Annotated in this window: 51 protein-coding genes, 1 tRNA gene and 3 pseudogenes (1 of these 55 cut by a window edge); 33 read left to right on the top strand and 22 right to left on the bottom strand. The window is 73.6% G+C overall.

What is annotated here, in order from left to right; translation table 11 throughout:
* Both ABZ457_RS00275 and ABZ457_RS00270 read left to right on the top strand, forming a co-directional pair.
* A protein-coding gene (locus ABZ457_RS00275) for a hemolysin family protein (protein WP_359152193.1) crosses the window boundary here: on the top strand, window positions 1–1,198 show its 3' portion. 131 nt of this gene lie to the left of the window's left edge; the window shows 1,198 of its 1,329 coding nt (coding positions 132–1,329); its start codon lies beyond the left edge, outside the window; its stop codon occupies window positions 1,196–1,198.
* The gene (locus ABZ457_RS00270) at window positions 1,195–2,217 is read left to right on the top strand and encodes a hemolysin family protein (RefSeq protein WP_359152191.1); all 1,023 of its coding nucleotides are present in this window, start codon (window positions 1,195–1,197) and stop codon (window positions 2,215–2,217) included. The genes ABZ457_RS00275 and ABZ457_RS00270 overlap by 4 nt, the downstream gene beginning before the upstream one ends.
* A gap of 112 nt (window positions 2,218–2,329) precedes the next feature.
* On the opposite strand, the gene ABZ457_RS00265 is transcribed toward ABZ457_RS00270, so the two are convergent.
* The 6 genes from ABZ457_RS00265 to ABZ457_RS00240 all read right to left on the bottom strand — a co-directional run bounded on the left by ABZ457_RS00265 (window position 2,330) and on the right by ABZ457_RS00240 (window position 9,527).
* Window positions 2,330–2,947, bottom strand: a complete 618-nt coding sequence (locus tag ABZ457_RS00265; RefSeq protein WP_359152189.1) for a hypothetical protein — start codon at window positions 2,945–2,947, stop codon at window positions 2,330–2,332.
* A 34-nt stretch (window positions 2,948–2,981) separates the two neighbouring features.
* Window positions 2,982–4,541: a TIR domain-containing protein gene (locus ABZ457_RS00260; protein WP_359152668.1), complete on the bottom strand. Its 1,560-nt coding sequence runs from the start codon at window positions 4,539–4,541 to the stop codon at window positions 2,982–2,984.
* Window positions 4,542–4,727: 186 nt separating this feature from the next.
* On the bottom strand, window positions 4,728–5,555 hold the full coding sequence (locus ABZ457_RS00255) for a hypothetical protein (protein WP_359152187.1): 828 nt from the start codon (window positions 5,553–5,555) through the stop codon (window positions 4,728–4,730).
* Between the two features lie 160 nt (window positions 5,556–5,715).
* A complete protein-coding gene (locus ABZ457_RS00250) occupies window positions 5,716–6,984 on the bottom strand; it encodes a GNAT family N-acetyltransferase (RefSeq protein ID WP_359152185.1) in 1,269 nt (422 codons plus the stop codon).
* A 110-nt stretch (window positions 6,985–7,094) separates the two neighbouring features.
* Entirely contained in the window at window positions 7,095–7,748 is a 654-nt protein-coding gene (locus ABZ457_RS00245; RefSeq protein ID WP_359152182.1) for a fasciclin domain-containing protein, read from the bottom strand.
* A 306-nt stretch (window positions 7,749–8,054) separates the two neighbouring features.
* Window positions 8,055–9,527, bottom strand: coding sequence for a short-chain fatty acyl-CoA regulator family protein (locus ABZ457_RS00240; RefSeq protein WP_359152180.1), 1,473 nt, complete (start codon window positions 9,525–9,527; stop codon window positions 8,055–8,057).
* Between the two features lie 299 nt (window positions 9,528–9,826).
* Between ABZ457_RS00240 and ABZ457_RS00235 the strand changes: the two genes are divergently transcribed.
* The 3 genes from ABZ457_RS00235 to ABZ457_RS00225 all read left to right on the top strand — a co-directional run bounded on the left by ABZ457_RS00235 (window position 9,827) and on the right by ABZ457_RS00225 (window position 13,696).
* Window positions 9,827–11,548 (top strand): MmgE/PrpD family protein, encoded by a 1,722-nt coding sequence (locus ABZ457_RS00235; RefSeq protein WP_359152178.1) that lies wholly within the window; start codon window positions 9,827–9,829, stop codon window positions 11,546–11,548.
* Window positions 11,549–11,550: 2 nt separating this feature from the next.
* Window positions 11,551–12,456 carry a methylisocitrate lyase gene (gene prpB / locus ABZ457_RS00230; protein ID WP_359152666.1) on the top strand — a complete coding sequence of 302 codons (906 nt, stop codon included), beginning with the start codon at window positions 11,551–11,553 and terminating at the stop codon, window positions 12,454–12,456.
* Window positions 12,457–12,556: 100 nt separating this feature from the next.
* A complete protein-coding gene (locus tag ABZ457_RS00225) occupies window positions 12,557–13,696 on the top strand; it encodes a bifunctional 2-methylcitrate synthase/citrate synthase (protein WP_359152176.1) in 1,140 nt (379 codons plus the stop codon).
* A gap of 37 nt (window positions 13,697–13,733) precedes the next feature.
* Here the strand turns inward: ABZ457_RS00225 and ABZ457_RS00220 are convergent, their stop codons facing one another.
* Window positions 13,734–13,943: a hypothetical protein gene (locus ABZ457_RS00220; RefSeq protein ID WP_018845970.1), complete on the bottom strand. Its 210-nt coding sequence runs from the start codon at window positions 13,941–13,943 to the stop codon at window positions 13,734–13,736.
* A gap of 330 nt (window positions 13,944–14,273) precedes the next feature.
* Between ABZ457_RS00220 and ABZ457_RS00215 the strand changes: the two genes are divergently transcribed.
* From ABZ457_RS00215 to ABZ457_RS00205, 3 genes are read left to right on the top strand one after another with little or no spacing between them, the layout of a single operon-like run.
* Complete coding sequence (locus ABZ457_RS00215) at window positions 14,274–14,912, top strand: ATP-binding cassette domain-containing protein (RefSeq protein ID WP_359152173.1); 639 nt, start codon at window positions 14,274–14,276, stop codon at window positions 14,910–14,912.
* Window positions 14,909–15,781 carry a metal ABC transporter permease gene (locus ABZ457_RS00210; protein ID WP_359152170.1) on the top strand — a complete coding sequence of 291 codons (873 nt, stop codon included), beginning with the start codon at window positions 14,909–14,911 and terminating at the stop codon, window positions 15,779–15,781. Before ABZ457_RS00215 ends, ABZ457_RS00210 begins: the two co-directional genes overlap by 4 nt.
* The gene (locus ABZ457_RS00205; RefSeq protein WP_359152168.1) at window positions 15,730–16,545 is read left to right on the top strand and encodes a zinc ABC transporter substrate-binding protein; all 816 of its coding nucleotides are present in this window, start codon (window positions 15,730–15,732) and stop codon (window positions 16,543–16,545) included. Before ABZ457_RS00210 ends, ABZ457_RS00205 begins: the two co-directional genes overlap by 52 nt.
* A gap of 90 nt (window positions 16,546–16,635) precedes the next feature.
* Here ABZ457_RS00205 and ABZ457_RS00200 read toward each other — a convergent pair whose 3' ends face one another.
* Window positions 16,636–18,447, bottom strand: a complete 1,812-nt coding sequence (locus ABZ457_RS00200) for a fatty acid--CoA ligase family protein (protein WP_359152166.1) — start codon at window positions 18,445–18,447, stop codon at window positions 16,636–16,638.
* Window positions 18,444–20,474 carry a CoA transferase gene (locus ABZ457_RS00195; protein WP_359152164.1) on the bottom strand — a complete coding sequence of 677 codons (2,031 nt, stop codon included), beginning with the start codon at window positions 20,472–20,474 and terminating at the stop codon, window positions 18,444–18,446. The genes ABZ457_RS00200 and ABZ457_RS00195 overlap by 4 nt, the downstream gene beginning before the upstream one ends.
* Window positions 20,475–20,640: 166 nt before the next feature.
* Between ABZ457_RS00195 and ABZ457_RS00190 the strand changes: the two genes are divergently transcribed.
* Complete coding sequence (locus ABZ457_RS00190; protein ID WP_359152162.1) at window positions 20,641–21,966, top strand: acyl-CoA dehydrogenase family protein; 1,326 nt, start codon at window positions 20,641–20,643, stop codon at window positions 21,964–21,966.
* An 837-nt stretch (window positions 21,967–22,803) separates the two neighbouring features.
* Here the strand turns inward: ABZ457_RS00190 and ABZ457_RS00185 are convergent.
* Both ABZ457_RS00185 and ABZ457_RS00180 read right to left on the bottom strand, forming a co-directional pair.
* The gene (locus ABZ457_RS00185) at window positions 22,804–24,144 is read right to left on the bottom strand and encodes a sugar ABC transporter permease (RefSeq protein WP_359152160.1); all 1,341 of its coding nucleotides are present in this window, start codon (window positions 24,142–24,144) and stop codon (window positions 22,804–22,806) included.
* Window positions 24,141–25,301 (bottom strand): MFS transporter, encoded by a 1,161-nt coding sequence (locus tag ABZ457_RS00180; protein ID WP_359152158.1) that lies wholly within the window; start codon window positions 25,299–25,301, stop codon window positions 24,141–24,143. The genes ABZ457_RS00185 and ABZ457_RS00180 overlap by 4 nt, the downstream gene beginning before the upstream one ends.
* Between ABZ457_RS00180 and ABZ457_RS00175 the strand changes: the two genes are divergently transcribed.
* The 3 genes from ABZ457_RS00175 (at window position 25,300) to ABZ457_RS00165 (ending at window position 27,338) form a co-directional block, all read left to right on the top strand.
* Entirely contained in the window at window positions 25,300–25,512 is a 213-nt protein-coding gene (locus ABZ457_RS00175) for a hypothetical protein (RefSeq protein WP_359152156.1), read from the top strand. The two genes, ABZ457_RS00180 and ABZ457_RS00175, sit on opposite strands and share 2 nt — an antisense overlap.
* A gap of 208 nt (window positions 25,513–25,720) precedes the next feature.
* Window positions 25,721–26,497 carry a hypothetical protein gene (locus ABZ457_RS00170; RefSeq protein WP_359152154.1) on the top strand — a complete coding sequence of 259 codons (777 nt, stop codon included), beginning with the start codon at window positions 25,721–25,723 and terminating at the stop codon, window positions 26,495–26,497.
* A 115-nt stretch (window positions 26,498–26,612) separates the two neighbouring features.
* Entirely contained in the window at window positions 26,613–27,338 is a 726-nt protein-coding gene (locus ABZ457_RS00165; RefSeq protein ID WP_359152152.1) for a sigma-70 family RNA polymerase sigma factor, read from the top strand.
* Window positions 27,339–27,419: 81 nt separating this feature from the next.
* Here the strand turns inward: ABZ457_RS00165 and ABZ457_RS00160 are convergent, their stop codons facing one another.
* The 5 genes and pseudogenes from ABZ457_RS00160 to ABZ457_RS00140 all read right to left on the bottom strand — a co-directional run.
* Window positions 27,420–29,762 (bottom strand): protein kinase, encoded by a 2,343-nt coding sequence (locus tag ABZ457_RS00160; protein WP_359152150.1) that lies wholly within the window; start codon window positions 29,760–29,762, stop codon window positions 27,420–27,422.
* Between the two features lie 201 nt (window positions 29,763–29,963).
* A complete protein-coding gene (locus ABZ457_RS00155; RefSeq protein ID WP_359152148.1) occupies window positions 29,964–32,579 on the bottom strand; it encodes a protein kinase in 2,616 nt (871 codons plus the stop codon).
* A 221-nt stretch (window positions 32,580–32,800) separates the two neighbouring features.
* Window positions 32,801–33,217: pseudogene (locus ABZ457_RS00150) on the bottom strand (cupin domain-containing protein); the annotation flags it as partial.
* 130 nt (window positions 33,218–33,347) lie between these two features.
* Window positions 33,348–33,521: a hypothetical protein gene (locus ABZ457_RS00145; protein ID WP_359152146.1), complete on the bottom strand. Its 174-nt coding sequence runs from the start codon at window positions 33,519–33,521 to the stop codon at window positions 33,348–33,350.
* A gap of 32 nt (window positions 33,522–33,553) precedes the next feature.
* Window positions 33,554–33,613 (bottom strand): annotated as a pseudogene (locus tag ABZ457_RS00140) (hypothetical protein); the annotation flags it as partial.
* A 373-nt stretch (window positions 33,614–33,986) separates the two neighbouring features.
* On the opposite strand from ABZ457_RS00140, the pseudogene ABZ457_RS00135 reads away from it, so the two are divergent.
* Window positions 33,987–34,293, top strand: a pseudogene (locus ABZ457_RS00135) (RNase A-like domain-containing protein).
* A 395-nt stretch (window positions 34,294–34,688) separates the two neighbouring features.
* Here the strand turns inward: ABZ457_RS00135 and ABZ457_RS00130 are convergent.
* Both ABZ457_RS00130 and ABZ457_RS00125 read right to left on the bottom strand, forming a co-directional pair.
* Complete coding sequence (locus tag ABZ457_RS00130; RefSeq protein WP_359152144.1) at window positions 34,689–35,048, bottom strand: DUF4145 domain-containing protein; 360 nt, start codon at window positions 35,046–35,048, stop codon at window positions 34,689–34,691.
* 661 nt (window positions 35,049–35,709) lie between these two features.
* Window positions 35,710–36,177, bottom strand: coding sequence for an NUDIX domain-containing protein (locus tag ABZ457_RS00125; RefSeq protein WP_359152142.1), 468 nt, complete (start codon window positions 36,175–36,177; stop codon window positions 35,710–35,712).
* Window positions 36,178–36,195: 18 nt separating this feature from the next.
* Between ABZ457_RS00125 and ABZ457_RS00120 the strand changes: the two genes are divergently transcribed.
* From ABZ457_RS00120 to ABZ457_RS00065, 12 genes are all read left to right on the top strand, one after another.
* A complete protein-coding gene (locus ABZ457_RS00120; protein WP_359152140.1) occupies window positions 36,196–36,975 on the top strand; it encodes a GntR family transcriptional regulator in 780 nt (259 codons plus the stop codon).
* A 138-nt stretch (window positions 36,976–37,113) separates the two neighbouring features.
* Complete coding sequence (locus ABZ457_RS00115; RefSeq protein ID WP_359152138.1) at window positions 37,114–37,470, top strand: hypothetical protein; 357 nt, start codon at window positions 37,114–37,116, stop codon at window positions 37,468–37,470.
* A gap of 2 nt (window positions 37,471–37,472) precedes the next feature.
* Window positions 37,473–38,831: an FtsK/SpoIIIE domain-containing protein gene (locus ABZ457_RS00110; protein ID WP_359152136.1), complete on the top strand. Its 1,359-nt coding sequence runs from the start codon at window positions 37,473–37,475 to the stop codon at window positions 38,829–38,831.
* A gap of 88 nt (window positions 38,832–38,919) precedes the next feature.
* On the top strand, window positions 38,920–39,585 hold the full coding sequence (locus ABZ457_RS00105) for a DUF2637 domain-containing protein (protein WP_359152134.1): 666 nt from the start codon (window positions 38,920–38,922) through the stop codon (window positions 39,583–39,585).
* Between the two features lie 18 nt (window positions 39,586–39,603).
* Window positions 39,604–39,798 carry a mobile element transfer protein gene (locus tag ABZ457_RS00100; RefSeq protein WP_359152132.1) on the top strand — a complete coding sequence of 65 codons (195 nt, stop codon included), beginning with the start codon at window positions 39,604–39,606 and terminating at the stop codon, window positions 39,796–39,798.
* Window positions 39,799–39,814: 16 nt separating this feature from the next.
* Complete coding sequence (locus ABZ457_RS00095; RefSeq protein ID WP_017947661.1) at window positions 39,815–39,973, top strand: hypothetical protein; 159 nt, start codon at window positions 39,815–39,817, stop codon at window positions 39,971–39,973.
* 25 nt (window positions 39,974–39,998) lie between these two features.
* Complete coding sequence (locus ABZ457_RS00090) at window positions 39,999–40,316, top strand: SpdD-like protein (RefSeq protein ID WP_359152129.1); 318 nt, start codon at window positions 39,999–40,001, stop codon at window positions 40,314–40,316.
* 91 nt (window positions 40,317–40,407) lie between these two features.
* Window positions 40,408–40,596, top strand: a complete 189-nt coding sequence (locus tag ABZ457_RS00085) for a hypothetical protein (protein ID WP_359152127.1) — start codon at window positions 40,408–40,410, stop codon at window positions 40,594–40,596.
* Window positions 40,593–40,820: a hypothetical protein gene (locus ABZ457_RS00080; protein ID WP_359152125.1), complete on the top strand. Its 228-nt coding sequence runs from the start codon at window positions 40,593–40,595 to the stop codon at window positions 40,818–40,820. The genes ABZ457_RS00085 and ABZ457_RS00080 overlap by 4 nt, the downstream gene beginning before the upstream one ends.
* Entirely contained in the window at window positions 40,817–42,187 is a 1,371-nt protein-coding gene (repSA, locus tag ABZ457_RS00075; protein WP_359152123.1) for a replication initiator protein RepSA, read from the top strand. Before ABZ457_RS00080 ends, repSA begins: the two co-directional genes overlap by 4 nt.
* The gene (locus ABZ457_RS00070; protein WP_359152121.1) at window positions 42,184–42,396 is read left to right on the top strand and encodes a helix-turn-helix domain-containing protein; all 213 of its coding nucleotides are present in this window, start codon (window positions 42,184–42,186) and stop codon (window positions 42,394–42,396) included. Before repSA ends, ABZ457_RS00070 begins: the two co-directional genes overlap by 4 nt.
* Window positions 42,396–43,568 (top strand): site-specific integrase, encoded by a 1,173-nt coding sequence (locus tag ABZ457_RS00065; protein WP_359152119.1) that lies wholly within the window; start codon window positions 42,396–42,398, stop codon window positions 43,566–43,568. The genes ABZ457_RS00070 and ABZ457_RS00065 overlap by 1 nt, the downstream gene beginning before the upstream one ends.
* Before the next feature lie 51 nt (window positions 43,569–43,619).
* Here ABZ457_RS00065 and ABZ457_RS00060 read toward each other — a convergent pair.
* Window positions 43,620–43,693, bottom strand: a tRNA-Gly gene (locus tag ABZ457_RS00060).
* A 250-nt stretch (window positions 43,694–43,943) separates the two neighbouring features.
* On the opposite strand from ABZ457_RS00060, the gene ABZ457_RS00055 reads away from it, so the two are divergent.
* The 4 genes from ABZ457_RS00055 (at window position 43,944) to ABZ457_RS00040 (ending at window position 46,835) form a co-directional block, all read left to right on the top strand.
* Window positions 43,944–44,132: a hypothetical protein gene (locus tag ABZ457_RS00055; RefSeq protein WP_018845944.1), complete on the top strand. Its 189-nt coding sequence runs from the start codon at window positions 43,944–43,946 to the stop codon at window positions 44,130–44,132.
* 74 nt (window positions 44,133–44,206) lie between these two features.
* On the top strand, window positions 44,207–44,782 hold the full coding sequence (gene dcd, locus ABZ457_RS00050; protein ID WP_359152117.1) for a dCTP deaminase: 576 nt from the start codon (window positions 44,207–44,209) through the stop codon (window positions 44,780–44,782).
* A gap of 10 nt (window positions 44,783–44,792) precedes the next feature.
* Entirely contained in the window at window positions 44,793–45,290 is a 498-nt protein-coding gene (locus ABZ457_RS00045; RefSeq protein ID WP_018845942.1) for a phosphoribosyltransferase, read from the top strand.
* Window positions 45,291–45,395: 105 nt separating this feature from the next.
* Complete coding sequence (locus ABZ457_RS00040; RefSeq protein ID WP_359152664.1) at window positions 45,396–46,835, top strand: VWA domain-containing protein; 1,440 nt, start codon at window positions 45,396–45,398, stop codon at window positions 46,833–46,835.
* A 131-nt stretch (window positions 46,836–46,966) separates the two neighbouring features.
* On the opposite strand, the gene ABZ457_RS00035 is transcribed toward ABZ457_RS00040, so the two are convergent.
* The 3 genes from ABZ457_RS00035 to ABZ457_RS00025 form a co-directional block, all read right to left on the bottom strand.
* Window positions 46,967–47,923, bottom strand: coding sequence for a Yip1 family protein (locus ABZ457_RS00035; protein WP_359152114.1), 957 nt, complete (start codon window positions 47,921–47,923; stop codon window positions 46,967–46,969).
* 260 nt (window positions 47,924–48,183) lie between these two features.
* A complete protein-coding gene (locus tag ABZ457_RS00030) occupies window positions 48,184–50,478 on the bottom strand; it encodes a (Fe-S)-binding protein (RefSeq protein ID WP_359152112.1) in 2,295 nt (764 codons plus the stop codon).
* A gap of 126 nt (window positions 50,479–50,604) precedes the next feature.
* Window positions 50,605–51,150 carry a sugar transferase gene (locus ABZ457_RS00025; protein WP_359152110.1) on the bottom strand — a complete coding sequence of 182 codons (546 nt, stop codon included), beginning with the start codon at window positions 51,148–51,150 and terminating at the stop codon, window positions 50,605–50,607.
* 226 nt (window positions 51,151–51,376) lie between these two features.
* On the opposite strand from ABZ457_RS00025, the gene dnaK reads away from it, so the two are divergent.
* The 4 genes from dnaK to ABZ457_RS00005 are packed head-to-tail and all read left to right on the top strand — an operon-like array spanning window position 51,377 to window position 55,564.
* On the top strand, window positions 51,377–53,248 hold the full coding sequence (dnaK, locus tag ABZ457_RS00020; RefSeq protein WP_359152108.1) for a molecular chaperone DnaK: 1,872 nt from the start codon (window positions 51,377–51,379) through the stop codon (window positions 53,246–53,248).
* Window positions 53,245–53,898 carry a nucleotide exchange factor GrpE gene (gene grpE, locus ABZ457_RS00015; RefSeq protein ID WP_359152106.1) on the top strand — a complete coding sequence of 218 codons (654 nt, stop codon included), beginning with the start codon at window positions 53,245–53,247 and terminating at the stop codon, window positions 53,896–53,898. Before dnaK ends, grpE begins: the two co-directional genes overlap by 4 nt.
* Before the next feature lie 30 nt (window positions 53,899–53,928).
* Entirely contained in the window at window positions 53,929–55,113 is a 1,185-nt protein-coding gene (gene dnaJ, locus ABZ457_RS00010; RefSeq protein WP_359152104.1) for a molecular chaperone DnaJ, read from the top strand.
* Between the two features lies 1 nt (window position 55,114).
* Window positions 55,115–55,564, top strand: a complete 450-nt coding sequence (locus ABZ457_RS00005) for a helix-turn-helix domain-containing protein (protein WP_018845934.1) — start codon at window positions 55,115–55,117, stop codon at window positions 55,562–55,564.
* Window positions 55,565–55,654: the final 90 nt, after the last annotated feature.

Raw genomic sequence — 55,654 nt, 5'->3', positions numbered from 1 at the left:
GCGGGCCGCCCGCGCACTCAAGGTGCTGGAGCGCCTGTCGTTCATGCTCTCCGGCGCCCAGCTGGGCATCACCGTCACCGGACTGGTGGTCGGCTTCCTCGCCGAGCCGTCCGTCTCCGCGCTGCTGCGGCCCGTGCTGGAGGGCATCGGCCTGCCCGGGGGAGCCGTCTCCGCGGTCTCCGTCGTGCTCGCCTTCGTCCTCGCCACCGTCATCCAGATGGTGCTCGGCGAACTGGCGCCCAAGAACCTCGCCCTCGCCGTGCCCGAGCGGCTGGCCAAGAGCCTGGCCGCGTCCACCCTCGTCTACCTCAAGGTCGTCGGGCCGGTGGTGCACGTCTTCGACGGGGCGGCCAACCGGCTGCTGCGCAGGGTCGGCATCGAGCCCGTGGAGGAACTGCACCACGGCGCCACCCTGGAGGAGCTCAGCCATCTGATCGGCGAGTCCCGTGAGCAGGGCCACCTCCCGCCCGACACCGCCGAACTCCTCGACCACGCGGTGGAGTTCTCCGAGCGCACCCTCGGCGAGGTGATGGTCCCCCGGGCCGACGCCGTCTTCGTCCACCGGGACGCGACGGCCGCCGCCGCGGTCGACCTGATCGCCCGGCACGGCCACTCCACCTACCCGGTCTTCGGCGACCACCCCGACGACGTCGCCGGTGTGGTCGGGGTCCGCGACCTCATGCGGCTGCCCGCCGACCGGCTGGACCACGTCACCGCGGGCGGCGCCGCCCGCCGCCCCCTGCTGCTGCCCGAGACCCTGCCGCTGCCGGACGCCGTGGCGCAGATGCGCGAGCGGGACGACGAGTTCGCCGTCGTCCTCGACGAGCACGGCGGGGTCGCGGGCATCGTCACCTACGAGGACATCGCGGAGGAACTCGTCGGGGACATCGCCGACGAGAGCGACACCGTCGTCGAACTGGCCGTCCCGGACGGGGACGGCTGGCTGGTCGACGCCGGCCGCCGGCTCGACGAGGTCGGCGCCGCCACGGGGATCGAACTGCCCGAGGAGGAGGACTACGACACCGTGGCCGGCCTGGTCATCGACCGGCTCGGCCGCTTCCCGGCCATCGGCGACCGGCTCACCGTGGACGGTGTCGACATCCAAGTCCTCACCCTGGACCGCCATGTTCCCGAGCGGGTGCGCATCGAGCGCACCGCGCCCGTACCGCACGCCGGCGCCGAGGAGGCGCAGTCATGAGTTTCCCGGCAGCCCTCTTCGTCACCGTCCTGCTGCTGATCGGCAGCGGGTTCTTCGTCGCGGCCGAGTTCGCCCTGGTCGCCGCCAAGCGCCACCGCATGGAGAAGGCCGCGGCCGACGGGCAGCGCGGCGCCAAGGCGGCGCTCGCCGGTATGCGCGAGCTGTCCCTGATGCTGGCGGGCGCCCAACTCGGCATCACCGTCTGCACCCTGGGCCTCGGCTCGATCTCCAAGCCGGCCATCTCCCACGAGATCGACCCGCTGCTGGAGAAGCTCGGCCTGCCGAGCGGGCTGAGCTACGGCATCGCCTTCGCCTTCGCCATGGTGGTCGTCGTCTTCCTGCACATGGTCGTCGGCGAGATGGCGCCCAAGTCCTGGGCCATCGCCCACCCCGAGCGCTCGGCGATGCTGCTGACCCCGGCGTTCCGGGCCGTGGTGCGGGTGGTGCGGCCGCTGATCACCCTGCTCAACAAGGTGAGCAACGCGCTGGTGCGGCTCTGCCGGGTCCAGCCCCGGGACGAGCTGACCGCGGTCCACAACCGCGAGCAGCTGACCCATCTGGTCGTGGAGTCCGAGCGGTTGGGGCTGATCAACAAGACCGACTCGGAGCTGATCACCCGCTCCCTCACCGAGCCGCAGACCCCGGTCGTGGAGCTCCAGACCCCGGCGGCGGAGATCGTCACGGTCCCGGCGGACGCCGACCTGGACACCGTCCTCGCGGTCGCGGCGGGCGCTGACCGCTCCCGGCTGCTGGTCCGCGACGGGGACACGGTCGTGGGCTCGGTCCACGCCCGGGACGCCCTCGTCGCCCGCACCCGCGGCCGCACCCTCGACGCCCGCCGCCTGGCCCGCCCGGTGCCGGAGCTGCGCACCACGGACAGCGTGATCCACGCGGTCGAACAACTCCGCCGCAACCGCGCCTCCCTGGCCGTCCTCCGCGACGACTCCGGCCACTTGACGGGCCTGATCAGCCTGGACGACCTGCTGGCCCGGCTGATGGGGCTGGACCGGGCGGCGTAGGGCGGCGGCCCGGGGGGCCGCTCGGGCGGGGGGCCGGGTCCCTCGGGTCTTTGACGATCCGGGGCCCGGCCGGGCGGTCCTCCAGCGGCCGTCAGTGGTCGTCCGGCGGCCGTCAGTGGTCGTCCGGCGGTCCGCCGCCGTGGTCCTCGGCCCCGCGGTGATCCGCCTGTGAGGAGGACAGCAGATCGATCCCGCAGAGGGTCGCGAGCCGCTCGGCGGCCGCCGTGAGCGGAGCGCGGAGGCCGGCCAGCGCCGTGCGCATCTCGCCCGCCCGCTTCCACTGCCGTTCGTGCTCGGCCGCGCCCGTCTCGGGCGGCCGGGCCGCCTCGTGCTCCTGGAGGGCGGGATGCCAGGTGGCCAGGAACGGGCGGAGGTGCTGGTTGGCGAGGCTCGCGGCGACACCCGGCAGCACCAGGGGTCCCGCCGTCTCACCGGCCATCCGGTGCAGCACGTCGCGGCTGGTGCCGAACAGCGAGTACAGCGAGGTGAGCGCCTCCCGCAGCGACCCCTCCTCCGCCGCCAGCGGCTGCACCCCGACCCGGGTGACCAGCTCGACCTGGAGGTCGAACGCGGCGGCCCGCTCGACCGCGCCGGGAGCCGCGACCACGCCCGCCGCGACCACGTCCGCCGGGGCCTCCACCGGGCCGGGCCCGGCCGGCCGTGTCACCGGCACGGCGCGCGGCGGCCCGGCCGGCTGGGCCGGCACCGGTACCAGCGTGTGCAGCAGCATGCGGCGGAGATCCTCCTGCCGCGCGGTGTCGGTGTCATGACGCCGTACCGCCCGGGCGAGGAGCGGGTGCACGGTCCAGGCCCGTTCCGGCCCCGGCCCCGGTCCGGGCCCCGGCACCGGACGCAGCGCTCCGGAGCCGAGCAGTGTCTCCAGTGCCTCGGCGACGATCGGGCCCACCTCCCACGGGGCGTAGGGCCCGACGGTGGCCAGCGCGTTCTCCAGCGTCGGCGGCGACAGCGGAGCCGGGCAGGCGAGGGCGAACAGCCGCAGCAGGTCGTTCGCGGGGAAGGTCCCCGACAGGGGGTGCGACAGCAGCGCCGGCGCCTGCGGGGGACGGTCCGGTGAGCCGGGCGGCGCCGGGGGCCGCCCGGCTCGTCAGGACGTCGGTGCCGGCCGCGTGGAGCCGGTTCCGCAGATGCCCGAAGTCGCTGTCCGCGGCGAGGTCGGCGAGGACGTCAAGGGTCCCCGGATGCCCGTCGACATCGCGGACGAGAGCGGAGGCGGCGGCCCGTTCCAGCTCGTCCTGCGGGGCGCGCCGGGAGGTGAGCAGCCGGAAGCCGTCCTGGTCGTTGAGCGGGGGGAGGTCGACGGGCTCCGCGAAGGAGGCGTAGCGCAGCGACCGTGTGGTGATCAGGGTGGCGGTGAGCAGGTGCGGCCCGCGCAGCAGGTGCAGGAGGTTGCCCGGCAGGCCGTCGGGCACGCCGTCGACCACCCAGAGGCAGGGCGCGTTGCGCTCCCCCAGGGCCACCGCGAGATGGCTCAGCCGACCGGGCAGCGAGGCGGTGGGGGCGTCCAGCCGGAGCGCGGAGAGCACGGTGCCGACCTGCTCGGCGTAGGCGTCCATCACGTCCGCCGGCCCGGACTCCGCGCAGTGGTGCAGATCGAACCAGAAGATCCCGCCCGGGAACGCGGAGCCGAGGTGGAGCGCGTACTCCTGGGCGAGCAGGCTCTTGCCGATGCCCGGCATACCGCGCAGTTGCGCCGCCCGCCCCGCTCCCGACTGGGCGACGAGCGGGGCACGGTGGCGGTGCAGGGCGGTGTGGACGCGCCACTGCTCCGCGAGCCGCCCGGTGAACCGGACCGATCCGGTGCGGGCGGGGGCGGGCAGCCACGGCACCGACGGAACGTGGGTGTGGTCGCCCATGGGTGTCGTGACGGCGTCGGCATGGGCGGCGACCCGCCCGGCGAGCCGTGCGACGGCTTCCCGCGTGGTGGGCCACGGCCAGTGCCGCGCGTCCCGCAGTTCCACGGGGTGGACGTGATCGGCGGTCTCCTCCGGGTTGACCACCAGGGCCCGGCGCCGCGGGTCGCCCTCGTGCTGCCCGCTGAGGTAGGCGTAGGTCAGCTCCCACTGGCACGCCCGGCGCTGCGGATAGTCGGCCGAGTACACCGCGAGCAGCACCTTGCACCGTGACAGGGCCTCGGTGATCGTGGCGGTGATGGACGAGAAGTCGTCAACGGCCGTGTCGTCGACGAAGACCCTCAGCCCGGCCGCCTCCAGGGCCGGCACCAGCACACCGATCCGTGCCGCGTCGGAGCGGCTGTAGCTCACGAAGACGTCCCACTCGGGCGGGGACGCTTCCCGCGACGTCATGGACACGCCCCCCCTGTCCTTCATCCGACGTGCACTCCGTATCCGGCCGCCACCACGAAAACAGCGGGGGGGGGGGGGCAGGTAGACCTGTCACGCGCACCCGGGGCGCTCGCGACCGTTCGCGGCAGGAGATCGTCACCCGTCCATCATCCGCCAGGTCACGGGCGAGTGCGGCGGGACCTTCCCTCACGCGGACGTGGTGGCCGGCGGCGGCTGCTGGCGGGGGACGGACGGGTCTCCGGGGGAGGCGGGGGACGGGTCCGTGGTCGCCGGGCTCCCGTTCGCGGGGCCTCCGTTCGCCGGGCCCCCGTTCGCCGGGATCGCGGCCTCGGCCGCGCGGCGGAGGTGGCCGGCGGGGTCCGGGATGCGGGCGATCCGGCCCAGGGCGATCACATGGGTGCGCAACCTGCCCTGCAGATCGCGGAGTTCCTCGCGGAACGCCGCGTTCTCCGGCCACTCGGACTCGTCCCGGTCGGGGTAGGCGTCCTCGAAGGACTTCAGCCGGGGGTGCCACTTGGCGAGGAAGGGGGCCAGTTCGACGTTGAGGATGTCGAGGGCCACCTCGTAGACGGAGTTGCCCCCGGCGGGCGGGAGCGGGGCGGCGTCGGACTCCAGCGGCTCGCGGTAGAGGTCGAACAGGGTCTTGAGAGAGGCGAGTGCCTCCCGGAGGTTGCCGTGGTCGTCGTCCAGCGGGCGGGTCGCGATCCGGGTGGCCGCCTGGAAGAACATCCGCTGCGCGGCCTGCCGCATATCGGTCCTGGCCCGGAACGACATCTCGTTGCCCAGCACGATCAGCCGGATGTCGGTCAGTTGCACGTACCGGCGGTACAGCTCGGCGGCGATGGCCACCGCGACCCCGAGGAGGCAGCCGACGACGACCGACAGCCGCTGTCCCCCGGTCTGGCTGATCGCGTACGCCGCGACGCCCACGATCCCGCCGACGATCCCGGCGAGCACGATCACCAGCGCCGTCCGCACGAACCGCGCGGCGCCCTTCCGCTGCCCGTCTTCCACTGCGCTCCCCCTCGGCCGGCGGTCCGTCACCGCCAACTCTGCATGCTCACACAGAAGATCACGCCATGTCAGCTCTGTGGCGAGGTCAGGGGGGCGGAGGAGGCCGGGAGGTGTCCGGCGGGCCAGGGCCGGGGCCACGACGCCCGGCACGGCGCACTGCCTAGAGGCGGGCGAAGCGTTCGGTCTGTTCCGTGAACTCCTGGGTCATCGCGGGGCTGACCGTCGGCTGGGTGGTGCGGATGGTGGCCAGGTAGTCGGCCGTGGTCGGGCGGGAACGGGTGCCGGTGTCGAAGGTGCGCTCGAACTGGGCCTGGGAGACGGTGCGGCCGGCGTGCGCGATGTCGGCCGGGGTGAAGCCCTCGCTGGCGTCCGCGAGGGCCTCGCCGTCGGCCTCGGCGCCGGCCTTGGCGAGGTAGCTCTCCCAGAGCGCGACGCGGGCGACCCGGTCGGGCGGGCCGATGGGCAGGACGTAGTCGAAGCGGCCGTGGCGCAGGAAGGCCGGGTCCAGGATGGTCACGTTGTTGGTGGCGCACACCAGCAGCCGCCCGTCCTGGCCGCGGAAGCGGACGATCGCCTTCAGGAGTTCGTTGACGACGCCGACCGAGGTCGGGTCCGCGCCGCTGCGCGCGGCGGCGACCTCCTCGACCTCGTCGATGAAGACCAGGACGTGGTCGAGCCGGCCGATCTCGTCGAAGCGGCGGCTCAGCCCGGCCGCCAGCCCGTACTCGGCGGCGAGGCGGGCGGGGAACAGCTCCAGGAAGGGCCAGCCCAGGCGGCTGGCGATGGCGTGGGCGAAGGTGCTCTTGCCCGTGCCCGGCGGGCCGAACAGCATGACCGCGCGGGGCGGCTCCACCCCGTGCTGGGAGGCCAGTTCGGGGTGGGCCAGCGGCAGGACCAGCCGGCGCTCGATGATCTCCTTCTCGCGCCGCATCCCGGCCACCTTCTGCCACAGCCCGCCGGGCGGCAGCTCCGCCCCGAGGGAGGAGAGCAGACCGATCGCCTCCGCCGTCACCGGTCCGCGCCGCTCGAAGAAGACCAGGCCCTCGCGGGCCTCGTATCCGCAGTTCAGCAGCGCGGTGGCGCCGGTCTCGCCCTCGGGGAGCACCGCGTGCACCGCCCGGACCCCGCTCGCCAGGAGCCGGTCCTCCAGGGCGGTGACCAGGGCGCTGCCCATGCCCATGTGCCGCCAGGCCGGGGCCATGCAGATCCGCAGGAGCCAGGCCCGGTCGCCCTCGACCCGGCCCACCGCCGCCCCGACCACCTCGTCACCGGACACCGCGACCACCGCCGGATGGGCCGCCTGGAGGGCGGCGACCGCGTCGGAGAGCTGGAAGAGGGGTGGCTCCCCGGTCGTCCCGCTCTCCGTGTCGACCCGGATCACCGCCTCCAGGTCGTCCTGGGTGTACTCCCTGATCAGCCATCCCGCCATGACCGGCTCCGCCCGCTCGACGTCCTCCCATCATCGGCCGCCCGCGCCCCGCCGACGACCGGGGCGCGGGCGGGGGCGGGGGCGGGGGCGGGCCGGGGACCGTCCGGCGGTCAGGACGTCGGCATCAGGACGGTGTCGACGATGTGGACCGTGGCGTTGGCGGTGGGGACGTTGCCGCAGACGACCTTGGAGGAGTCGTTGACGGTGTAGTCCTCGCCGGAGCCCTTGGTGGTGAGGGTGGACTTCTGGAGGGTGTCGTGGGTGCCGTTCTCCAACTGCTCCGGGGCGAGCTTCTCGCCGACCACGTGGTACGTGAGGATGTTGGTCAGCATCTCCTTGTCGGCCAGGACCTTGTCCAGCTCCGCCTTCGGGATCTTGGCGAAGGCGTCGTTGGTCGGCGCGAACACCGTGATGTTCTGGGCGTTGTTGAGGGTGTCGACCAGGCCCGCCTTCTGGACCGCGGTGACCAGGGTGGACAGGGCCGGGTTGTTGGACGCGGCGGTGGCGACCGGGTCCTGGGCCATGCCGTCGAAGGAGCCCGCGCCGTCCTTCGGCACGGACGCGCACGCCGGGCCGAAGGGGCCGTCCATGGGGGCGGAAGTGTCGGCGGTGGGGCTGGCCTTGTCCTCGGCCGGGGCGCCGGTGCTCTTGTCCGCGGCCGCGTCGGAGGAGCTGTCGTCCCCGCCGCAGGCCGTCAGGGCGAGGGGCAGGACCGCGGCGGCGGTCACGGCGACGGCGGCGCGGCGGAAGCGGAAGGCGTTCATGGTGACTCCTGAGTGGTCGGTCGACTGCGTTGAGTGACTGGTGGAGGGTGTGGAACGTCCCGGGAGAGGCGCGGGGCGCGGGGGCCCGGTCACCGTCCGGTCGGGACGTGCCGAGGGGGTCGTCAGGTCACGGTCTTCGCGTGGCACCGGCCGCGCCGGCGCGACGCGGCCGGCGCCGCTGCGGGAACCTCGCGTTGATCGTCACGCCCTCTATTCGGCGCCCCGGCCGCCCCGGATTGGTCCCGGGAAGAAGAAATTCCCGGGCGCCCGGGCGGTGGTGCGCCGCGGGCCCGTTCAGCCCTCCGTTCAGCCCTCCGTGACCACCGGATACGGCACATGGGTGCGCCGGTCCGCGTCGACGGCGAGGAGACCGCCGGCCGGGGGCCGGGCGCGCTGGGCGCAGTCGCGGCGTTCGCAGATACGGCAGCCCAGGCCGATCGGGGTCGCCGCCCGGGGGTCGTCCAGGGCGACGCCCTCGGCGTGCACCAGCCGGTGGGCGTGGCGGAGTTCGCAGCCGAGGGCGACGGCGAACTCGGCGCGCGGGGCCCGGTGCCCGTGCCCGCCCCGGCTCACCGTGCGCGCCACCCAGAAGTAGCGCTTCCCGTCGGGCATCTCGGCGACCTGGGTGAGGGTCCGGCCGGGGGCGGAGAACGCCGCGTACACCGTCCACAGCGGGCAGGTCCCGCCGAGGCGGGAGAAGTGGAAGTCGGTCGCGGACTGCCGTTTGGAGATGTTCCCGGCGCGGTCGACCCGCAGGAAGGAGAACGGCACCCCGCGCCGGCCCGGCCGCTGGAGGGTGCTGAGCCGGTGGCAGATCGTCTCGAAGCCGACGCCGAAGCGGACCTGGAGCAGCTCGATGTCGTAGCGCACCTCCTCGGCCGCGGCGTGGAACGCGGTGTACGGCATGAGCAGCGCCCCGGCGAAGTAGTTCGCCAGCCCGATCCGGGCCAGGCCCGCCGCCTCGGGTGAGGTCGGGTCGGGGGCGTCGCCGACGAGCCGGTCGAGCAGCGGGCCGTGTTCCAGGAAGGCCAGTTGGGTGGCGAGCTGGAAGGCCCGCTGCCCGTCGCTCAGCCAGGGGGAGAGCAGGAGCAGGCCGTGTTCCGCGTCGTAGCGGCGGGTGTCGGCGGTCCGTTCCCGGGCCTGGACCGTGCGTACGCCGTGCCGGTCCGCGAGCCGGGCCGTCAGGGCGTCGACGGTGCGGCCGACGGTGTGGTTCGCCGTGCCGTGGGTGGCGGTGCCGTGGTTCGCGGCGCCCGTGCCGAGGGCCTCGGCCGTGTGCTCGGCCAGCTCGTCGAGGGGGCCGAAGTGGTTGTGGTGCGCGTAGAAGAAGTCCCGTACCTCGTCGTGGGGTTCGGCCGGGGGCAGGGCGGCGGTGTCCTCGGCCGGGGCGAGGGCGGCGACGCGTTCGGCGGCGTCCCGGTAGCGGTGGTGGAGGGCGATGAGGGCCTGCGCGGCCTCGGGGTGGTCGCGGACGATGTCGCCGATCTCGTCGGCGGGCAGCGAGATCCCGCACGCTTCGTCGGCGAGGACGGCCCGCAGCCCGGTGGCGAGGCGTTCCTCACCGGCCTCCGAGAAGAACTCGGGGTCGACGCCGAAGACCTCGGCGATCCGCAGCAGGACGGAGGCGGTGAGGGGGCGGTGGCTGTGCTCGATCTGGTTGAGATAGCTGGTGGAGATGGCCAGCTCCCGGGCCAGCTCCACCTGGTTCATCCCGTGCTCGCGGCGGAGTTTCCGCAGCTTGGCGTGGGCGTAGATCTTGCGGGTGGGGGGACGTCCCATGGTGCTTCACCCGTTCTCATCCGTGGGTCCGGACGGCCTCCGGCTCGCCTGCGGGACCAGCCCGCGGCGGCACGCCTTCTTGCGAACATAGCATTCGCGGATTTCGCAGAATTCGCCGTTTCACAGGGTTTCCGGGGATGGATTCCGCAGGGTGGAGGCGTGGCGGGGACCCCTCGGGGCGGGCAGGCTGCCGGTGAACGCACCACCGAACGCACCACCGAACGCACCGCCACCCCCGCGGCCCGGGCGCCCTCGCGCCGGGCGCGCGGATCCGCCGCCCGCCGCCCCGGAGGAGTCCCGTGATCGACCACCAGGTACGCGTCCGTCCCAGCGCCGACCGGCTGCCCCGCGAGGAGCAGCTCGCGTGGAAGCTGGCCGCCGTCGCGACGGCCACCGAGGAGGCGGCGGCCCTCGATCCGGCGGCGGCCGGGATGGCCGTCAACCGGATCATCGACAACGCGGCGGTGGCGGTGGCCTCGCTGCGGCGCCGGCCGGTCGCGGTGGCCCGCGCCCAGGCCCTCGCGCACATGGTGGGTGGCTACATGTCGTCCGGGCACATGTCGTCCGGGCACATGGGGGCTCGCCACATGGCCGACGCGCACACGTCGGCTGGCCACACGTCGGCCGCGCACATGTGGCCCGGTGACACGGCGCCCGGCGACCCCGTGAGCGCTGACGCGGTGGGGGCCCACGCCACGGACGCCCACGCCACGGACGCCCCCGCCACAGCCGGCCCCGCCCGCCCCGGCGCCTCCGTCTTCGGGAGCGCCGCCCGGGTCTCCCCCGAGTGGGCCGCCTGGGCCAACGGCACTGCCGTACGCGAACTCGACTTCCACGACACCTTCCTGGCCGCCGACTACTCCCACCCCGGCGACAACATCCCGCCCCTGCTCGCCGTCGCCCAGCACACCGGCCGGACCGGCGCCGACCTGCTGCGCGCGATCGTCGCCGCGTACGAGATCCATGTCGCCCTGGTCCGGGGCATCTGCCTGCACGAACACCGCATCGACCATGTCGCCCACCTCAGCGCGGCCACCGCCTGCGGGCTCGGCGCCCTGCTCCGGCTGCCCACCGCGACGGTGTACCAGGCCGTGCAGCAGGCGGTGCACACCACGACCGCGACCCGGCAGTCCCGCAAGGGCGAGATCTCCAGCTGGAAGGCGTACGCCCCGGCCTTCGCGGGCAAGGCCGCGATCGAGGCGGTGGACCGGGCGATGCGCGGCGAGACCTCCCCGTCGCCGATCTACGAGGGGGAGGACGGCTTCCTCGCGTGGATGCTGGACGGCCCCGGCGCCGAGTACACCGTCCGGCTCCCGGAGCCCGGCGAGCCCCGGCGCGCGATCCTCGACACCTACACCAAGGAGCACTCCGCCGAGTACCAGGCCCAGGCGGTGATCGACCTGGCGCGGCGGCTGCGCGAGAAGACCGGGCCGCTGGAGCGGGTGCGGTCCGTGGTGCTGCACACCAGCCACCACACCCACCAGGTCATCGGCTCCGGCGCCAACGACCCGCAGAAGTACGACCCCGCCGCCAGCCGGGAGACCCTGGACCACTCGGTGCCGTACATCCTCGCCGTCGCCCTGGAGGACGGCGTCTGGCACCACGAGCGCTCCTACGCCCCCGAGCGCGCCCGCCGCCCGGAGACCGTGGCGCTGTGGCGGAAGGTGAGCACCGTCGAGGACCCGGAGTGGACCCGCCGCTACCACGACCCGGACCCGGAGCGCCGGGCCTTCGGAGGGCGGGCCGTGGTCACCCTGGAGGACGGCTCGGTGATCGAGGACGAACTCGGCGTCGCCGACGCGCACCCGGCCGGGGCCCGCCCCTTCGACCGGGCCGCCTACACGGCCAAGTTCCGCGCCCTGGCCGAGGGCGTCGTCGCCCCGGACGCGCAGGACCGCTTCCTGGCGGCGGCGGAGCGGGTCGCGGAGCTGAGCACCGGCGGGCTGGACGGGCTGTTCCCGGCCGTCCCCGCCGAGGTGCCGGCCGCGTACGACGCGACCCTCCCGAAGGGGCTGTTCTGATGGTGCTCCACACCCGGACCACACCCGTCGAGCGGCGGCGCGCCTTCCGGGCGGCCCTCGCCTCGGGGCGGCTGCTCCGGATGCCCGGCGCGGTCAACCCGTACTCGGCCCGGCTGATCGAGGAGGCCGGGTTCGAGGCCGCGTACCTCTCCGGGGCCGTGCTCGCCGCCGACCTCGGGCTGCCGGACATCGGTCTGACCACCGCCACCGAGGTCGCGGCCCGCGCCCAGCAGACCACCCGGGTCACCGGTCTGCCCGTGCTGATCGATGCCGACACCGGCTTCGGCGAGCCCCTGAACGCCGCCCGGACCGTGCAGTTGATGGAGGACGCGGGCCTGGCCGGGCTCCATCTGGAGGACCAGGTCACCCCCAAGCGCTGCGGCCACCTCGACGGCAAGTCCGTCGTCCCGCGCGAGGAGATGACCCGCCGGATCCGGGCCGCCGCCGACGCCCGCCGGGACCCGGACTTCCTGCTGATGGCCCGCACCGACGCCCGCGCGGTGGAGGGCCTCGCGGCGGCGATCGACCGCGCCAAGGCGTATGTGGACGCGGGAGCCGACGCGGTCTTCCCCGAAGCCCTCGCCGGTGAGGCCGAGTTCGCGGCCTTCCGCGAGGCCCTCGACGTACCCCTGCTCGCCAATATGACCGAGTTCGGCAAGGGGCCGCTGCTGGACGCGCGCACCCTGGAGGACCTGGGCTACAACATCGCCCTCTACCCCGTCACTCTCTTCCGCCTCGCGATGGGCGCGGTCGAGGACGGCCTGCGCACCCTCGCCGAGGACGGCACCCAACGGGCCCTGCTGGAAAGGATGCAGACCCGCTCCCGGCTCTACGAGGTCCTCGGCTACGAGCAGTACACGGCCTTCGACGCGGCCGTCTTCGACTTCACCCTTCCGCCCGGTACCTGACCACCGGAGGCACCCGCCGGTACCTGACCACCGGAGGCACCCGCCCGGTACCTGACCACCGGAGGCACCCGCCCATGCCCGACCACGGAGGCACCCGCCCATGACCACCACCTCACCCGGCGTCCACCGGGGACTGGCCGGTGTCGTCGTCGACACCACCGGCATCTCCACGGTGATCGAGGAGACCAACTCCCTCACCTACCGGGGCTATCCCGTCCAGGACCTGGCCGCGCACCGCTCCTTCGAGGAGGTCGCGTACCTCCTCCGGCACGGCGAACTCCCCGACGCGGCCCAGCTCCGCGAGTTCCGCGCCGCCGAGCGGGCCCTGCGCCCGCTGGACCGCACCACCGCCGAACTGGTGGCCCGGCTCCCCGGGACCTGCCACCCGATGGACGTGCTGCGCACCGCCGTCAGCGTCTTCGGCGCCGAGGACCAGACGGAGGACGACGGCAGCCCGGCCGCGAACCTCGCCAAGTCGCTCACCCTGCTGGCGAGACTGCCCACCGTGGTCGCCGCCGACCAGCGCCGCCGCCGGGGTCTCGCCCCGATCCCGCCGGACCCCTCGCTCGGCTACGCCGAGAACTTCTTCCATATGTGCTTCGGCACCGTCCCCGACCCGGACGTGGTCCGCTGCTTCGAGGTCTCGCTGATCCTCTACGCCGAACACAGCTTCAACGCCTCGACGTTCACCGCGCGGGTGGTCACCTCCACCCTCTCCGACCTCTACAGCGCGGTGACCGCCGCGATCGGCGCGCTCAAGGGCCCGCTGCACGGCGGCGCCAACGAGGCCGTGATGCACATGCTCAACGAGATCGGGGACCCCGGCCGCGCCGAGGAGTGGCTCGACGGGGCCCTGGCCGGCCGGCGGAAGATCATGGGCTTCGGCCACCGCGTCTACAAGCACGGCGACTCCCGCGTACCGATCATGCAGGAGGCGCTGGACCGGCTGGTCGCCCGCGCCGGGGACCCGGAGGTGACCCGGCTGGCCACCCTGCACGCGGCGCTGCGCCACGCCATGGTCACCCGCAAGGGCATCCACCCGAACCTGGACTACCCGGCCGGGCTCGCGTACCACCTGATGGGCTTCGACATCCCGCTCTTCACCCCGATCTTCGTGATGAGCCGCATCACGGGCTGGACCGCGCACATCACCGAGCAGCTCGCCCACAACGCCCTCATCAGGCCGCTGGCCTCCTACGACGGCCCGGGGCAGCGACCGGTCCCGACCGCCGCCCCGTAGCACCCGGGGGCCGTTCGGCGCCGGGCCCGCCCGCCGGTCAGGCGATCGCGTCCAGGGCGCCCGCCTTGGCCTCGGCGACGAGGGAGGCGAACTGGTCGGCGCTCATCCGCACCTGCTGGCCGAAGTCGTCCGTGATCACGACCCGGCGCTCGGCCGGAGCGCTCTCGTCGACGAACAACTGCGGGCAGCCGCAGTCGCAGTTGCCGCAGAAGGTCGCCACGGGTTCCAGGTCTCGCACGTCGGTCATCACGCTCACCTCTCGCTGGGGCTTCCGGCTCCGGACCTCGCGCCCGACATGCCCGGACGCCAGGACCCTGCCCGTCCCGCACCCCCGCCAAGCGGGCGCACACCCACGACCGGATGCACACCCGGGCCTGTCCGTGCCCCCGATGCCCCCGGAACCCGCCGTTCCACGGGCACCGGACGGGGGCCGCGTACGACTACCTGGTGAGCGGCCCGGGCGGCCGGTCATCGGGAAACTCCCCCAGCGCGCGGGAACTTCCGGCGCGGCCCGTCCGACTACTGCCCCGTGAGCGGGCGGCCCGGTGCCGTCCGCCGCCGGGGAGGGGTGGGAGCGATGGGCGGGCTCGATGTGCGGCTGCGGGGGGTGACCTGCCGGCACGGGCGGGTGGTGGCCGTGGACGGGGTCGATCTGGAGATCGCCGCCGGTGAGCGCGTCGCCCTGACCGGGACCAACGGGTCGGGGAAGAGCACCCTGCTGCGGGCCGTGCTCGGGCTGCACCGGCAGGTGAGCGGGACGGTCCTGGTCGGCGGCCGGGAGGCCCGGTCCGGCGCCGAGTGGGCGCGGCGGCGACGGGACTGCGCCTGGGTCCCCCAGAAGCCCGCCACCGGCCGCTTCCCCCTGCTGGGCGGTGAGTTGCTGGCCAGTGGCGGCGAACCGGCGGAGGCCGCGCGGGCCGCCGGGCGCCTCGGTGTGGGCGGGGTGCTCGACCGGCCCCTGGACACCCTCTCCGGCGGCCAGTTGCAGCGTATGTACCTCGCCCGCGCGCTCGGCTGCGTGGCCGCCGGAGCGCAGGTGCTGCTCGCCGACGAACCCACCGCCGCACTGGACTTCGCGGGCCAGGACGAGGCGGCCGACGTGCTCACCGGCCTGCCCGTGACGCTGGTGGTCGTCACCCATGACCGCGCCCTCGCCGAACGCTGCGACCGGGTCCTGGAGATGGCCGCCGGACGGCTGCGGGAGGTGGTCCGGTGAACAGCCCGGCCGAACTCGGGGCCCTGCTCGAACTCGTACCCGTGCAGCGGGCCGGGTTCGCCCTGCTGCTCGCGGCCGTCGGGCTGCCGGTCGTCGGCGTCGTGATCGTCGGTCTCGACATCATGCCGGTGCGCTTCGCGATGATGCACGTGGCCCTGCTCGGGGTGGCGGTCGGGCTGCTGACCGGGCTCGATCCCCTGGTGTGCGCCCTGGTGGCCTGCGCGCTGGCGGGGGCGGGTGTCGCGCCGCTCGCCCGGACCCCGAGCGGTCTCTCGGGCGCGATGGGCCTGCTGATGAGCCTCGCGGTCGCGGCGGCCCTGCTGGTCCTCGCCGTCTCCGGGGTCAACGCCTCGGGCGCGTTCGCGCTGCTGTGGGGCTCCATCCTCTCCGTCGGCACCGCCGACCTCGTCGTCCTCGGCACCCTCGCCGTCCTCGCGCCCGGCCTCTTCTGGTGGCGCCGGCGCGACCTCGCCCTCCTCCTCCACGACCGGGAACTCGCCCAGTGCTCGGGCGTCCCGGTCCGGGCCCTGACCCTGGTGCTGCTGGTCCTGGTGGCGGTGTCCGTCGCCGGGGCCATCAAGCTCACCGGCGCCCTGCTGGTGGACGCGCTCACCCTGCTGCCCGCCCTCGCGGCCCGGCGGCTGGGCACCTCGCTCACCTCGATCACCCTGTGGGCGGTGACGATCGGCGTCGCCGTCAACCTGACGGGGTTCCTCGTGGCCCTCTGGCTGGACTGGCCGCCCGGCCCGGTCCTCGTCCTGACCGCGGGGGCCGTCGTCCTCGGGGTCCATCTCGTACCCGAACGGAGAAACCGCTCATGGCGCGCACCCGCGTCCGCATCCCTGCCGTCCCTGCCCTCCTCGCACTGAGCTGCGGCCTCGCCCTCACCCTGGTCACCGGCTGCGCCGCCGACGACTCCCCGGCCGCGAAGCCGCGGGACAAGGCGGGCGCCGACGGCCCGAAGGTGGTGGTCACCACCACCTGGGAGGGCGCCTTCGCCAAGGCGGCCGGGGCGAAGGACATCGAGGTGATCGTCCCGCAGTCGGTCCACCACGCCCCGGACTACGACCCCAAGCCCTCCGACCTGGCCGCCGTCGCCGAGGCCGACTTCGTGCTCTACGCGCCCTTCGAGCCGTACGCGGAGAAGATCAAGGAGGCGGCGGGGTCGAAGGGGGAGCTGGTCGAGGTCGCCCTCGACAACGACCCGGCGAAGGTGAAGGCCGAAGTCGCCCGGCTTGCCGACAAGTTCGGCACCAGCGGCGAGGCGGCGGCCTGGCAGAAGACCTTCGACACCGAGTACGCGGCCCTGGGCAAGGACCTCAAGTCGGCCTGGCCCGAGGGGAAGAGCCCGAACGTGGTCAGCCAGGTCTTCACCGCCTGGGCGGCTGGGATGGCGGGCGCCACGACGGTCGGCACCTTCGGACCGGAGGCGGTCACCCCCGGGCAGCTCAAGGACCTGTCGGCGAAGAAGCCCGCCCTGGTCCTGGACAACGCCCATATGTCGACCGGGACCGTGCTCCCCGACTCCGGCGCGAAGCAGGTCCCGATCGTCAACTACCCGGGCGACGACCTCGATCTGCTCGCGGTGTACCGCAACGCGGCGGACGCGCTGAAGAAGGCGATGGCGTCGTAGGACGCGCGGTACGCCCCGGGCCCGGACCGTGTGCACGGTCCGGGCCCGGGGCGCGTGGTGCCCGGCGCCGGCGGGGGTGCGTGCTGCCGCTCAGCCCGTGTGCGCGAGGGGCGGCCGTGACCCGGCGGCCCCCTCCCCCCGGTCGCCCGCCGGCTCCGCCGCCAGGCGTTCCCGCAGGGCCGCGCGGTCGGGTTTGCCCGCCGGGGTCAGGGGGATCTCGGCCACCAGGAGCAGGCGCTCGGGGTGCTTGCGACGCTCCAGGCCCCGGGCGTCGAGGTGCACGGTCAGGGCGGCCGGCGTCGGCGCGTCCTCGCCGTCCCCGTCCCCGGCCCCGGTTCCGCGCGGTACGACGCAGGCGGCGAGACGTTCTCCCATCAGCGGGTCCGGCACCCCGACGCACACCACGTCCCGCACCCCCGGGTGGGTGCGCAGTTCCCGTTCCACCTCGGCGGGGCTGATGTTCGCGCCGCCGCGTATGACGACGTCCTTCAGCCGGCCGACCACGTGCAGGACCCGGTCCTCGTCGAGGTAGCCGAGGTCGCCGGTGCGCACCCAGCCGTCGGGGGTGCGGTAGCGGGCGTCGAGTTCGGGCGCGCCGACGTAGCAGAGCGGGGTCATCGGCCCCCGGGCGGTGATCTCGCCGACCCGGCCGTCGGGCAGGGCCTCGTGGGTGGCCGGGTCGGTGATCCGGATGTCCGCCACACGGGGGTCGGGGCGGCCGGCGACGACCCCGGAGGCGTCGGTCGGCGGGGTGCGGTGGTCCAGCCCGGTATGGCAGTTGACGCCGTCGGCGGACCCGTACAGGTTGACGACCGGGCAGCCGAACGCCTCCGCGGCGGCCTCGGCGGTCCCCGCGTCGAGGGGGGCGCCGCCGAGGACGAGGGCGGTGGGGGAGGGGAGCCGGTCCCGCGCGGCGCCGCCCGGGTCCGTCGTGCCGTCGGCGGCGTCCGCGTCTGCCGCGGCGCCGGCGGCGGCCGTGGCGTCCGGGTGGTCGAGGTGGTCGAGGTGGTCGAGGTGGTCGAGCATCATGCGGATCATGGTCGGGACGCCGAGGACATGCGTCGGCCGGTGCTCCCGGACCGCCGCCAGGGCGGCCCCCGGGGTGAAGTGGTCGAGCAGGACGAGGGTGCCGCCGTGCCGGGCCAGCGCTACCGCCGTGCCGTTGGAGCCGAAGGCGGAGGCCAGGGGCACCAGGAAGAGGCAGCGCGGCGGGGTGCCGTCCGGCATGAGGGAGGCGAGGAAGTTGCCCCGGCCGCCGGCCAGCGCGTTGTGGGAGTACGCGACCATCTTGGGCTCGGCCTCGGAGCCGGAGGAGACCAGGATGCGGGCGGCGGAGTCCGGGTCGGGGCGCGCGGGCACGAAGCCGGCGGCGTCGGTACGGGTCAGCCGTGGCAGCGGAATCGTTCCTTCGGGTGCGTCGCCCGGCCCGGCGGCGATCACCTGCCGCAACGCGGGCAGCGCCGGGGCGAGCGCCCGGAGTGCGGCCGCCGGGTGCGCGCCCCGGTGCTCGACCGGGGCCACGACGGCGACCGCCTCGGCCCGCCGCAGCAGGCACTCGGCCTCCAGCGCGCTCCGCCCGACCGGGAACGGCAGGGCGACGGCCCCCAGCGCGGCGAGGGCCAGGTCGGCCATGACGGCCTGGCGGTTGTCGGGCAGCTGTACGCCGACGACATCGCCGGGCCCGACGCCGAGGTCTCTGAGCCCGGCGGCCAGACATCGGACCTTGCGGTCCAGGGCCGTGTAGCAGAGCTTCCCCTTGGCATCCAGGACCGCCGTCCGGTGCGGATCGGCGATCTGCCGGGCCCGGTAGAGGCTGTAGAGGTCGAGGTCCGGACAGGTCCCGTCGGTGGCCCAGGCACGGCGGAGTCCGGCGGGCAGCAGATCGCGCAGGGCAACGGTCACAGGAAGCTCCAGGGGTCGGGAACGGCGGGGGCACCGTGCGCGTCGCGGCTGATCGAGCCGGCGAAGCGCGGGTCGTCGTGCAGGGCGGCCAGGTCGGTGGTGACCGGGGTCGCCGCGAGTCCGAGGTCGCGCAGCCGGGCCAGCGCCTCGTCGGTGGGGAGGGCGGTGAGGTCGAACGCGGCGGCCGCGCGGGCGCAGGCGTCGTCCGGCGCGAGCCAGCCGTCCGCCGTCGGCAGGGGGCGGCGGAAGCCCGTCGGCCGCCGGGGGTTCTCCCCACGGGCGGCGCGGCGCAGCGCGGGGCCGGTCAGCAGGTCGGCGGCGCCGAGGAGGGACGACTCGACGCGGACGCCGGTGCGGGCACGGTGGCGGGGGCCGGGGCGGGTGCCGTCCTGGCCGGGGCCTTCGGGGCGGGTGCCGCGGTCGCCCGGGCGCGTGGCGCCGTCGTCGCCGGAGCGGGCGTCGTACGCGTCGGTGCCCTCGTAAGCGCCGTACGTGTCAGGGACGTTGATGCCGCCGCGCCCGTCGCGCCCGGAGCGCTCGCGCAGCAGCAGGCCCGCGAGGACCGCCTCCGCGCCGAGCAGGCCGCCCAGCACATCGAGGAGCGTCATCAGGCTGGGGGCGGGCGGCGTGCCCTCGGGGCGGACCGCCTCGCCGACACCGGTGCGGGCCTGGACCATGAAGTCGGTGCCCAGCGGGGCCGCCTCGATCCGGTCCGCCCAGCCGCCCGTGTACGCGTACACCAGGGCGGGGTTGACGGCGGCGAGGTCGGCCGCGTCGAGGCCGAGGCGGGCGGCGGTGCCGGGCGCCCAGTTGTGCAGGAACACGTCCGCCCCGGCGGCCAGTTCGCGCAACCGGTCCCGGCCGGCCGGGGACTTGATGTCGATCTCGACGGCGCTCTTGCCGCGGTTGAGGGCGAGCCAGCGCGCGGAGACGCCCGAGCAGGCGGGCGGCATACCGCGCAGCGGGTCGCCGCCCGGGGGCTCGACGCGCACGATCTCGGCGCCGAGCAGGCCGAGGAGATGGGCCGCGAGCGGGGCCTGGATGCGGCGGCCGGCCTCCAGCACGGTGAGGCCGTGGAGCGGGCGGTCGACGGGGGCGGTCCGGGGACCGGGTGCGTGATCCGCGTCGGGCCCCGGGCCGGGCGCGGGTCCGGGGCCGGGTCCGGGACCGGGACCGGGGCTCGGCGGGGTGAGCGGGGTGAGGGTGAACGGTTCTGCGCCGCCCTGCTCCGCGTCGCGTTCCGCGGCCCGCTCCCGCAGGGTCCGCAGCCGGCAGATGTGCGCCCCCGCCCCGGCCGCGGCCCGCGCGAGCGCGTCGAACGGGTGGTGCCGGGTGGTGCGGTGGAGGACGTCCGGCAGCGGCGCGCACGCCGTGGCGTAACGGAACTGGAAGGGGCGCCACCCCGCGCGTATCGCGTCCTCCGGAGCGCCGAGGGCCCGCCAGAACCGGGCCCAGACCCCCGGGTCCAGGGTCTCCAGTTCGAACAGCACACCCTCGGCCGAGGTGAACGGCGGCCCGCCCGGGGACAGTTCGGTGGCCTCGCCCTCCTCCGCCCCGGCGGCGGCGAGGTACTGAGAGACGGTCAGCAGCCCGGCCCGGTCGGCGCGGGTGGTCACCTCGCGGACCGGGGCCGCCACCCCGCGCGCCTGCCCGATGAGGGCGGCGAGCAGCCCCTGCACGGTGAGCAGCCCGGTGGCGGTGGCGAGGTAGTCGGCCGCCAGACCGGACGGCACGCCGTCGCGGCGGCCGTTCACGGCCATGACCCCGGTGGCCGCCTGTGCGGTGGCCTCGTCGGTGATCCCGCTGCCCGGCGTGGACCAGGTGGTCCGGGCGTGGACGGGCGCGAAGCCGGGCCCGTCGAGCACCGCCGGGTCCTGTGCCGGTCCTTGGTTGCTCGCGGGCGCGATGTCCGCGCCGAGCAGGCGCAGTTGGCCGGTGACGACCCGGGCGACGGGCTCGGGCCCCGACGGCGTGAAGGTGAACGACGCGAGCGGCCGGTCCGTCCTCGTGGTGACTGGTGACGCCATGCCTCTCCTCTCGTGGCGCGGCGGTGGCAGCGCCATCGACTCGACGGGCCCGGTCGGCAGGACCCGCCGGCGGCGGGAACTCCGCGGGCCTCGCGCCCGACCCGTTCCACGGAACAGACAGTCGGACCACCGCGGCCGGGAGTTCCCGGCAGACCGGAGAGAAGCCATGACGCAGCCCCCGCCCGCCGCGACCGCCGGCCCCGCCGCCACCCGGGACGCCGAAGCGGTGACCGCCGCCGCGCGGGGCCCGGAACCTGCCCGGGACGCCCGGCCCGCGACCGCCACCGGGCCCGCCGCGACCGCCGGCCCAGCCGGGCCCGGGGACCGCGAATCCGCGTCCTGCTCCGAACTCGGCGAGCGCGTGGATGAGTTCGTGCGCACCCGGGTGTTCCCCGAGGAGGCGGTGCTGGACGCGGGCGGACCGGACGCCCGGCGCACCCTCACCGCGCTGCGCCGCCAGGCGAAGGCGGCGGGCCTGTGGGCGCTGCCCCTCCCCGCGGAGCTGGGCGGCGGCGGGCTGACCCTGCGCGCGTACGCGGGGATCGCGGAGGCGGAGGGCGCGAGCGACCACGGCCCGGCCGCCCTCGGCTCGGCCTCCCTCCTCGACGCGCGGATGCTGGCCCGGCACGCGGCGCCCGCCGTCCGTGACCGCTACCTCAAGCGGCTGGTGGCCGGGGACCTGGCCGGCAGTTACGCGATGACCGAGCCGGACAGCCCCGGCACCGACCCCCTGCTCACCCGCACCCGTGCCGAGCGCTCGCCGGACGGCAGTTGGCGCCTGACGGGCCGCAAGTGGTTCGTCTCCGGCGCGGCGCACGCCGACCTCGTGACCGTCCTCGCACGCACCGGCGGCGAGGCGGGCGACCGCGACGGCCTGTCCCTGCTGCTGGTCCCGGCCGACGCGCCGGGCTTCCGCTTCGTGCGGGAGACGCCGGTGCTGGGGGCGGCGGGACAGGGGGAGATCGAGCTGGACGGCGTCTCCGTACCGGCGGACCATCTGCTGGGCACGCCGGGGCAGGGGCTCGCCGTGGCGGGGGAGCGGCTCCAACTCGGCCGGACCCTGCGGGCGTTGCGCTGGCTCGGGCAGGCCGGGCGTGCCTTCGACCTCCTCTGCGAGCGGGCGGTGTCCCGGGCCGGTGCGGACGGGGGGCTCGCGGGCCACCAACTCGTCCAGCAGCACGTCTTCGAGGCGCTGCTCGCCCTGCGCACCACGCGCCCGCTGGTGCACGAGGCGATGGCCCTGGTCGCCGACGGGCGGGACGCGCGGACGGAGACCGGCCTCGCGAAGGTCGCCGCCGCGCGGATGCTCCAGCAGGTGACGGACGCGGCCGTCCAGGTCCACGGCGCGGCGGGCCTCGGCCCGGACACGGCCCTCCCCGCGCTCTTCCGCGTGGCCCGCGCCGCCCGGATCCTCGACGGCCCCGACGAACTCCACGTCACGTCGGTCGCCCGCCGGGTGCTGCGGGGGTACGGGGGCGGGGCGCGCCGGTGACCACCCGCCGTGCGGGCTGCGCCCGGCGCCGGGCAACGTCTCGCGTCGGGCAGCGCCCGGCCGGGTAACGCCTCGCGTCGGGCTGCGCCTCGCTTGGGTCAAAGCCCGGCCGGGCAGCGCCCCGCCGGGCTGCGCCTCGTGTCGGGCAACGTCCACGGCGGGCTGCGCCTCGTGCCGGACTGCGCCCCGCTCGGGCTGCGCCCACGCCGGGTGACGCCTCGCTTGGGCGTCAGACCTCGTCGGGCATCCCCCCCCGCATCGGGGGCATCCCTCACGTCGGGCTGTGCCTCGCGCCGGGCTGAGCCTCGCTCGGGCGCGTCGCTGCCCCCGGTGCGTCGCCCGCCGGGGCTGAGCCTCGTGCCGGGCTGCGCCCCGCTCGGGCGTCAGATCTCGTCGGGCCCCCCACATCGGGGGCATCCCTCACGTCGGGCTGTGCCTCGCGCCGGGCTGAGCCTCGCTCGGGCGCGTCGCTGCCCCCGGTGCGTCGCCCGCCGGGGCTGAGCCTCGTGCCGGGCTGCGCCCCGCTCGGGCGTCAGATCTCGTCGGGCCCCCCACATCGGGGGCATCCCTCACGTCGGGCTGTGCCCGGCTCGGGCGCGTCGTCTCGTCCGGGTAGCGCCTCGCGCCGGGCTGCGCCTCGCTTGGGCGCCAGATCTCGTCGGGCCCCCACGCCGGGGGCACACCCCCACGCCGGCCTGCGCCCCACAGCGGTCTGCGCCCCGCTCGGGCGTCAGACCTCGGGGGCCCACGTCGGGCAACGCCCACCCCGGGCTGGCCCCCCACGCCGCAACGCCCACCCCGGGCTGCGCCCGCTCAGGCGCGTCGCCCCGTCCGGGGTCAGACCTCGTCGATCCCGACCGACCCCGTGAGCGCGGCCAGTCCGAGGGCGAGGAAGAAGTCGCCCCAGATCAGCTCGTGGCGCATGGCCGTCCCGCGCGCGGCGTCGTAGCAGCCGTCCAGCAGCATCCCGTCCGGGACCACGCCCCGGTCCGCGGCCCGCCCGCCGAGGCGCGGCGCGGCCGGCGGCACCACCCCCGCCGTGCGCGGCCCCGCACCGGCGCGCGGACCGGGCGCGGCCGGGACCGGGCCGCCCGCACCCGAGAGGTGCGCGGTCGTCAGCCGGCGCAGCACCGCGACGCCCCGCGCCCCGTACCGTTCCGCGTCCGGCACCTCGGCCCGGGCCAGCTTGAGCAGCGCGACCGCGGTGATCGCCGCCGCCGAGGTGTCGAGCGACCCCGCCGGGTGCGCGGTGTCGGCGAGGGGCACGAGCGGTCCGCCGAGGAGGCCGTCCGCGATCCGGCGGGCCGCCGGTCCCGGCCGCAGCCGACGCGCGGCCTCCGGGTGGAGCAGCGCGTCGGCGACGGCGAGCAGCAGCCACGCCCGGCCCCGGGCCCAGCCGGGCCCCGGCTCCGCGCACGCCTGCCAGCCCGAGCCGGCGTCCGGGCCGAGTCCGGAACCCGGGCCGGGCCCCGGCTCCTCGCACGGCTGCCAGCCGGAACCGGCGTCCGGGGCGGGGTTTAAGCCGACGCCCCGGCCGGACCCCGCTCCGCCGTACCGCCAGGCCGGCCGCACCCCGCCGTCCGCCTCCCCGCCCCCGCCGCCCAGGCAGAGACCGAGGTGGCGGCCCAGGTGCCCGACGGCCGCCGTGACCCCGTCCGGCCCCGCGCAGGCGAGGAGTTGCAGCATCCCGGGCAGCCCGTCCGTCCGAGCCTGGGCCCGGTCGCCCCCGAGGGCGTCGCCCCACGGGACCAGGCCGAGCCCCGGGTCGAAGGCGGCGAGACAGGAGCGCGCCGCACGCTCGCGCAGCTCCGCCGCCTCGGCCGCCCCCGCGCCCCGGTCGGCGAGCGCGGTCCCGTACCAGACGATCAGGCCCCTGGTCGCGGTGTCCGCCTCCGCCCAGGGCGCGAGCGCGCGGGTGCGGGCGACGGCGGCGGCCAGGTCGTCGGCCGCGCCCGTCCGCCTGGCCCGCAGCCACAGCAGCCCCGCCCAGAACCCCCCGGTCCACGAGCCGCGCCGGGTGGTCGTCCACCGTCCGGTGGCCGGGTCGGCGTACAGGGGGAAGCGGTCGCCGACCTCGGCCCGGGTGACGGCGACCCGCGCCAGCACCGCGTCCAACGCCGCCTCCGCCCAGGCCGTGTCCCGCACCGCCTCGTCGTTATCCCGCGCCGGAACGCTCACCCCGCCGCGCCCTTCCCGAGCCCCGGCCCTGTACCGGACCCCGCCCGGCGGCGGTCGCGGACCGCCCACCCGCAGGCCACGCCCGCCGCCACCGTGAACTCCGCGGCCACCACCAACCACCCCTCCGCGTACCGGTCGCCGCGCGCCAGGAGCCCGAACAGCGGTGGCCCGACGGCGAATCCGGCGAAGAATCCGGCGGCGACCAGCGCGGAGTCCTGCCCCGCCCGCCCCGCCGCGGCCCGCTGGACGACGAGCACCATGGAGACCGCGTTGCCGGACACGGCGAAGATCCCGAACGCGACCGCCGCCACCCACACCAGCCAGGACGCGCGCGCCGAGGCGACCAGCAGCAGCGCGGCGCCCACCGCGCCCACCGCGAGCAGCGAGGGCAGCCACTCGGCCCGACCGGGGCGGGCCGCCTTCGACCAGCCCACCCGGCCCGCGATCCCCGCGACGCCGAGTACGGCGACCAGCGCGGCGGCGGCGGTCGGCCCCAGCCCGAGCCGGCGGTCGCCGAACAGCGAGAGATAGGTGTTCACGGAGGCGATCCCCGCCCCCAGGAACAGCGAGAACGCCGCCAGCCACCCCACATGCCCGCGACCCCCGCCACCCTGGAGCCCAACCGGCCCCTTCCCGGGCTTGGTTGACGACGAGGGCGCGTCCGGGGGCAGCAGCCGGGCCGCCAGCACCGCGACGACGAGAGCCGACGCCGAGGCCGCCCAGACCGCCCCGCGCCACCCCAGCCCGGCCGCCAGCCCGGCGAGCGGAAGCCCGGCCGCGAACGCGCCGAGCTGCACGCCCGACTGCTTCCAGCCCGTCACCGCCGCCCGCCGGGCGGGCGGCACGGCCGCGACGATCGCCTTGTTGGTCGCGGGGTTCGCCAGTGCCTGCGGCAGTCCGCCCAGGGCGACCGCCCCCAGCAGCAGCCCGGCCCCGGGAGCGAGCGCGATCAGGGCGAGGGCGAGGGCCGTGACCAGCGCCAGCGCGGTCAGCGCCCGGCGCGGCCCGATCCGGTCGACGAGCCGCCCGCTCAGGGGAGACAGCACGGCGGCCGTCCCGAAGCCGAGGGTCGCCGTCAGGCCGAGGACCATGGGGGAGACGCCCAACTCGGCCGTGAGCCGCGGCCCGAGGGCGCCCAGCAGGAACAACTGCAGCATGGACAGCGCCATCGCCGCGGTGAGCAGGGCCGTCAGAGCCCGCCCGCCGCCGCTTCCGCCGCCGGGGGCTCCGTCGCCCGCCCGCGTCCCCAAGTCCGTCCCGCCCGACCCGTTGTCCGTCCCGCCCGTCACGTCCGCCCGCCTCTCCCTCGCGCACGCGCTCCCGCGCGCCCCCGCCCGCCGCCGCGCGGTGGGCGTACCGCCCGCCTGACGCGGGCCCTGCACGGCACCGTACGGACCGCCGGGCCACCCCCAGAAGTCGGCTCGGCCAACTGCCTGGTTCCCGGCGGAAGTTGTGGCGTGAACCACACCGCGCACACCGGCGATTCCGGTTGTGGATTTCCGTACCAGCCCGTACCGGTCATGCCGATGAGTGCGAGGATGAGCCCGCCATGACTTCAGGCCGATGTTGCCGAGCAGTGAGGGCCGCGACCTTCGCGGCCACCTGTGTGCTGCTCGCCGCGGTCGGCCACATCCTGATGTCCGGCGCGCCCGTCGCCTGGCCCGGTCTCGCCGTCGCGTTCGCCGTGACGGGCACGGCCGCCTGGGCCCTGACCGGCCGCGAGCGCGGCGCGGGCGCGGTGACGGCGGCGACGGTCGCGGTGCAGGCGGGCCTGCACTCGGCCTTCTCCCTCGCCCAGACCGTGAGTGCCACCGCCCGGCCCCCGGGGGTGTCCTTCCTCCGCCAGTGGGCCGACCACCTGCTCTGCCGGACCTCACCCGCGACCGCCGCCCCGCCCGCCGCCGCGCCGTCCGGCGTCACGACCCATGTCCACGGCGCCACCGGGCACGGCGCCACCGCGCACGCCGCCGACACCGGCCTCCTGCCCGACACCGGCCTCCTCGCCGCCGCCGACCACGCCCACCAGACCGCCGGCCACCTCGCGCACAGCGCGATGCCGGCCGGCCACGACATGGCGGCCGTCTCCCCCACCGGCATGCTGGCCGCCCACCTCCTCGCCGCCCTGCTGTGCGGACTGTGGCTCGCCCACGGCGAACGCGCCGTCTTCCGTGTCCTGCACGCGGTGGCGGGCCGGCTGGCGGCACCGCTCCGCCTCGTCCTGCGCGTACCGACCCCGCTCGGCCTCCCGCGCGTCCGCGTACGCCGCCGTCGCACGACCGCGCCACTGCGCCGCCTGCTGCTCGCCTCCTCCCGTGGGACTCGGGGCCCACCTGCCGGGACCGCTGTCGTCTGACAGCCGGCATCCCGACGCGCGCGTCCGCGCCTCGGGCACCGGCCATGCCGTCCGGCAGGCCGTCCCGCTCACCGGCGCCCGCACGCGCCGGCCCCGAACCGAAGGACATCTCGCGATGCCCCCTGCCCCCACGCCCCCGCACACCCGCCCGCCGGCCCGCCGACTCCCCTCCCCCGCAACGGAGAACAGGCCGCCGGAGCGTACGGAACGGGCCCCCGAGCGCGGCGCCCGCGCCACCGACGACGCCGAGGTCACCCGGATCGCGCTCGCCGCCCGCAGGGGCGACCCGCAGGCCGTGGAGAGCTTCGTCCGCGCCCTGCACCGCGACATCCGGCGCTATGTCACCTACCTCAGCGCGGACCCGCAGGCCGCCGACGACCTCACCCAGGAGACCTTTCTGCGCGCGCTGGGGAGCCTGCACCGCTTCGAGGGGCGCTCGTCCGCCCGTACCTGGCTGCTGTCCATCGCCCGGCGCACCGTCGTCGACAGCCTGCGCCACGCGGCCGCCCGCCCCCGCCTCTCGGACCGGGACGACTGGCAGAGCCTGGCGGAGAGACGCCAGCCCCGGACACCCGGCTTCGAGGACGGCGTCGCACTGGCCGAGCTCCTGGCGGCCGTCCCCGCGGAGCGACGCGAGGCGTTCGTCCTGACCCAACTCCTCGGCCTGCCCTACGCGGACGCGGCCGACGCCCTGGGCTGCCCCGTCGGCACCGTCCGCTCCCGGGTGGCCCGGGCCCGCGCCACCCTGGTCGCCCTCCTGCGCGACCCGGAGGAACCGCCTCCCGCCGTCCGTCCCGTGCCCCGCACCCCGTCCCGCCGCCCCCACCTCACGGCGGCCTGACACAAGCCCCCGTCCCGCCCCGGCCGTTGTCCGGTGCGGGCCGGGCCGGGCCGGGGGCTCAAGGGGTCAGGGCTCAGGGGGTCAGGGGACCGGGGCCGTCATCACCGTGCCGTCGCCGAAGGTCAGGAAGTACGCGCCGCCGGACACCAGCACGGTGGTCGGCTGGGCGCTGTCCCCGCCCTCCAGGGGCCAGTTCCGGACGGTGTCCAACGACGCCCGAGGGGTGCCGTCGTCCAGCGCGAAGGTGCGCACACCGGCGGCGCCGAAGAGCAGCAGCCTGTCCCCGGCCACCACCACGGAGTCCCCGCGCGTCCAGGTCACGGCCCACCGCTCGTTCCCGCTCCGCACGTCGACCGCCCGGATGTACCGGGAGCCCTGGCGGCGGCCGTCCCCCTCGTCGAAGAGCAGTCCGTCGCGGCTCACGGCCTCCGGGACGCGCGGGCGGGTGCCGCTCACGGGCCGCAGGGTCCGCGCGTCCACGATGCCGTCGCCGCAGGCGTCGTAGGGGGCGTTCCGGATGCGGCGGTCGCAGTTCCAGGGGGCCTCGGCCAGCGTCTTCCCGGTCGCCGGGTCGAGGGTGAGGGTCGCCTGGGTGCCGGTGAGCCAGACGCGGTCGCCCACGATGTCCAGGCTCGGCGGGAACGCCCAGGGGATCACCCGTTCCCACACCTGGGCGCGGTCCCCGGCGTCGTACGCGCGGAAGAGCATGTTGCCGGAGTTGCCCGCTCCGCCGCCGCCCGCGTACGAGGCGAAGATCCGCCCGTCGTGGACCCGGACCACCGAGGGGTCGTACCCGGTCCGGCCGGGCAGCCGGGCGACCGGCTTTCCGTCGGAGAGGTTCAGCACGGCGAAACCGTCCCCGTCGGCCGCGGTGACATAGGCGTGCCGGTCGTCCACGTCGAGGCCGCCGACACCGAAGAGGCCGGTGGGTTCGGGTTCGCCCTCGGCGGGATAGCGCCACAGCCGGGAGCCGTCCGAGGCGTCCCGCGCCTCCAGCCCCGTCCGCCGGGTCGCCTCGTCCCGGAGCCGGCAGACGAGCACATCGCCGCTGAGCGCGCAGTCGTCGGCCGCGCCGGGGCCCTCGAAGGAGACCGCCCACGGGCGCCAGTCCTCGGGCTGGAGGGTCCGGTCCAGGGCGTCGGGCCCGAAGTCCGCCATCCCGCTGGCGGCCACGGGCGCGGTGCGTGCGGGCGGCGCGGCCGAGGGGCCGGGGCTCCCGCCGCCCTCCCCGGCACTCCGCTCCGGTGCCGGTCCGGCGTTGCCCGGGGTTCTCGGCCCGGGGTCGTCGTCCGGGAGGAGCAGCACGGCGGCCGTCAGCACTCCGGCGAGCAGCCCCGCTCCCATGCCGACGGCCAGACGCAGCCGGCGGCCGCGCGCCCACGCCGGTCGCGCGGTGCGGGTGGGCCCTGCCCCCGGCTGCCCGTCCCCCGCGTCCTGGCCTGCGGGGGTTCCGGCCGGGGCCGGGGTCGGGGCGGTCCGGGGCATCGGGGGCGCGGCGAGGGCCGCCGCCACGGCGGTCTCGTACGTCCCGATCAGCTCGCGCACGTCCTGCGGCCAGGGGAAGGCCCCAGGGGGTGGTGCCGGCGGGACGCCCGGCCGGTCCTGCGGGGAGGTGGTGTCGAGCGCGCGGATCAGCCCGGCGGTCGTCGGTCTGCGGTCGGGGTCCGGGTGCAGGCAGTCGGTCACGATCCCCCGCAGCTCCTCCGGCACCCGGGAGAGGTCGGGCCGCCCCTGGGCGATGCGGTGCACGATCGCGGCGAGTTCGGTGTCCTCGAACGGCCCGTGACCGGTGGCGGCGAAGCAGAGCACCGCCCCGAGGCAGAACACGTCGGACGCGCCGGTCACCGACCGGTCGCCCGCCACGTGCTCGGGCGACATGAAGCCCGGCGACCCCACCATCACCCCGGTCGCCGTGAGCGCCGTCGCGTCGTACGCCTGGGCGATGCCGAAGTCGATCAGCCGGGGTCCGGTGGCGCCCAGGACGACGTTGGCGGGCTTCAGGTCCCGGTGGACGAGCCGTGCGCCGTGCACGGCCGCCAGCCCGCGCGCGAGGGCCGCGCCCAGGTCGCGGACGACGGGCACGGGCAGCGGACCGCGCCGTCCCACCGCCTCCTCCAGCGACGGCCCGGCGATGTACTGGGTGGCCAGCCACGGCCGTTCGGCCTCCGGGGCCGCGTCGACGAGCGCGGAGACGTACGGGCCGCGCACCGCCCGCGCCGCCTCCGCCTCGCGCCGGAAGCGGAGCCGGAAGTCGCCCTCCTGCTCCAGATCGCGGCGGACGGTCTTCAGCGCGACCAGGTCCCCGGCACCGCCGCCGGGCGGGACGGCGAGATGGACCGTGCCCATCCCGCCGGAGCCGAGTCCGGCGAGCAGCCGGTACGGGCCGATGTCGTACGGGGCGTCGGCGTCGAGCGGGCGCAGCACGGGGCACCTCTCCGGAACGGTCTGCCGTCACGGGTGTCGGACGGGTCGGGACTGCGGGACGGTCTTCGGGTCGGGTCTGCGGGTCGGGCGGGGCGGGGCTCCCGGCCGGGACGGGTCGGACGGGTATTGAGCCGGGCGGCTCGGGGTGAACGGGGTTCGCCGGGTGGTCGGGGCTCCCCGCCGGGACGGGAAGCGCGGGCGTCAGGCGGGGAGTTCGAGGGAGTGGACGGCCCCGTCGTGGAAGACGAGGTAGAGCACTCCGCCGAGCGAGATCACCTCGGGCGCCCAGACCTTGTCCCCCAACTCGTCGAACACCCCGGTGTCGTCGGTTCCGGCACCGGAACCACCGGGCGGCGGCCCGTATCCGGGCGCTCCCTCGATCTCGTGGCGTGTGCTCTCGCCGCCGCGCAGGGGCAGGGTGTAGAGGTTCCGGTTGTCGGCGAAGAGCGCGGTGGATCCGACGATCACCGGCTCCGAGTGGAGGTAGCCGGCCTTCGCCGACTCGGCCTGCTCCGCCTCCGGTCCGGGCAGCGCGCCGACGGCGCGCGGGGATCCGGCGGCACCGGCTGCCGAGAGGTCGGTGAGTTCGACCGCGCCGCCGGAGGCGTTGGGCTCCAGGCCGTACTCCCGGCCTCCGGCGGCGACGACACCCCGGGCCCGGGGGGCACGGGCGTCCGGGTCCTGGTCCGCGGGGATCGGGCGCAGGGTGACCGCGTCCAGGATCGTGGTGTCCCGGCCCTCGACGTCGCAGTAGACCTGGCCGCCGTGGACGCGCATCGCGGCGCAGCTCTTGTCGCCCGGCACGGTCACCGGTGTCCGCTTCCCGGTCCGGGCGTCGAACGCGACCAGGCCGCCGTCGGTCACGGCGATGAGCCTGCCCTCCACGAAGACCTCGGCGCGGTACAGGCCGTACCCGGCCATCGGCGCGTCGTGCGAGGTGAGTTCCTCCTGCCACAGCCGTTCGCCGGTGCGGACGTCCACCGCGTAGACGCTTCCCGCGCCGCCCAGGGTGAAGAACGCGACCTTGTCACCGAGCAGCGGGTCGCCGTAGAGCTCGGTCTCCTCGCCGCCGTCCGGGTCGCTCTCCCAGCGGACCGTGCCGTCGGCGGCCGAACGGCCCCTGACCACACCGGCCTCCATGGTGACGACGACATCGTCCTGGATCAGCGGGCTGCTGCCGCGCCCCGGGAGGACGACGCCCCGGTTGGTGGTCGCGGCACGGTCACCGGGGGCGGGCGATGCCGCCTTCCACAAGGGCTTCCCGTCGGACGGGCGCACGGCCTCCAGCCCGCCCGCGAGGGTGCGGCAGACCAGCACCTCGGGGCTGAGGGCGCAGCTCCACGGCCGCTCCTCCAGCTTCCCCGACCACGGTTTCCAGCCGGCCGGACGGGCGGCCGGGTCGGCCGGGAAGTAGCGGCTGCGGTCGACCCCGAGCCGGTCCAGCCAGGCGCCCGCCACGGCCTGGGCCGCCGGTGAGCCCGACCCCGAGGGGGACGCGGCACCGGACGGCCCGGACGAGGCCCCCGGGCCGCCGCCCCCGGCCTCGTCCCCGCCGCCGTTCTGCAGGGCCCTCAGCCCGACGGCGCCCAGGACGCCGACGGCGAGCACCGCCGCGACCGCGGTGGCGATGGTGCGACGGCGCGGACCGGGACGGGGGGTGTCCGCAGCGGAGGGGGAACGGGGCCCGCCCGGCGGCCCGGTGATCGTCTCCGCGCTGTGGACGGGGGAGGCGCCCGGCATGGTGGGCACGGGGGTGGTCAGGGGCGCCGCCGCAGCGACGACGGCGGCGAGTTCGGTCTCGTGGGCGGCCACCAACTCCCGTACGGCGGGCGGCCAGACGGACGGGCCGGCTCCCGCGCCGGGCCCCGCGCCGCCCTCCGCGGTCCCGTCCGCCACCGCCCCGGCATCCGCCGCCACCGCCACCGCCGCACGGAACCGTTCCTCCAGGGCCGCCGCGTCGGGCCGGTGGGCGGGATCGCGGGACAGGCAGTCCTCGATCAGCTCCCGCACGTCGTCGGGCACCGCGCGGAGATCCGTCTCCGCCTGCGAGATCCGGTAGAGCACGGCGGCCAACGGGCCGTTGCCGAAAGGGGATTCACCGGTGGCGGCATAACACAGCACCGAGGCAATGCAGAAGACGTCCGAGGCCGCCACCACATGGCGTCCGCCCAGCACATGCTCCGGGGACATATGGCCCGGCGAGCCCAGCATCGCCCCCGTCGCGGTCATCGTGGCGGCGCCGAAGGCCCGCGCGATACCGAAGTCGATCACCTTGGCGCCGTCCCTGCCGAGCAGGACGTTGGAGGACTTCAGATCCCGGTGCTGGACGCGGGCGTGGTGGATGCCGCGCAGCCCCCGCACGAGATCGAGCCCGAGGGCCCGCACGGCCGCCGCGGGCAGGGGCCCGGACGCGCGGACCGCGTGCTCCAGCGTGGGCCCGGCCACGTACTCGGTGGCCAGCCAGGGTTCCGCGGCCTCCGCGTCACCGGAGAGCAGCCGGGCGGCGAAACGGCTCTCGACCGAGCGGGCCGTGTCCATCTCGCGCCGGAACCGGTCGCGGAACGCCTGGTCCCCGACCAGCTCGGCCCGGACGGTCTTGACCGCTGCCAACCGCGGCCCGTCGTCCTCGGACACCGGGCGTGGCCCGGCGCCTGCGGACGCCGGGCGCGTGTCGGCACCGAGATAGACCTCGCCCATACCGCCCGCGCCGAGACGGGCCAGAATCCGGTAGGGGCCGATCCGCCGGGGCGCCCGCTCCGGCAGCGCACCGAGCACCCCGCGCCTCTGCCCGTCCCCGCCCGCCCCACCGACTGCCATGCCCCACACCCCCGTTGACGCGCGGCGGCCCTCGCCGCACACCCGACGATCAAGCCTGGCATCCCCCCGCGCCGGGCGCCACCCTCGACCACGAGCGGCTCCGCGCCCCGCCCCCCCGTCAGCCCCCCGCGTGGCGCGACGACCGTCCGCCGTCCGCCGCCGCCGGCCGAGTCGCGCCCGCCCGAGTCGCGCCCGTAACCGACCGGGTCGCGGCCGCCCGTCCGCAGATGCGCCCGCGTCCCCTGCGGCCCGAACAGGATCAGCAGCTCGACCGTGCCGCCGTTCGCGCTGCCCAGCCAGTGGGGCAGGGAGGTGTCGAACTCGGCCGCCTCACCGGGCGTCAGCGTCAGATCGCTCTCCCCGACTACCAGCCGTAGCCGCCCGTTGAGGACGTAGAGCCACTTGACGCCCTCGTGGGTCTGCGGAGTCGGTTCGAGCGGCTCCGGCCGGGCCGGGATGATCATCTTGAACGCCTGGGTGCCACCCGGCTGCCGGGACAGCGGCACGAAGACCATTCCGGACCGCCGGATCGGCTTCAGATGAATTCGGGGATCGCCCGTGCGCGGCGCGCCGACCAGGTCGTCCAGCGGGACGTCGTAGGTGCGGGCCAGCGGCAGCAGCAGCTCCAGCGTCGCCCGCTCTCCAGCCGGGACAGCGTGGCGCGTGTTCGCCGGTGAAGCGGACGTCGACGGTGGCGTCGTGCTCCCCCAGCGTGAAGGTTGCCGTGGCCGGATGCTCCTGCCAGCCATACCGGCCTGCCACGCCATCTCAACTGCGCCTCCCCGGAAGAATGATATTGATAGCACTCAGGTTCTCTTTGTTCTTGAACCACTGGCTCAGCGTTGTGCGGTGAACGCGGCTGTGCTGGGTGATGGTGATCTCGTTTCCCTTGCCGCCGGTGACGACGCCGGCGGCCCAGGTATAGATGTCGAGGCGAACCATCGCGAAGTGTTCTTGCGCTGCTGTATCTTGCCGCCCCAGTGGAGCGCTTTGGAAACGAAGTTGGCACAGTCGTTGTCGTAGTCATACTTGATCTTCGCGTTGCGCTTGGCTCAACTCGTGCTGCCGCTCCCATCGGGTGCGGCGGCGAATATCGCGGCGAGTCGGATCGTCGTCGCGGTGGCGGGGGTCTTCAGGGAGCATGCCGTCGGCGTCCAGCTTGATGGGCAGGTACTCGTCGTGGGCAGGGCGACTTCTCTCGCAGCGTCATCGGCTTCCGGCGTAGAGCGCTTTGACGAAGACGAAGCGGTCGGGCAGGTCGCCCTTCTTGGGCTCCTGGGTGCCGTCGGTGTGGGTGAGCACGCTCCGCTCGGAGACCGTGCCGCGAACGATGACGGTGCTGCCGGCACCCGGGCTCGTCAGCACGTCGTCGAAGGCGGTGGTTCGACGCAAGCTGAAGCGGAAGACATGGCTGTACGCACCAGATCCGCCACCTACTCCGACCGCGAAACCGCCCACTGGGCCACCCAGCAGATGGTGAACTGCATCGAGCAGAAGATCCACTGTTGGCTCGGCCCAGGACACCCGCGCTCGCTTCGTCATCGAGGCCGCCTGCCCCTTGCGTGAAGTGCCCGTCGGCCGCGTCCTGCTGTCGGTGATGATGCTCGCTGGGCGCGAGCCCGTCGGTGTACGCGCGGCATGTGTCGTGCTCAGGCGTGAGCCGAACAGCCCACACGGCTTCGTCGTGCTCGCCACCGTCCCGATCTATCCGTAGAGGTCCGGCGCCGTGTCCGTGAAGCCGCTCAATTTCCGCCGCCGCTAAGGCAAGTCGGATCAGGTCATCGGCGAGTCCACCGGAACGTCGCCGACATGGATCTGCGGGCCAGGGAAGGCGCATAGCACGCGCCGCCCCGGATGTTTCAGGCCACCGAGGTCACTGACCTGGGCCTTCTGCATGGGGGGTGACAGGAATCAAACCCGCGCTCTGAGCTTGGGAATCACCGCGCTTCTGGGCGTCGTTGGCGGTCTGACCAGGGGCAAAGGGTGACAGGGTGAATCCTTGGGCTCTTCCCGGCACCCGCTGTTGACCGTGACTTACCGGCCTGTCGGGCACGCATCGGGCACGGGCGGATTCGCCAGCCCACGGTGGTCCCGGGGGCTTCGAGCTTGCTAAGCGGTGGTGCCGCCCGGTGACGTGGATCGACGTTTCTCGAACTCTTCGTACTTCGCGGTGAAGACGTAGATGTAGTCCAGCAGAGCTTCTGCAAGCTCCAAGGCATCGCTGGCGTCTTCCCGGCCTACCGCGTCCTTGCTGAAGTGGGCACCTTGGTTGCCAAGAACACGAAGGGCCTGCGCCCATTCGAAGAGCCGACCCTCGATCTTGTTTGCATCCCGCAGTTCGCCCAGCGCCTGGAAGAGCACCTTCTTTGTGGTGCCCTGGTCTACACACATGCCTTCGAGGGTTCGCCGGACCATCACAGCAGTGGCGGTGTACAACTTAGCGCTGAAGCATGCACGAGCCTCGCGCATCTCACGCGCGATTGCTTGCGGAATACTCGGGCTCAGTGGCCCAGATGAATCACTGGGCCACTCTCGAACTGCTTCCCCCCACCCCAAGTACCCCCCGGAGTGCATGTCTCCCGCTTGCACCATGAGCTGAGGAGCCCGGCACTTGTCACACGTCACGAGGGTGTAGAGCGTTGGGCTGAACTCCTCTTCACCCTCCGGTGTGAGTTCGTACGCCCCACGCGTCGTGCCCAGGGTGGGCACTTCACAGTACGAACACCGGATTAGCATTGGTGGCGGGCTAGCGGTTCCCCACCCGTTTGTTGTCGCCATGTCCGGAGCGTATCGGGAAGATTCGGTCGGTGGAGCGGCTTTGGGCGGGAGCTGCCATGGGGCGAGAGATCATGGCCCCGTAAGCTTCCGGCGAGTCGGGCAGTCTGTGGACCTGCCCGTTAAGGCACGACTTTGGGGCCATGATCTTCGAGGCTCGCCCCATGGTGGCTGCCTAAAGCCGTGGAGCCGACCGCCCCAGCCACATCGGGGTTCCCCCATCAACCCTTCGCCGTTGGCGTGCGGCCGGCGGCCGGGCCAGAGCGGGGCGAAGACAGGAGCGCGGCCCGAGTCGCCGGGCCGCGCGACGCCGCGCCGTGCGCGGCGGATGCGCCTTGATGAAGTAGAGAAACTCTTACCGCGCTTGGATCAGCTGCTTGCCGTCATGGCTCCGGACATGGGGCCCGTGCCCGTCCAGCGCATCGAGCAGGCGCACCGCGTAGACCTCGGCCATCCGCTCGGCGACCTCTTCGGGCGTGAGCCAGTCAACGGCCGTCGACTCGGCTGAGGTTCGCTCAACACCGCCGGACGGCTTACATCGGAACACCAAGGCGACGACGCCGCGCGTCGTGTTCTTGTAGACCCCGGTGAGCTCATCCACCTCCACACGGATGCCGGTCTCTTCCCAGACCTCGCGGGCCACTCCGTCTTCGGGGGCCTCGGAGAGTTCGAGCACGCCGCCCGGGAGCTCCCACGTTCCGTTGTCGGCTCGGCGGATCGCCAGGAGTCGCCCGTCCTCGCGCACGACTGCTCCCGCGACGGACACGGAGTGCAGTGGCGTTGACTGGGTCTCTCGGGCGCTGTTACTCATGTACAGGAGCATAGGAGAGTGAGAAGGACTATGGGAACAGCCGTAGGAGGTGGGAGGGCCGTACCTCGGTACGTTCAGATCGCCGACGAGATCATTCAGCAGATCCGGGCGGGCGTCCTCAAGCCTGGGGACCTGGTGCCGAGTGAATCCGAGCTGGTCGAGCGCTACGGCGTTTCCGGCGGGACGATCCGCAAGGCGATGGTGGAGGTTCGGGCCAGTGGGCTCGTGGACACCCGCCACGGCAAGGGCTCGATCGTAAAGGACCGGCCGCCCGTGCGGCTGCGCTCCTCGGACCGGTTCCGCGCCTCGCACCGCCGCGGCGGCAAGGCTGCGTATCTCGCCGAGTCGGCCCAGTCCGGCGCCACAGCCAAGGTCAGCGTTCTGTACATCGGCCCGAAGGAGGCCCCGGAGGACATCGCCGACCGGCTCGGAGTTTCTGCCGGCACTCAGGTCCTCGCCCGGCGGCGGCTCTACTTCCGCAACGGCGTCCCGGTCGAGACCGCGTCGTCGTACCTGCCGTGGGACGTGGTCAAGGACATCCCCGAACTGTTCGCCGAGAACCCCGGCCCCGGCGGTATCTACGCCCGGCTGGAGGACGACGGCCACATCTTCGCCGAGTTCGTCGAGACGCTGACAGCGCGCCCGGCCGCCAAGGCTGAGGCGTCCGAACTGGCGCTGAGCCCCGGCGCGCCCGTCGTGCACCTGCTCCGCAACGCGGTGACCGAAGCAGGCCGGGTGGTGGAGGTCTGCGACACCCTCATGGCCGCTGACCAGTTCGTCTTCGAGTACCGCATCCCCGCAGCCGACTGACGCCCACTCAACTCCTCTCAACCCGCTGGGACTTCTTCGCCCTGGCGGGTTGACTCATATACAGGAGTCGTGCACTCTTCTTCATGTCACTCATGTACATGAGTGACGGAGTCCAGCACTTCTAGAGGAGTGATCTCTGTGCGTCAGATCCCCGTCGACACCTCCGCCGCCTCCGTGATGGTGGCCCAGCCCCCGCAGCCCAAGGTGAAGGACCGCCGTACCGGTGAGCGTGCGATGGACGCGGAGACCGGTGCCGCGCTGTCGACCGTGGACGTGATGTTCGCGGCGAACGGCGAGGTGGAGATCCTGTCCGTCACCGTCCCGGAGACCGGCGTCTCCGGTGAGCTGGTCATGGGTACGCCGGTCGCGATCACGGGCCTGATCGCCCGGCCGTGGGAGAACGAGTTCAACGGGCAGCGCCGTCACGGCATCGCCTTCCGCGCGGTCGCCGTCACGTCGCTGGTCGAGTCCGCCGCGAAGCCGAAGGCGGCCTGATCATGACCGGCTTCACGGTCGTGCTCCTGGTGGTCGTCGCCGTCGCGGGTCTCCTGCGGTGGCGGCACCCCGCCTGGTACTGGCTGACCTTCGGCGTCACCCTCGCGACGCTGCGGGTCCTGGTCCGCTACACCTCGGTCATGGAAGCGTGCGGGCTGACCGTCCCGCCGCCGCGCTGGCGGCTCGCCATCGCCCGGATGGCAGGCCGTCCGGCTCCCGAGTCGCGTGCACCGCGCATCCTGCGGCTCCGCCCGACCCGTACCGGCCTGGTCCTGCGGCTGGGGCTGCGGCCCGGTCAGGACGCCTTCGACGTGGCCGCCTCGTGCGACCGGCTGCGGCACTCGTTCGCCATGTACGGCGTCACCTCGCGCGAGATCCGCTCGGGTGTCGTCGAACTGAGGATGACCGGCTACGACGTCCTGGCCCGGGTGCAGATGCCCACCAAGCTCGACCGCACGCCGATGCGCGTCCCCGTCGCCCTGCGCGAGGACGGGGCCGTCCACTACCGCGACTACCGCACCATCCCGCACGCCCTGACCGTCGGGGCCACGAAGTCCGGCAAGTCCGTCTACCAGCGCAACCTGGTCGCCGAACTCGCCGCCCAGGACGTGGCCTTGGTCGGCATCGACTGCAAGCAAGGTGTGGAGCTGTTCCCGCTGGCCCGCCGGTTCTCCGCGCTGGCCGACAACCCCGACACCGCCGCCGACCTCCTCGACGCGCTCGTCACGCACATGGAAGGCGTCTACCAACTGATCCGCGCCGACCAGCGCATCACCACCGACATCCCCGATGCGGAGATCGCCGCCGACATCTGGGACCTGCCCGACCGGCTGCGACCGACACCGATCGTCTTGCTCGTCGACGAGGTTGCCGAACTCGCCCTGTTCGCCACGAAGGAGGAGGAGAAGCGCCGGGACCGCATCATCACCGCGCTTGCCCGGCTCGCCCAGCTCGGCCGCGCCGCCGGGATCTATCTGGAGATCTGCGGGCAGCGCTTCGGCTCCGAACTCGGCAAGGGCATCACCATGCTCCGCGCCCAGCTCACCGCCCGCACCGCCCACCGCGTCAACGACGAGACCAGCGCGAACATGGCCTTCGGCGACATCGCCCCCGACGCCGTCCTGGCCGCCATCTCCATCCCGACCGACACCCCCGGCCTCGCCGTCACCGGCGACTCGACCGGCGGCTGGGCCCGCATCCGCACCCCCCACACCTCGATGCGCCAGGCCGTCAACGCCTGCAACCGGCACGCCCACCGCGCCCCCGAGCTGCCCGGCTTCGCTGCCTTCCGGCCTGAGCTGCCGCCCACGGTGTCGCTCGTCAAGATCCCGGCCCAGACCGAGGCGCCCGCCTCCGCCTGACCCACCCTGCACCCCCGGTCGGCGCGACTGTCTCGCGCCAGCTCCCTACCCCGCCATGCCCAAAACGCCCTGCAAAGGAGGTGAAGACATGACCCGCACGCTCCGCGTGGACGCCGTCCTGGTGCAAGCCGTGATCGCCGGGGCCCTGTCCTTCGCCCACCTGCACGACCTCGCCGCCGCTGCCGGACAGACCGGCTGGAAGGCCTGGGCCTACCCCGTCTCCGTCGACCTGCTCCTGGTCGCCGCCTGGCGACGACTGCGCAACGACGGACCGTCCCGCCTCGCCTGGTGCTGGTTCCTCATCGCCCTCGTCGCCTCCCTCGGCGCGAACGTCGCCACCGCCGGATTCCTCGACCTTCAGCACCCGCCCGCCTGGCTGCGCTTCGGCATCGCCGGATGGCCCGCTCTCGCCTTCCTCGGCGGCACCCTCCTCGCCCACTCACCCACCGCGACCGACCACGACCACGAACCGGAGCCGACGACCGCGCCGGTCGAGCATGTGCCGGCCGAACCGGAGACCGCCCACGAGCCGGTTCCCGTCGCCGAACCAGAGCCCACCCCGGCCCTGCCCCCAGCGCCCGAGCCCAATCCCGCCCCGGCTCCGCCCGTCCCGGCCGCCCTGGTCGACCACGCCCGCAAGGTCGCCGACGACCACCACGCCCGGACCGGCAGCCCGATCGACACCGACACCCTGCGCGCCCGCCTCGGCGTCCCCGCGCCTATGGCCGACGCCATCGCCGCCCAACTCGCCTGAGCAGAAAGGACGACCGCGATGCCCTCCCGCGACCACTTCCACTCCGTGATGCGGATCGGCCCCGTGCAGATCGGCACTCACCGCGACCGGCACGGCCGCACCAAGCACGCCGCCGTGTGCGCCGCCGACCGCTGCGGCTGGTCCGCCGACTTCTCCAGCTCCTCGGCCGCCCAGCTCGCCGCCCGTACCCACCGCTGCCGCATCTCCGACTGAACGGGAGACCACCGTCATGGACGTTCCGCTCTGGCTCGCCCTGATCGTCGTCGGCGCCCTCGGTATCAAGCTCATCCGCCCGCCCTGGTGGCTCGTCGCCGTGCTCCTCCTCGGCGGCTTCCTCCTCGCCGACAGTCTCCTGGCCCCCGTCATCGACACCGCCATCAGCAAGTAGCCCACCGTCAGGAAGGAGACCCGCCATGTTCCGTCCGAAGATCCCCACCATGCCGACCCCGACCGGCATCGTCACCCCGCCGGTTGTCGAGCCGACCGCGATCATCCAGCACACCGCCGCCCCGGCCCCGGCCCCCGTCGCCCCGGCGGCACCGGCCCGGGCCACGGTCCAGCTCACGCCCGGCACCGCACTCGCCCTCGTCGGTGGCGGCACCGCCGTCGCCTTGGTCGTCGGCGCGGTCCTGGTCTCGATGCTCCTGGCGGTCGCCGTCACCGCGGCCTCGGTCGCCGTCTGCGCGCTCGTCGTCCGCTCGCTGATCGCCTCCGAGCACAAGCGCCGCTGACCGGCCCCCGGGGCGGTCTCAACCGCCAAGTCTTGCCCGCCCCGGGAGCCGTGCCCCAACCCATCGCAAAGGACAAGAAGGGACACCCATCATGGCCCAGCCCACCACCACGCCCGCGCGGGTCTGCTCCAACTGCGACGGCTTCCCCACCGTCCGCGTCACCCTCGGCAGCCGCGACCGACACGGCAACCTGCGCACCATCACCGTCCACTGCCCGGCCTGCCACGGCACCGGCACCCGCCCCGTCCGCACCGCCCAGCTGGTCGGGGGCCGGGCATGAAGGACATCACCGTCACCGCGCACCTGGACGCCGACACGCGCACACGCGTCGTCACCTTCCCGGACTCCGGCTTCGTGAGCCTCCGGATCGGAGGCGGCCCCGTCGACGTCACGCTCATCGCCCCCACCGGCACCGCCGACATCCTGCGCGCCATCTCCGCCGCCGCCGACCAGGCCGCCCACGATCTCGACGCCCTCACCAACCCTGCCGAGGAGGACGCGTGACCAACACCGCCACTGCGGCGGGCCTGGACCCGGCCACCCTGGACGATGTCCTCCGGGTGGCCGGGTCCCCCGGCTTCGACCGCTGGAAAGACCAGGTGCACCGCACCGGCGGCTGCTCCGACCCCATCCACCTCACCGGCTGGACCCTCGCCAAAGACCGCACGACCGGCGAGACGCTGCGCCGCTACTCCACCGAGCACGAGCCGGACGGACGGCTCCGCGTCGCCTGCGGCAACCGCCGCGCCTCCCGCTGCCCCACCTGCGCCTACACCTACGCCGGAGACACCTACCACCTGATCCGCGCGGGCCTGGCCGGGGATGAGGCCAAGGACATCCCGGCGACTGTGCGGGATCACCCGCGCGTCTTCGCCACCCTCACCGCCCCCTCGTTCGGCCCGGTCCACAACCGGCCCGACCGTGGCCTCTGCCGCTGCGGCACCCGCCACCCCGAGGACGACCCTGTCCTGGGCACCGCCCTCGACCCCGCCACCTACGACTACGCGGGCACAGTCCTGTTCAACAACCACGCCGGACAGCTCTGGCAGCGCTTCACCACCCGCCTGCGCCGCGAGATCGCCGCCCGCGCCGGACTCACCCAACGCGAACTCAAAGACCTGCTGCGCGTCTCCTACGGCAAGGTCGCCGAGTTTCAGAAACGCGGCGCAATCCACTTCCACGCCGTGATCCGTTTCGACGGACCCGACGGCCCCGACACCGCCCCGCCGTCCTGGGCCAGCGTGCAGCTGCTCGACGACTCCATCCGCGCAGCGGTCGCCCACTCCTACACCTCGATCACCGTCCCGGCCGCCGGGGACCACCTCTGCCGGCCTTTCCGCTGGGGCACCCAGCTCGACATCCGCCCGGTCAAGGCCTTCGGCGACGGCTCCGACATCACCGAGCAGGCGGTTGCCTCCTACGTCGCCAAGTACGCCACCAAGGCGGCCGAGTCGACCGGCAGCCTCGACCGCCGAATCGGGAACCGGGAAGTCCTCGACCTCCTGGACGTGCCCGACCACCCCCGCCGCCTCATCGAGGCCTGCCTCGACCTGGCCCCCCTCCACCCGGACCGGAAGCTGGCTGCCTGGGCGCACATGCTCGGCTTCCGCGGCCACTTCTCCACCAAATCCCGCCGCTACTCCACCACCCTCGGCGCCCTCCGCCAGATCCGCGCCGACTACCGCGCCGCCCAAGACCACGACGCCCTCGGCGACCCGGACACCGTGCTCGTCCTCGCCTCCTGGGAGTACGCCGGACACGGCCACACCCCTGGTGAGTCAGCCCTCGCCGCCTCGATCGCCCGCGACATCCAACTCAACCGAGAAACCGCCCGCGAAGCCCTCGCCGACCTGGAAGGAGAACGGTCGTGAGTGACCTCCTGCTGACCGTCGAGCAAGCCGCCGAACGCCTCGGCACCACCGCCCGTTTCCCCCGGCGGCTCATCGCCGAACGGCGGATCGCCTTCGTCAAGGTCGGCCGCCACGTACGGATCAAGGAAAGCGCGCTGAACGCGTACATCGACGGCAACACCGTCCAGCCCATCCGCCGTCGCCGTGCCCGGTACGGAAGGGCTGCCTGATGACGAGGAACAAGAAGAGCAAGCGGCGCTTCGGCCGCATCCGCAAACTGCCGTCCGGCCGCTATCAAGCTCGGTACCTCGGGCCCGATGGCGTCGACCGCCCGGCGCCTCACACCTTCGAGACCGCACGGGACGCTGACGACTGGCTGGCGGAGCAGCAGACAGAGATCCGGCGCGGCGACTGGGCGGACCCTGACGCCGGAGCGGTCAACTTCAAGGACTACGCGCTTCAGTGGGTCAAAGAGCGTCGTCTCTCGCCGACCACGGACGAGCTGTACCGGCGGCTGCTTCGGCTGCACATCCTGCCGGCCTTCGAGGGCCTGGACCTGGACGAGATCACCCCGCCCCGCGTCCGCTCCTGGCGCTCGGAACGTCTCGACACCACCGGGGCGGAAACCACGGTCGCCAAGGCGTACCGGCTGATGAAGGCCATCATGGAGACCGCCGCCGATGACGAGCTGATCCGCCGCAACCCCTGCCGCATCCGAGGCGCGGGCAAGGAAACCGCCGAGGAGCGACCGACCGCCACCGTCGCCCAGGTCGACGCGCTCGCCGACGCCCTCGGCCCCCGCTGGCGACTCATGGTCTACATCGCTGCCTACGGCCCGGCCCGGCCGGAGGAACAGGCCGCGATGCGCCGTCGTGATGTCGACCTGGAGAACGTCGGCATCTGGGTGCGGACCGCCGAGCCCGAACTCACCACCGGTCGGCGGGCACCGGGTGACACCAAGTCTGACGCGGGCAAGCGGTTCCTCGTCCTGCCGGCCTTTCTGGAGAAGGACCTCAAGCGGCATCTCGCCTGGTACGCCGAGAAGCAGCCGGACGGACTGTTGTTCGTGGGGGAGCGGGGCAAGCCGTTCCGGCGTTCCACGTTCGGGCGGAAGTGGCGGAAGGCTCGCGCGGCCGTCGGCCTGCCGGAGAACTTCCGCTTCTACGACCTTCGGCACACCGGTCACACGATCTCGACGCAGTCGGGTGCCACCCTCAGGGACACGATGGTCCGCGCCGGGCAGTCCTCCGAGCGGGCCGCGCTGATCTATCAGCACTCGAACCTGGAGCGGCAGCGTGAGGTGGCCGACGGGATCGACGCCCGTGTCCGCGCCGAGCGTGAGAAGGCCGACAGCGTGCCCGACGATCAGCCATCGGGCACGGAACGGGCACGCGAAGCCTGATCCGGTCTAGACAACAAAGAAGCCCCGGGCCGCTGGCCTGGGGCTTTCTCGTGGAGCGGGTGACGGGAATCGAACCCGCGCTCTGAGCTTGGGAAGCTCATGTTCTACCATTAAACTACACCCGCGCGGCGGACCTTGATCGGTGCCGCATCGTCGCACACTCTACCCCATTCCCCGCCCCTCGGTGCAGGACGCCGCGGGGCGTTCGTGTGTCCGGAGGGTGGAGGGCGCTGCGGGGCAGGGGAGTTGGGGCGTAGCCTCGGGTTCCGGCGGCGCCCCGGAGTGGTCCCCGGCGGGGCGGAGTGCCGTGTGCGGTGGCGCCCGCTCGATCCCCTAATGTGTGGCTTCGTCCGCATTCGTTGGGGAAGGGGCCCGATGGACTTGATGGAGCGCACCGTCGTCCGCTGTGCCGAGGGGCATGTGTTCACCACCGCTTCGTTTCCGATGCAGCAGCTCGGGCCCGAGCGGCTCGGGCCGGGCCGGCTCATCCGGTGTCCGCGGTGTGCGCGGCTGAGGAGCGCCGTGCCGGTGACGACGGCTCGGGACCGGCTCGACCAGGGATAGGGGCCGGGTCGCGGTGAGCGCGCGGGCAGCCGTCCGATTGGGGACGGCCCGCGCGCTCTGCGTATCCTCGGGACGTGCTTCTCTCAGACAAGGACATCCGGGCCGAGATCGACGCCGGGCGCGTGCGCATCGATCCGTACGACGAGACCATGGTGCAGCCCTCGAGCATCGATGTGCGGCTGGACCGCTACTTCCGGGTGTTCGAGAACCACCGCTACCCCCACATCGACCCCGCCGACGAGCAGACGGACCTGACGCGGCTCGTCGAGCCCGAGGGGGACGAGGCGTTCATCCTGCACCCCGGCGAGTTCGTGCTCGCGTCGACCTACGAGGTCATCTCGCTGCCGGACGACATCGCCTCCCGGCTGGAGGGCAAGAGCTCCCTCGGCCGGCTCGGCCTGGTGACGCACTCGACGGCCGGGTTCATCGACCCCGGGTTCTCGGGGCACGTCACGCTGGAGCTGTCGAACCTCGCGACGCTCCCGATCAAGCTCTGGCCGGGCATGAAGATCGGGCAGCTCTGCCTGTTCCGGCTCTCCTCGCCCGCCGAGGAGCCCTACGGCAGCGAGCGGTACGGCTCGCGCTACCAGGGGCAGCGGGGGCCGACCGCCTCCCGCTCGTTCATCAATTTCCACCGGACGCAGGTGTGAGGGCCGACGCATGAGCGAGGTACGCGAGAACCTGACGTACGAGCGGTTCGGCGGCGCGATCCGCGAGCTGGCGCAGACCATCGCCGACGACGGCTACGAGCCCGACGTGGTGCTGTCGATCGCGCGCGGCGGTGTCTTCGTGGCCGGCGGTCTGGCGTACGCGCTGGACTGCAAGAACATCCACCTGGTGAACGTGGAGTTCTACACGGGCGTGGGCACCACCCTGGAGATGCCCGTCATGCTGGCGCCCGTCCCCAACGCGATCGACTTCTCCGACAAGAAGGTCCTGATCGCCGACGACGTCGCCGACACCGGCAAGACGCTCAAGCTGGTGCACGACTTCTGCCTCGACCATGTCGCCGAGGTCCGGTCCGCCGTGATCTACGAGAAGTCGCACTCGCTGGTGAAGTGCGAGTACGTGTGGAAGCGCACGGACGAGTGGATCAACTTCCCCTGGAGCGTGGAGAAGCCGGTCGTCCGCCGGGACGGCCAGGTCCTCGACGCGTAGGCGCGCGGGAGCGCGCAGGGGCGGGGCCGGGAGGGACCGGGTCGCTCCGGGCCTTGCGCTCCGCCCCGGGCCGCCGGGCAGACTGGCCCCGTGGCAGCGACATCGATGAGCAAGGGCGCCAACGTTCCCGTGGCCGCCTCCGCCGTGCACGCCGTGCTGAGCTGGACGGCGGGGCCCGGCACCCCCGACGTCGACGCGTCGGCACTGCTGCTGACTCCGGCCGGACGGGTGCGTGACGACGCCGACTTCGTCTTCTACAACCAGCCCGCGCACGCCTCCGGGGCGGTCCGGCACCTCGGCGGCGAGAAGGGCACCGGGACCGCGCGGGACGGCGTCGCCGTCGACCTCGGCACGGTGCAGGCGGACGTCGAACGGGTCGTGCTGTGCGCCTCCGCCGACAGCGGGACCTTCGGCCAGGTCCGGGACCTCACGCTCACCCTCCTGGACGCCCGGACCCGCGCCCCGCTCGCCCGCTTCGAGATGACGGCGACGACGGAGACGGCGTTCGTCACCGGGGAGCTGTACCGGCGCAACGGGCAGTGGAAGTTCCGGGCCGTGGGGCAGGGGTACGCGACCGGGCTGGCCGGTCTCGCGACGGACTTCGGCATCTCGGTGGACGAGGAGCCGGCGGGGCAGGCGCAGACGACGGCACCGACGCAGACGCAGGCGACGGCACCGGCCCCGGCCGCCCCGCCCCCGCCCACCCCGGCCCCGGCAGTCCCGGCCGCGCCGCCCACCCCGCCCACCCCCGCGCCACCCTCCACCCCGCCCCGCCTCACCAAGGGCGAGGAACTGCTCCCCGTCGACATGCGCAAGCGCCTCTCGCTGCGCAAGGAGCAGGTCGCCGTCAGCCTCACCAAGCACGGTGCCGCCGGGGCCCGCGCGCGGGTGGTCCTGGTGCTCGACGCGTCCGGGTCGATGGCCGGGCTCTACCTCAAGGGCGTCGTCACCGATGTCGTCGAGCGGATGGCCGCCGTGGCCGCGCAGCTCGACGACGACGGCGAGATGCAGGCGTGGACCTTCGCCTCCAACCCCGCCCGGCTGCCCGACCTGCGGCTCGGGGAGCTGCCCGAGTGGCTGGGGCTGCATGTGCGCTGCGGCGAGATGAGCCTCTTCGGGCGGCCGAAGAAGCCGCGGAAGGGGCTGCATCCCGGGCAGGTGGACATGCGCCTGGTGGGCATCCAGAACGAGGAGCAGAAGGTGATCTCCGAGGTCCGCGCGTTCGTCCGGGAGAACCCGGCCGCGGACCCGACCCTGGTGCTGTTCTTCTCCGACGGCGGGGTCTACCGCAACGCCGAGATCGAGCGGGAGCTGCGGGAGGCCGTCGAGGAGCCGGTGTTCTGGCAGTTCGTGGGCCTCGGGCGGTCGAACTACGGGGTGCTGGAGCGCTTCGACACCATGGCGGGCCGACGCGTCGACAACGTGGGCTTCTTCGCCGTCGACGACATCGCCACGCTCTCCGGCCAAGAGCTGTACGACCGGCTGCTGTCCGAGTTCCCGTCCTGGCTGACGGCGGCCCGCCGGGCGGGCATCCTCCGCCCCTGAGACGACCCCTGAGCCCCCTGAGAGGGCCCCTGAGACGGCCCCTGCGACGGCCCTTGAGACGCGAAGCGGCGGGCCCGTGGAGAGCACAGCTCCACGAGCCCGCCGCCGTACGTCCGACCGGCCGGCCGGCCTCAGATCGTGCCGAGCTTGATGATCGACAGCAGCGCGACGAGCTGGATCGCCGACGCCCCCAGTGCCTTGGGCCACGGCAGGTCGTGCGACTTGCTCACCATGGAGGTGAACAGCGCCCCCGCCGCCAGCCAGGTCAGCCAGCCCAGGACCTGCACCAGGGGGTTGTCGCCGCCGAGGAAGAGGGCGAACAGCAGCCGGGGCGCGTCCGTGAGGGACATGATCAGCATGGAGAGGCCGACGGTGGGCTGCCAGGAGCCCGTGCCGCCGAGCTGGCGCGCCAGGGTGTGCGTCACCGCGCCGAGGATCAGCCCGCAGACGACGAAGGCGATGCCCACGCTGAGCACCATCGGCACCGCGACGGAGAGAGTCGCGTTGATCGCGTCCTTGCGGGGCTCGTCGAAGCCGAAGAGGGCCAGCAGGCCGTAGAGGAAGGTCACGACGATCGCCGGGCCCCACACCTGGTGGTCCCGCATCTGCAGGAAGGTGGGGCCGGGGCGGAGCACGATGCCGCTCAGCAGCTGCTTCCAGTGCAGGCGCGGCCCGACCGGGGCCGGGGGACCCCCGGCGGTGTACGTGGAGCCGGCGCCGTACATGTCGTCGTCGTGGACGCTGAACGCCTGGGTGTGGCCGGGGTTGTTGGCGGCGTACGGGTCGTGCGGGGCGCCGCCGCCCTGGTGGCCCTGGTGGTACGGGTCGCCGAAGTACTCCGGCTCGTCGTAGCCCCCGGGGCCGCCCTGTCCCTGGTGCCCGCCCTGCCCGCCATGCCCGCCATGCCCGCCCTGCCGGCCCTGGGGCGGGCCGTACGGCTGCTGCCCGCCGCCGGCGCTCGGCCACGGCGGCGGCTGCTGCCCGTACGGCGGCGCGCCCTGGTAGGGGCCGGGCGCCTGGGGCGCCTGGGCCTGCGGTTGTTGCGGGGTGCGGTTGTCCCGGCCGCGTCCGATCCTGAATCCAGCCACGTCATCGAACGTACCCGCTCCGCGACCGTCCGGCGGCCGGGGGCCGGGAGGAGAGGGCCATTGCGGCCTACCTGTGACATCCCCTAAGGGGCCCCTGGGGGTTGTTCCCCAGGGGCCACGGGTCCGGCCGCCCCGGGGTCCCCGGACACACGTGAGCGGCCGGTCCTGCCCCCGAGACAGGTCCGGCCGCTCGACGGTCGCCGTGCGGGATTCCTCCCGGCGGCGCTCACTCCGTCATGGAGCTTCCCCGGGGGAGACGGCTACTTCACCGGCTCCGGTTCCGGCGCGTCCTCGGTCTCGTCCGCGGGCTCCGGGTCGGTGGGCGGGGTCTTCACCGAGTCGAGCAGGAGCTGTGCGACGTCCACGACCTGGAGGGACTGCTTGACCTGGACGCCCGCGGCGGAGCCGCTGTCCGCTTCTGCCTTCTTGCCGTTGACCGAGTCGGTGAGCATGACCAGGCAGAACGGGCAGGCGGTGGAGACGATGTCCGGGTTGAGGGAGAGGGCCTCGTCGACGCGCTCGGTGTTGATGCGCTTGCCGATCCGCTCCTCCATCCACATCCGGGCGCCGCCGGCGCCGCAGCAGAAGCCGCGTTCCTTGTGGCGGTGCATCTCCTGCTGGCGCAGGCCGGGGACCTTGTCCATGATCTCGCGCGGGGGCGTGTAGACCTTGTTGTGCCGGCCCAGGTAGCAGGGGTCGTGGTAGGTGATCAGGCCCTCGACGGGGGTGATCGGGATCAGCCGGCCCTCGTCGATCAGGTGCTGGAGCAGCTGGGTGTGGTGGATGACCTCGAACTCGCCGCCCAGCTGCGGGTACTCGTTGGCGATGGTGTTGAAGCAGTGCGGGCAGGTCGCGACGATCTTCTTGGCCGACTTCGGCTTCTTCGTCGACTCGTCCTCGTCGTCCTCGCCGAAGGCCATGTTCAGCATCGCGACGTTCTCCTGGCCGAGCTGCTGGAACAGCGGCTCATTGCCCAGGCGGCGCGGGGAGTCGCCGGTGCACTTCTCCTCGCCGCCCATGATCGCGAACTTGACGCCCGCGATGTGCAGCAGCTCGGCGAAGGCCTTGGTGGTCTTCTTCGCCCGGTCCTCCAGGGCGCCGGCGCAGCCGACCCAGTAGAGGTAGTCGACCTCGGACAGGTCCTCGACGTCCTTGCCGACGATCGGGACCTCGAAGTCGACCTCCTTGGTCCACTCGACGCGCTGCTTCTTGGCGAGCCCCCAGGGGTTGCCCTTCTTCTCCAGGTTCTTGAGCATCGTGCCCGCCTCGGACGGGAACGAGGACTCGATCATGACCTGGTAGCGGCGCATGTCGACGATGTGGTCGATGTGCTCGATGTCGACCGGGCACTGCTCGACGCAGGCGCCGCAGGTGGTGCAGGACCACAGGACGTCCGGGTCGATGACGCCGTTCTCCTCGGCGGTGCCGATCAGCGGGCGCTCCGCCTCGGCGAGGGCCGCGGCGGGCACCCCGGCGAGCTGCTCCTCGGACGCCTTCTCCTCGCCCTCCATGCTCTTGCCGCCGCCGGCCAGCAGGTAGGGGGCCTTGGCGTGCGCGTGGTCGCGCAGCGACATGATCAGGAGCTTGGGGGAGAGGGGCTTGCCGGTGTTCCAGGCGGGGCACTGCGACTGGCAGCGGCCGCACTCGGTGCAGGTGGAGAAGTCGAGGATGCCCTTCCAGGAGAACTGCTCGACCTGGGAGACGCCGTAGACGTCGTCCTCGCCCGGGTCCTCGAAGTCGATCTCCTTGCCGCCCGAGGTCATCGGCTGGAGGGCGCCGAGTGCCGTGGCGCCGTCCGCGTTCCGCTTGAACCAGATGTTGGGGAAGCCGAGGAAGCGGTGCCAGGCCACACCCATGTTGGTGTTCAGCGAGACGGTGATCATCCAGATCAGCGAGGTGCCGATCTTGATCATCGCGGTGAAGTAGATCAGCGTCTGGAGCGTGGGCAGCGACAGGCCCTTGAACGCCAGGACCAGCGGGTACGACACGAAGTACGCCGCGTCGTAGGACTCGACGTGGTGGATCGCCCCCTCCAGGCCGCGCAGCACGAGGATCGCGAGGCCGATGGTGAGGATGATGTACTCGACGAAGTACGCCTGCCAGGCCTTGGAGCCGGCGAAGCGGGACTTGCGGCCGGCCCGGGAGGGCAGGTTCAGCAGCCGGATCGCCATCAGCACCAGGATGCCGACGACGGTCATCAGGCCGATGAACTCGATGTACATCTCGAACGGCAGGAAGCCGCCGATGACCGGCAGCACCCAGTCGGCCTGGAAGAGCTGCCCGTACGCCTGCGCCAGGGTGGGCGGCAGGGTGAGGAAGCCGATCGCGACGAACCAGTGCGCGAAGCCGACGATCCCCCAGCGGTTCATCCGGGTGTGGCCCAGGAACTCCTTGACCAGCGTGATCGTGCGGGCCTTGGGGTCGTCGGTGCGGCTGCCGGCGGGGACCGGCTGGCCGAGCCGGACGAACCGGTAGATCTGCGCGACCGCTCGGGAGATGAGCGCAACGCCGACGACGGTCAGGGTCAGCGACACGATGATCGCGGCGAGTTGCATGGGAGGCTCCTCGGGCCTGCGAGGGTGGGTAGTCCGGCACTACTAAGCGGTAACTTATTCAGTCCCTGCTGAGACTACCCAGTTGTTCCGCCGCACTGTAGTTGGGCCGCCGGTGATCTGTGTCGCTCAGGCAACCCTCACCGGCACGGTCCGTACCGCCGTCGCCGGGCGTCGTCCGCGGACCGCCGCCGGCACCGTGCGGGCCAGGACCGCGAGGTCGAGTCCCAGCCAGTGCTGCTCCACATAATGCAGGTCGAGGACGCCCATTTCCTCCCAGGGCAGATCGGACCGCCCGCCGATCTGCCAGGGCCCGGTCATCCCGGGGCGCACCGCGAGGCGGGCGCGGGCGGCCCCGGAGCGCCCCGGCGGGCCGGGCAGCGGGCGCGGCCCCACCAGGGCCATGTCCCCGCGCAGCACATTGAGGAGCTGGGGCAGCAGATCCAGGTAGTGGCGGCGCAGCAGTCGCCCGGCCGGTGTGAGGGCGCCGCCGCGGGTGATGCGGAACGTGAACATGGTGAACGTCCGCCCGCGCCGGCCCAGGCGCTCGGTGCGGCGCAGCACCGGGCCGCGGCCGGTCACCGCCACGGCGGCCGCGGCCGCCAGCGTCACCGGGGACAGGATCAGGAGCAGGAGAGTCGCTCCGCCGAGGTCGAAGGCTCGCTTCGGGGACATGCGCCCGCCCTTGGTGAGTGTGCGTGTGTGCGTGGTTCGTACCGGTTTGGCCGTGTATGACTCTGGCAGACGGGTAGGGGCGGACCGGGTCGCGCCACGCCTGGGGTTCGAGGTGCCTGTAAGGGCCGGATAAAAGTTGAGTGCCCTTGACTCAGGTCCTTTGACTCCACTGCCTCCGTCGTGCATCCTTGAGCCAGATCCACTCAAGTCACCTGGAGGAATCGAAATGGCACGTGCGGTCGGCATCGACCTGGGCACGACTAACTCCGTCGTCAGCGTTCTGGAAGGCGGCGAGCCCACCGTCATCACCAACGCCGAGGGCGCCAGGACCACGCCGTCCGTCGTCGCCTTCGCGAAGAACGGCGAGGTGCTGGTCGGCGAGGTGGCCAAGCGCCAGGCCGTCACCAACGTCGATCGGACGATCCGCTCCGTGAAGCGCCACATGGGCACGGACTGGAAGATCGACCTCGACGGCAAGACCTTCAACCCGCAGCAGATGAGCGCCTTCATCCTGCAGAAGCTCAAGCGCGACGCCGAGTCGTACCTGGGCGAGAAGGTCACCGACGCGGTCATCACCGTCCCGGCGTACTTCAACGACTCCGAGCGCCAGGCCACCAAGGAGGCCGGCGAGATCGCGGGCCTGAACGTCCTGCGCATCGTCAACGAGCCCACCGCCGCCGCCCTCGCCTACGGCCTGGACAAGGACGACCAGACGATCCTCGTCTTCGACCTCGGTGGCGGCACCTTCGACGTCTCGCTGCTGGAGATCGGCGACGGCGTCGTCGAGGTGAAGGCCACCAACGGCGACAACCACCTCGGTGGTGACGACTGGGACCAGCGCGTCGTCGAGTACCTGGTCAAGCAGTTCCAGAACGGCCACGGCGTCGACCTGGCCAAGGACAAGATGGCGCTCCAGCGTCTGCGCGAGGCCGCCGAGAAGGCGAAGATCGAGCTGTCGTCCTCCACCGAGACGACCATCAACCTGCCGTACATCACGGCCTCCGCCGAGGGCCCCCTGCACCTCGACGAGAAGCTCACCCGCGCGCAGTTCCAGCAGCTCACCGCCGACCTCCTGGAGCGCTGCAAGCACCCCTTCCACAACGTCATCAAGGACGCCGGCATCCAGCTGTCCGAGATCGACCACGTGGTCCTGGTCGGCGGTTCCACCCGTATGCCCGCCGTCGCCGAGCTCGTCAAGGAGCTGACCGGCGGCAAGGAGGCCAACAAGGGTGTGAACCCGGACGAGGTCGTCGCCATCGGCGCCTCGCTCCAGGCCGGTGTCCTCAAGGGTGAGGTCAAGGACGTCCTGCTCCTCGACGTGACCCCGCTGTCCCTCGGCATCGAGACCAAGGGCGGCATCATGACCAAGCTCATCGAGCGCAACACCACGATCCCGACCAAGCGGTCCGAGATCTTCACCACGGCCGAGGACAACCAGCCGTCCGTGCAGATCCAGGTCTACCAGGGCGAGCGCGAGATCGCGGCGTACAACAAGAAGCTCGGGATGTTCGAGCTGACCGGTCTGCCGCCGGCCCCGCGCGGGGTCCCGCAGATCGAGGTCTCCTTCGACATCGACGCCAACGGCATCATGCACGTCACCGCGAAGGACCTGGGGACGGGCAAGGAGCAGAAGATGACCGTCACCGGCGGCTCCTCGCTGCCGAAGGACGAGGTCGACCGGATGCGCCAGGAGGCCGAGCAGTACGCGGACGAGGACCACCGCCGCCGCGAGGCCGCCGAGACCCGCAACCAGGGCGAGCAGCTCGTCTACCAGACGGAGAAGTTCCTCAAGGACAACGAGGAGAAGGTCCCCGGCGATGTGAAGACGGAGGTGGAGACCGCGCTCGGCGAGCTGAAGGAGAAGCTCAAGGGTGAGTCCGCCGAGGGCGACAATACCGCCGAGATCCGCACCGCCACCGAGAAGGTCGCGGCCGTCTCCCAGAAGCTCGGCCAGGCGCTCTACGCCAACGCCGCCCCCGAGGGCGGCGCGGCCGCCGGCGCCGGTGCCCCGGGCGCCGAGCAGGGCAAGGCCGACGACGACGTCGTCGACGCCGAGATCGTGGACGACGAGAAGGACAGCAAGGGCGGTGCCGCGTGAGTGAGGAGACCCAGGGGTTCGACGACGAGAACCCCGACGTCCCCTCCGGCGCCACACCTGACGACGCCGCCGAGACCGCCGAGTCCTCCGAGAAGGAGGGCCCGGCGGCCCCGGCAGGGGACGCAGCGCAGACCGCGGGTCTGACGGCCCAGCTGGACCAGGTCCGTACCGCGCTCGGCGAGCGCACCGCGGACCTCCAGCGGCTCCAGGCCGAGTACCAGAACTACCGCCGCCGCGTGGAGCGCGACCGGGTGACGGTGAAGGAGATCGCCACGGCGGCCCTCCTGACCGAACTCCTGCCCGTGCTCGACGACATCGGCCGCGCACGGGACCACGGGGAGCTGGTCGGCGGGTTCAAGTCCGTCGCCGAGTCCCTGGAGACCGCGGCGGCCAAGATGGGCCTCCAGCAGTTCGGCAAGGAGGGCGAGCCCTTCGACCCGACCGTGCACGAGGCGCTGATGCACTCGTACGCGCCGGATGTCACCGAGACCACATGCGTCGCGGTGCTCCAGCCGGGGTACCGCATCGGCGAGCGCACGATCCGCCCCGCGCGGGTCGCCGTGGCGGAACCGCAGCCCGGGGCCACCCCGGCCGCGGCCAAGGAAGAGAAGCAGGCCGACGAGGAGAGCGGTGGCCCCGAAGAGGGCTGACGCGCGAAACGTCCGGGAGGAGGGACGTCGATGAGCACGAAGGACTTCGTCGAGAAGGACTACTACAAGGTTCTCGGCGTCCCCAAGGACGCCACCGAGGCCGAGATCAAGAAGGCGTACCGGAAGCTCGCCCGCGAGAACCACCCGGACGCCAACAAGGGCGACGTCAAGGCGGAGGCCCGCTTCAAGGAGATCTCCGAGGCGAACGACGTCCTCGGCGACCCCAAGCGCCGCAAGGAGTACGACGAGGCGCGCGCCCTGTTCGGCAACGGCGGCTTCCGGGCCGGGCCCGGGGCCGGGGGCGGCAGCTTCAACTTCGACCTGGGCGACCTCTTCGGGGGCGCCCAGGGCGGACCGCAGCCCGGCGGCGCGGGTGGTTTCGGCGGCGGACTGGGGGACGTCTTCGGCGGCCTCTTCAACCGCGGCGGCGGCCCGGGTGCGCGCACCCAGCCGCGCCGCGGCCAGGACATCGAGTCCGAGGTGACGCTCAGCTTCACCGAGGCGGTCGACGGGGCCACGGTCCCGCTGCGGATGTCCAGCCAGGCGCCCTGCAAGGCGTGTTCGGGCACCGGCGACAAGAACGGCACCCCCCGGGTGTGCCCGACCTGCGTCGGCACCGGGCAGGTCTCGCGCGGCGGCAGCGGCTCGTTCTCGCTGACCGACCCGTGCGTGGACTGCAAGGGGCGCGGCCTGATCGCCGAGACCCCGTGCGAGGTGTGCAAGGGCAGCGGCCGGGCCCGGAGTTCGCGCACCATGCAGGTGCGCATCCCGGCGGGCGTCTCCGACGGGCAGCGCATCCGGCTGCGCGGCAAGGGCGCGCCCGGCGAGCGGGGCGGACCGGCGGGCGACCTGTACGTGGTCGTCCATGTCGACGCCCACCCCGTGTTCGGCCGCAAGGGCGACAACCTCACCGTCACCGTGCCCGTCACCTTCGCGGAGGCGGCCCTCGGCGGCGAGGTGAAGGTGCCCACGCTGGGCGGGCCGCCGGTCACCCTGAAACTGCCGGCCGGCACCCCCAACGGGCGCACCATGCGCGCCCGGGGCAAGGGCGCCGTGCGCAAGGACGGCACCCGCGGCGATCTGCTGGTCACCGTGGAGGTCGCCGTGCCCAAGGACCTCGGCGACAAGGCCCGCGAGGCGCTGCAGTCCTACCGGGAGGCCACCGCGGACGAGGACCCGCGGGCCGAGCTGTTCCAGGCAGCGAAGGGAGCGTGACATGGACCGTCCGGGGCGCAGCCGCAACCCCTACGAACTGACCGACGAGTCGCCGGTGTACGTGATCTCGGTGGCCGCGCAGCTTTCGGGTCTGCACCCGCAGACCCTGCGGCAGTACGACCGCCTCGGTCTCGTCTCCCCCGACCGCACCGCGGGCCGGGGCCGGCGGTACTCGGCGCGTGACATCGAACTGCTGCGCACCGTGCAGCAGTTGTCGCAGGACGAGGGCATCAACCTGGCGGGCATCAAGCGCATCATCGAACTGGAGAACCAGGTCGCGGCGCTCCAGTCCCGGGTCGCCGAGCTGTCGGCGGCCGTGGAGGGCGCGGCGGCGGCGATGCGGCAGCGCGAGGCGCAGGTGCACGCCTCCTACCGGCGCGACCTGGTCCCGTACCAGGACGTGCAGCAGACCAGCGCGCTGGTGGTCTGGCGGCCCAAGCGGCCGGAGTAGCCGGGCGGAATCCCGCGCACACCGACGGCGGCGGGCCGGGCCACAACAGCGAGGTCATGGCGACCTATCTGATGCGTAACTTCCTCTCCT

The sequence above is a fragment of the Streptomyces sp. NPDC005805 genome (assembly GCF_040630445.1).
Lineage (GTDB): Bacteria > Actinomycetota > Actinomycetes > Streptomycetales > Streptomycetaceae > Streptomyces.
This window is presented reverse-complemented; position numbering and strand designations above follow the sequence as displayed.

Bases quoted from the DNA above. Each gene is read 5' to 3' on its own strand.
- ABZ457_RS00265 (WP_359152189.1), bottom strand. From the start codon at position 2,947: ATGCTGCTGCACACGCTGGTACCGGTGCCGGCCCAGCCGGCCGGGCCG.
- ABZ457_RS00055 (WP_018845944.1), top strand. From the start codon at position 43,944: ATGGACTTGATGGAGCGCACCGTCGTCCGCTGTGCCGAGGGGCATGTG.
- ABZ457_RS00205 (WP_359152168.1), top strand. From the start codon at position 15,730: ATGGCGCGCACCCGCGTCCGCATCCCTGCCGTCCCTGCCCTCCTCGCA.
- ABZ457_RS00190 (WP_359152162.1), top strand. From the start codon at position 20,641: ATGACGCAGCCCCCGCCCGCCGCGACCGCCGGCCCCGCCGCCACCCGG.
- ABZ457_RS00155 (WP_359152148.1), bottom strand. From the start codon at position 32,579: ATGGCAGTCGGTGGGGCGGGCGGGGACGGGCAGAGGCGCGGGGTGCTC.
- ABZ457_RS00130 (WP_359152144.1), bottom strand. From the start codon at position 35,048: ATGCGCGAGGCTCGTGCATGCTTCAGCGCTAAGTTGTACACCGCCACT.
- ABZ457_RS00090 (WP_359152129.1), top strand. From the start codon at position 39,999: ATGTTCCGTCCGAAGATCCCCACCATGCCGACCCCGACCGGCATCGTC.
- ABZ457_RS00240 (WP_359152180.1), bottom strand. From the start codon at position 9,527: ATGGGACGTCCCCCCACCCGCAAGATCTACGCCCACGCCAAGCTGCGG.
- ABZ457_RS00260 (WP_359152668.1), bottom strand. From the start codon at position 4,541: ATGACGTCGCGGGAAGCGTCCCCGCCCGAGTGGGACGTCTTCGTGAGC.
- ABZ457_RS00245 (WP_359152182.1), bottom strand. From the start codon at position 7,748: ATGAACGCCTTCCGCTTCCGCCGCGCCGCCGTCGCCGTGACCGCCGCC.
- ABZ457_RS00100 (WP_359152132.1), top strand. From the start codon at position 39,604: ATGCCCTCCCGCGACCACTTCCACTCCGTGATGCGGATCGGCCCCGTG.
- ABZ457_RS00105 (WP_359152134.1), top strand. From the start codon at position 38,920: ATGACCCGCACGCTCCGCGTGGACGCCGTCCTGGTGCAAGCCGTGATC.
- ABZ457_RS00080 (WP_359152125.1), top strand. From the start codon at position 40,593: ATGAAGGACATCACCGTCACCGCGCACCTGGACGCCGACACGCGCACA.
- ABZ457_RS00180 (WP_359152158.1), bottom strand. From the start codon at position 25,301: ATGCTGCAGTTGTTCCTGCTGGGCGCCCTCGGGCCGCGGCTCACGGCC.
- ABZ457_RS00110 (WP_359152136.1), top strand. From the start codon at position 37,473: ATGACCGGCTTCACGGTCGTGCTCCTGGTGGTCGTCGCCGTCGCGGGT.
- dnaJ (WP_359152104.1), top strand. From the start codon at position 53,929: ATGAGCACGAAGGACTTCGTCGAGAAGGACTACTACAAGGTTCTCGGC.
- ABZ457_RS00270 (WP_359152191.1), top strand. From the start codon at position 1,195: ATGAGTTTCCCGGCAGCCCTCTTCGTCACCGTCCTGCTGCTGATCGGC.
- dnaK (WP_359152108.1), top strand. From the start codon at position 51,377: ATGGCACGTGCGGTCGGCATCGACCTGGGCACGACTAACTCCGTCGTC.
- ABZ457_RS00220 (WP_018845970.1), bottom strand. From the start codon at position 13,943: ATGACCGACGTGCGAGACCTGGAACCCGTGGCGACCTTCTGCGGCAAC.
- ABZ457_RS00025 (WP_359152110.1), bottom strand. From the start codon at position 51,150: ATGTCCCCGAAGCGAGCCTTCGACCTCGGCGGAGCGACTCTCCTGCTC.
- ABZ457_RS00065 (WP_359152119.1), top strand. From the start codon at position 42,396: ATGACGAGGAACAAGAAGAGCAAGCGGCGCTTCGGCCGCATCCGCAAA.
- ABZ457_RS00165 (WP_359152152.1), top strand. From the start codon at position 26,613: ATGCCCCCTGCCCCCACGCCCCCGCACACCCGCCCGCCGGCCCGCCGA.
- ABZ457_RS00120 (WP_359152140.1), top strand. From the start codon at position 36,196: ATGGGAACAGCCGTAGGAGGTGGGAGGGCCGTACCTCGGTACGTTCAG.
- ABZ457_RS00195 (WP_359152164.1), bottom strand. From the start codon at position 20,474: ATGGCGTCACCAGTCACCACGAGGACGGACCGGCCGCTCGCGTCGTTC.
- ABZ457_RS00225 (WP_359152176.1), top strand. From the start codon at position 12,557: ATGACCACCACCTCACCCGGCGTCCACCGGGGACTGGCCGGTGTCGTC.
- ABZ457_RS00175 (WP_359152156.1), top strand. From the start codon at position 25,300: ATGGACAGCGCCATCGCCGCGGTGAGCAGGGCCGTCAGAGCCCGCCCG.
- ABZ457_RS00250 (WP_359152185.1), bottom strand. From the start codon at position 6,984: ATGGCGGGATGGCTGATCAGGGAGTACACCCAGGACGACCTGGAGGCG.
- ABZ457_RS00145 (WP_359152146.1), bottom strand. From the start codon at position 33,521: ATGGTTCGCCTCGACATCTATACCTGGGCCGCCGGCGTCGTCACCGGC.
- ABZ457_RS00005 (WP_018845934.1), top strand. From the start codon at position 55,115: ATGGACCGTCCGGGGCGCAGCCGCAACCCCTACGAACTGACCGACGAG.
- ABZ457_RS00040 (WP_359152664.1), top strand. From the start codon at position 45,396: ATGAGCAAGGGCGCCAACGTTCCCGTGGCCGCCTCCGCCGTGCACGCC.
- ABZ457_RS00095 (WP_017947661.1), top strand. From the start codon at position 39,815: ATGGACGTTCCGCTCTGGCTCGCCCTGATCGTCGTCGGCGCCCTCGGT.
- ABZ457_RS00030 (WP_359152112.1), bottom strand. From the start codon at position 50,478: ATGCAACTCGCCGCGATCATCGTGTCGCTGACCCTGACCGTCGTCGGC.
- ABZ457_RS00215 (WP_359152173.1), top strand. From the start codon at position 14,274: ATGGGCGGGCTCGATGTGCGGCTGCGGGGGGTGACCTGCCGGCACGGG.
- ABZ457_RS00125 (WP_359152142.1), bottom strand. From the start codon at position 36,177: ATGCTCCTGTACATGAGTAACAGCGCCCGAGAGACCCAGTCAACGCCA.
- ABZ457_RS00085 (WP_359152127.1), top strand. From the start codon at position 40,408: ATGGCCCAGCCCACCACCACGCCCGCGCGGGTCTGCTCCAACTGCGAC.
- ABZ457_RS00045 (WP_018845942.1), top strand. From the start codon at position 44,793: ATGAGCGAGGTACGCGAGAACCTGACGTACGAGCGGTTCGGCGGCGCG.